The following is a 57,671-nucleotide window of genomic DNA, read 5'->3' on the forward strand; positions in this document are numbered from 1 at the left end:
TACGCCGCCGTCGTCGCCCTGGGCGCCACCCTCACCCTGCCCGGCCTGGCCGGGTTCGTCCTGGCCGTCGGCATCGCCGTGGACGCCAACGTGCTGGTCTTCGAACGCGCCAGGGAGGAGTACGCGGCCCTCGGCCGGGCCGCGGGGCGTGATCTCCGGCGGCCGGTGACGGCGGCCTTCGGCAAGGTGTGGAGCGCCGTCGCCGACTCCCACGTCACCACGCTGCTCGCGGCCGGCCTGCTGTTCGCCTTCGCCACGGGCCCGGTCAAGGGCTTCGGCGTGACGCTCGCGATCGGCGTCGTCACCTCGGTCCTCACCGCGATGGTGATCACCCGGCTCCTCGCCGACGCGGCCCTGCGGCTCCCGTCCGTGCGCCGACGCCCCGAACTCACCGGCATCGCCTCGCTCGGCCGGCTGCGGACGCGGCTGTCCCGCCGGGCACCGCGCGTGATGGCGCACCGCCGCCGCTGGCTCCTCGGCTGCGCCGGGCTCCTCCTCGTGGCCCTGGCGGGGATCGGGGTCCGGGGGGTGGAGTTCGGCGTCGAGTTCACCGGCGGCCGGGTCGTGCAGTACACGGCGGAACGACCGGTGGACGCGGACGCGGCCCGTTCGGCGATCGCCGCCGCGGGTTTCCCCGACGCCGTGGTGCAGACGACCGGCGACGGCGGCTCCGACGTGTCGGTGCGCGTCCGCGGGACGGGGGACGAGGAGCAGCGGGACGTCCGCGAGGCGCTCACCGGCGTCGCGGGCCCGGTCACCGTCGAACGCGACGACCTGATCGGACCGAGCCTGGGCGGTGAGCTGCGCACCCACGCCCTGCTGGCCCTCGGCCTTGCCGTGGCGGCCCAACTCCTCTACCTGACCGTACGGTTCCGCTGGACGTACGCGACGGCGGCGGTGGCCGCGATGACCCAGGACGTCCTGCTCGTGGCCGGTCTGTCCGCCTGGCTGGGCAAGCCGTTCGACAGCGTGTTCCTGGCCGCGCTGCTGACAGTCGTGGGCTACTCGGTCAACGACTCGGTCGTCGTCCTCGACCGGCTGCGGGAACTGCGCCGGCGCGGCGGCGGCGTTCCGCTCGCGGACCTCGCCGACCGTGCCGTGGCCCAGACCCTTCCCCGTACGGTCAACACCGGCATGGGAGCGCTCTTCGTCCTCGTGGCGCTCGCCGTCCTGGGCGGCGACTCGCTCACGGACTTCTCCGTCGCGCTGCTCGCCGGTGTCGTCCTCGGCATGGCGTCCACCGTCTTCACCGCGATGCCCCTCGCCGTCGTCCTGGAGGCACGCCACCCGTCCTCGATGCCGGCCGCACCCCGCCGACGCGCGGGCGCAGTGGTCTGAGGGCCGGTCCCGGCGGAGTGACGTCGGTTCGGGCCTGTGGGCGAGGGCCGCCCGGTGTGACGCCGCCAGGCGGCGGCCCGCTCCTCCGCTCCCGGAGCGCCGGGCCGCCGCCCGGGCCGGCGGCGGCCGTACCGGGAGCGTCGCAGCGGGCGCCCCTATGCGGGGGTGGCCCGCTCCGACGGGGTGCGCGAGGGCGCGTCGAGTTCGGCCTCGACGAGGTCGGCGGCGCGCCGTGTGCCGCCCTCGCGGGCCATGGACTCCTGGATCTCCCGGGCGCGCAGGGCCACTTCGGGGTCGTCGACCAGGGCGAGCACGGCCTCGCGCAGCCGGGCCGGGTTCACCTCTTCCCTCGGCAGGTGGCGGGCGACGCCGAGCGACTCCAGCATCGCGGCGTTCTGGAACTGGTCGGTGGCCTGCGGGACCGCGACCATCGGGGTGGCGGTGGCGAGGCCCTCCTGGCTCCCGCCCGCGCCCGCGTGGGTGATGAACGCGTCGGCCTCGCGGAGGATCGCGAGCTGGGGCACCCAGGCGTGCGCCTCGACGTTGGCGGGCAGGTCGCCGAGCTCGGCCGGGTCGACGAACTTCCCTATCTGCAGGACGACATGCCAGCCCGGAAGGCCGCCGAACGCCTCGACGCAGTCCCGGTAGAAGCCGGGCTGCTTGGTGAAGGAGGACCCCAGGGAGACGAGGAGCACCTTGCCCGCGCCCGCCGGGCGCCGCCACTCTCCCTGGTCGGCCCGGGTGCCCTGGCAGGCGCCGACGAATCGGTACACCGACTCGTCGACCCGGTCGGCGTGCGGCTGGAGCGCCTTGGGGATGAGCACGACGGCGCGGCGGGGGCGGGCGACGAACCGGTCGGGGTGGGTGTCGATCCCGTGGCCCGCGAGCCACTCCTCGAACCGCGTGTAGTAGGCCTTTCCGCGCGGTGACGCCTTGAGCTCGGCGAACGCCGGTTCCGCGACCTCCTCCTCGTACCCCTCCCACGGCACGAGGTTCGGCCACAGCGACAGCGCGGGCACGCCCCACGTGTGGGCCAGGACGGGGGCCGGGTACGACGTGATGTCGTGCAGGACGAGGTCGGGGCGGTCCCCGTCGAAGGCGTCCGCGAGCTGGGGGAGCGCCTGCACGGCGTCGGCCAGGAACGGTTCGAGGTGGTCGATGAGTTCCGTTCCCCAGGCGTCCGGGTCGTCGTCGGTCGGCAGGGTGGACGTGTAGACGACGGGGGTCGCCCCGGTCTGGGCGACCTTGTCCGCGAAGGAGGCGGGGACGGCGTAACTGACCCGGTGGCCACGGGCCACGAGTTCGCGGATGACCTCCAGGCTGGGGTTCACGTGGCCGTGGGCGGCGATGGAGAACATGGCGATGTGCGCGGGGGGTGCGGTGGTCATGACGCCACCATAAGCGAGACGAACCGTATCGTCTAGTTCAATGTACGGGCCGACGCCGACGCCGACGCCGACGCCGACGCCGACGCCGCCGGTGACGGTGAGGGCGGCGGTGTGGGTGGTCAGCGGCCCGGATCGGTCCAGTGGCCCACCGGGGTGAACTGTGCATGCCAAGATGGGCTGCCCGCGCCATGCCTCCGACCCAAGGGGACGTAGTGAAGACACCGGCGTACGTCACCAGGGGCGCCCTCGCCCTCACCGGCGCCCTCGCCCTGCTCATCGCCCTTCCGACCAGCGCACTCGCCGCCCCGCCCACCGCCCTGCCCGCCAACGCCGACGGCCTGGAGCAGACCTTCCAGCCGGCCTTCGACTACGACACGGACGGCTGCTACTCCACCCCCGCGATCGGACCCGACGGAACGCTCAACGGCGGACTCAACCCGTCGGGCGCGCTCAACGGCCAGTGCCGCGACGCGTGGGACCTCACCAACACCAACGGATACGCGCGCTACAAGTGCAACAACGGCTGGTGCGCCATCCTCTACGGCCTCTACTTCGAGAAGGACCAGGCCGTGGCCGGCAGCAGCCTCGGCGGCCACCGCCACGACTGGGAACACGTCGTCGTGTGGGTGCAGAACAACCAGGCCCAGTACGTCTCCACCTCGGCCCACGGCAACTTCGTCGTCAACGGCCGCGACCGCATCCGCTGGGACGGCACCCACCCCAAGGTCGTCTACCACAAGGACGGCATCGGAACCCACTGCTTCCGCCCCGCCAACGGCAACGACGAGCCGCCCGAGAACCACCAGCACACCTGGCAGTACCCCAGCCTGGTCGGCTGGAACGGCTACCCCGCAGGCATACGCGACAAGCTGAGCCAGGCCGACTTCGGCAGCGCCGTCTTCGGCCTCAAGGACGGCAACTTCGCCGCCCACCTCGCCAAGGCCAAACCGTCCGGCATCGCCTTCGACCCGTACGCCTGACCACCGCCGCGACCACTGATCACGAAGGGATGAACCTGCCGCGATGGCGTCCCGCCGGTCACGGCGGGACGCCACGCTGCTGACGTGCGCACAGAAGGCAACAAGGTGGTCCCGCCGCAGCGGACCGCCGCACAGAGGACCGGTACGGGCGAGGCCGTCACACCACCCGCGCCCCACCGGCGGCCCCCGTACCGGACCGACTCCGCCGAGGCACGCCTCCGCTACTGGTTCGACACCGTCCTCACCCGCGGCACGCCCGCACTCGTCGACTGGCTCGCCCTCGCCTGCCTCCTGCTCGTCGTCCCCGTCAGCGCCCTGCTGGTGTGGACCGACGACCACGCCCCCGCCTCCCTGAGCTCCCGCATCGCGGCGGTCTGGCGCAACACCGGACAGACCCTGCGCCTGGGCGGTGAAGTCGGCCCACCGCTCCGCGTCGCCCTCTCCGTCCTCCTCGCCCTCATCGCGCTCCTCTACGTCTCCACCCTGGTCAGCCTCATCACCACCGGCATCACCGACAAACTCATCGCCCTCAACCGCGGGCACTCCACCGTCCTGGAACGCGGCCACACCGTCGTACTCGGCTGGTCCGAGCAGATCCCCACCGTCGTCGCCGAACTGGTCACCGGTCAGGTCCCCGCGGCCCGCCGGGGCCGCGCCGTCGTCACGGTGCTCGCCGACCGGGTCAAGACCGCGATGGAGGAAGAGCTCCGCGCGGCCGTCGGCGCCACGGGCCGCACCCGGGTCATCTGCCGTACCGGCCGGCCGGCCGACCCCCACGCGCTCTCCCGCGTGAACCCGACGGCCGCGGATTCCGTGCTCGTCCTGCCCCCGGACAGCCCCCGCGACGACACCGAGACGGTCAGGACCCTGCTGTCCCTGACGGCCGCCGCCGGCGAGGACCACCCGGTGCGCGTCATCGCCGCCGTACGCGGCGACCGGCACCTCACCGCCGCACGCCTGGCCGGCGGCCCCCGCGCCACCGTCCTGCACACGGACGACATCTCCGCGCGGCTCCTCGTCCAGTACGCGCGCACCCCCGGCCTCTCCCTCGTCCACCAGGAACTCCTCGACTTCGCCGGCCACGAGTTCCACACCCTCCCCACACCCGGACCGGCGGGCCTCACCTTCAAGAAGGCCTCCGCCCGATGCCCGGAGTCCTGCGGGGTCGGCCTGGTCCGCGGCGACGGGACCGTCCTGCTCAACCCGCCCGCCGACACCCGGCTCGATCCCGGCGACCGTCTCCTCGTCGTCGCCGAGGACGAGGACCCGACCCACCCCGTCGAGCCCCCGGTGCCGTACGACCCGACGGCCCTCACCGCGGCGCCGCCCCCGGCACCCGCACTTCCCGAGCGGTACCTCCTCCTGGGCTGGAACCGCCGGGCACCCCGGCTCGCCCACCGCCTGTCGCTGAGCGCACCTCCCGGCACGACCCTCGACGTCGTCGCCGAACCCACGACGGCGACGCGCGCCGCCGTCCGCTCCGTCACCGAGGCCGTGGGCCACCGCCTCAGGCTCGTCCACCACCCCGGCGACCCCACGTGGCCGGAGGTGCCCGCCGCCCGTGACCTCACCGGCTACCGGGCCGTCATCGTCCTCGGCCCCGACTCCCGCCGGGGCCACGAGGACCCGGACGACCGCACCCTCGTCACCCTCCTCCACCTCCGGGAGCTGCAGCGCCGCGGCGGGCACCCCGTCCACGTGGTCGCCGAACTGACCGACGACCGCAGCCTCCTCATCGCACCCCGCACCACCGCCACCGACTTCGTCGTCAACGGAAGGACCATCGGACTCCTGATGACCCAGATCTCCCGGAACCCCCACCGGGCCGCCGTGTTCGAGGAGCTCTTCGCCCCGGACGGCAACTCCGTCCACCTCCGCCCGGCCGCCCACTACGTCGCCACCGGCCGCCCCACCTCCTTCGCGGCCGTCGTCGAATCCGCCGCGCGCCAGGGCGCCTGCGCCATCGGCTACCGCTCCCACGAGCACACCGCGACCGCCCCGCACCACGGCGTACGCCTCAACCCCCCGAAGTCCCACGTCCGGCACTGGCACCCAGCCGACCAGGTCGTGGTCGTCGCACCGGGCGACTGACCGGACGGAAGGCGGCAACCTTTCCGGCCGCGGCGGCGACTCACTCACGCCCGCCCCTCGAGGGCGGGGCCACCCCCCGACGGAAGGACCCACGACGTGAGCGAGAACCGCAGCAGGACGAGGCACCGCCGCCGCGGAAAAGGAAGGATGATCGGCGTTCCGGCCGCCCTCGCCGCGGCCGGACTCCTGGCGTACGGCACGGCCTTCGGAATGTTCGGCCAGGACGCGCGCCCCGAGGCCACGGCCGCGGACGCGCCCGCGTGGGCACGGGCCGTCGCCGACGGGTTCGCCTCCGTCGACGCGCTCGGACAGAAGGGGACGTACGGCGGGCGGGACGGGACCACGGTCACCGTACGGACCCTCGCCGACCTGGAGAAGTACGCGACCGCCCCGGAGCCGTACGTCATCGTCGTCGCCGGCACGATCACCATGAACCCCGTCGGCAAGGAGATCAAGGTCGCCTCCGACAAGACGATCGTCGGCTCCGGCACGGCCGGCCACATCGTCGGCGGCGGCTTCTTCCTCGGCCCGGGCGTCCACAACGTCATCATCAGGAACCTGACGATCCGAGACGCCTACCAGGGCGTCTGGAACGACAAGGAGCACGACTTCGACGCCGTCCAGATGGACGGCGCGCACCACGTGTGGATCGACCACAACGACCTGCGGAACATGGCCGACGGCCTCATCGACAGCCGCAAGGACACCACGTACGTCACCGTGTCCTGGAACAGGCTGAGCAACAACAACAAGACCTTCGGGATCGGCTGGACCGAGAACGTCACGGCCGACCTCACCATCCACCACAACTGGTTCCGCGAGACCGAGCAGCGCAACCCCTCCACCGACAACGCCGCCCACGCGCACCTCTACAACAACCTCCTCCAGGACGACGCCGGGACGGCCGTCACCTCGGCCTACGGCAACTACGCCCGGGGGAACACCCGGATGCTGCTGGAGAACAGCTACTTCCAGGGCGTGAACAACCCGGTCATCAAGGACGCCGGCGCCGGCCTCGTCCAGCGCGGCAACCTCTTCTCCGGCACCACCGGCCGCAACGAGAGCGGCGGCACCGCCTTCGACCCCAGGACCTACTACCCGTACACCGCCGCCCCGGCGGCCGACGTTCCCGCCCTCGTCAAGTCCGGCGCCGGCCCCCGCGGCGCCATCGGCACCGCCACGGCCGCCGCCGCGGCCACGACCCTGACCGTCGCCAAGGACGGCAGCGGCCAGTACACCAGCGTGCAGAAGGCCGTCGACGCCGTCCCGGCGGGCAACACCTCCCGGATCGTGATCCGCGTCGCGCCGGGCGTCTACCGCGAGACCGTGAAGGTCCCCGCGAACAAGCCCTACGTCACCATCGAAGGCACGGGCGGCAGCCGCAAGGACACCCTCATCGTCGAGGGCCACGCCTCCGGCACGCCCAAGCCCGACGGCACGGGCACCTACGGCACCGGCGGCAGCGCCACCGTCGCGGTCGAGGCCGACGAGTTCCAGGCCCGCAACCTCAGCATCGCCAACGACTTCGACGAAGCGGCCAACCAGGCGCTGACCGGACATCAGGCGGTCGCCCTGCGGACCGCCGCCGACCGGATCGTCCTCGACGGCCTCATCATCAGCGGAGACCAGGACACCCTCCTGCTCGACACCGCCGCCCGCGACCGGATCGGCCGCGTCCACCTCACCGACTCCTACGTCATCGGCAACGTCGACTTCGTCTTCGGCCGCGCCACGGCCGTCATCGACCGGTCCGTCCTCACCCTGAAGAAGCGCTGGGACGGCTCCTCGGCCGGCTACCTCACCGCGCCCAGCACCGCCGCCGGCCGCAACGGCTTCCTCATCACCCGCTCCACCGTCAACGGCGACGTGACCGCCGGCAGCTTCCACCTCGGCCGCCCCTGGCACGCCGGCGGCGACGCGACCCTCGACCCGCAGACGACCGTCCGCGACAGCGTCCTCGGCGCCGCCGTCAAGAGCAGGCCGTGGACCGACATGGGCGGCTTCTCGTGGAAGGCCGACCGCTTCGCCGAGTACCGCAACACCGGCCCCGGCGCCGGACCGGCCGGAGCCGACCGCCCGCACCTCACCGACGCCCAGGCAGCCGCCCAGGACACCGCGCACTGGTTCGGCGGCTGGACCCCCACCGCCGGCTGACGGCCCGGACGTCCGTCCCCACGGCCTCGCACGTGCCCGTACGGACCGGGCCGCCCCGGACGCGCCCCTCTCGCGCACGGTCGCGCTACGCGCGGCTCCCCGGCTTGCGCGCCTCGAACAGGGTCCGCGCGGAGTGGGCCACGAACGGCCCCTCGGCGCGGATCAGGGCGTCCAGCTCACGCAGCCGGGGCAGCTGCGCGTCGACCGTGAACCCCGGCACGATCCAGACGACCTTGCGCAGGAACCAGACGACGGCACCGATGTCGTGGAACTCCATCCGCAGCCGCTCGCCGCGCACGTCCACGACGTCGAGACCGGCCTCCCGCGCCCCCGCCGCCTCGTCCTCGGGCCGGCGGGCCCGGGCCGCCTCGGGCTGCGGGCCGAGGAAGTACTCGACGAGTTCCCACACACTGGCCGGCCCGACGTGCTGGGCCAGGTACGTGCCGCCCGGCCGCAGCACGCGGGCGATCTCGGCCCACCACACGGTGACCGGATGCCGGCTGGTGACGAGGTCGAAGGCGGCGTCACCGAAGGGCAGCGGCGGCTCGTCGGCATCGGCGACGACGACCACCCCCCGGGGATGGAGCAGCCGGGTGGCCCGGGCCACGTTCGGCGGCCACGACTCGGTCGCCGCCATCGTCGGCGGGAGCACCGGCACGCCGCCCAGGACCTCGCCCCCGCCCGTCTGCAGATCGAGCCCCGCCGAGGCCGTCGCGAGCCGTTCGCCGAGCAGCCGCTGGTACCCCCAGGACGGGCGCTGCTCCGTCGCCCGTCCTTCGAGCCAGGAGAAGTCCCAGCCGTCGACCGACGCCTCGGAGGCCTCCGCCACGAGTTCTTCGAAAGAGCGTGTCATCCCCTCATGATCGGCGAGGCGAGGGTCCCGGGCGAGCCGATTACGCCCCGTCCGGCACACGGAACCGGGCGGGACCTTCCGGGCAGGCCCCGGGGACGGTACGGCGGATCAGGCCGCCCCTCCGGCCAGGGCCCCTACCGCTCCACCCGCGCGTCCCGTTCCGCGTCCCACCTGCCCACCACGCCCGTGAGCTCGACCCGGGAGCGGATGCCCAGCCGGACGAAGACGCCCCGCAGATGGTGATCGACCGTACGGGGGCTCAGGGAGAGGTGGTCGGCGACCTCCTGGTTCGTGGCACCGCGCGCGACCAGGCGGGCGATGCGCTGCTGTTGCGGCGTCAGCTCGCGCGGAGCCGCCGCGTCCGCGGCAGCGGCGGAAGCGCCGCCCGTCGCGCGGAGTTCGGAGCGCGCGTGCTCGGCCCAGCCGCCCGCCGCGGCCCGCTCGAAGGTGACGAGGGCGTCGCGCAGCGGGCCGCGCGCCGCCCCCGGACGCCGGCGACGCCTCAGCCAGGTGCCGTAGGCGAGGAGGGTACGGGCGCGCTCGAAGTCGTTGCCGCAGCCGTCGTGACGGCGCACGGCCTCGCCGAACCAGTACCCCGGCCCCTCGCCGTCCGCGAGCAGCGCCCGGCAGCGCGCCAGTTGGGCCGGTGCGGGACCGTCGACACCCAGCGCGGCCCACGCCCCGTACTCCTCGGCCGCCTCCCGGGCCTCGGCGGTCCGGCCGGCCGCGACGGCCGCCTCCACGAAACACGGGACGGCCAGCATCCGCAGCGCGAAGTGGCCGCCGCGGGGCCCCGGCCGTACGAGCGGCACGAGCCGTGCGGCGGCCTGGGCGGCCAGACCCCGGCCCAACTCGGCACGGGCCAGCGCCCACTCGGCGAGGGTCGCCGCCTGGACGAGCCCGTGCGGGCCGGCCGTCGCGAGCGCCCGCCCGGCGTGCTCCGCCACCGCCGGCCCGTCGCCCGACACCGAGGCCACCAGGGCCAGGACCGCGTGCTGATGGGCGGCCACGTTGTGCTGGCCCGTCGCCTCCGCCGCCCGCAGGCCCTCGCGGGCGGTGCGCTCGGCCCTGCTGTGCCGGCCGGCCCGCAGTTCGGCGTACGCGAGCTGTTCGAGGGCACGGGGCAGCAGGGCCGTACGCCGTTCCGCCCGGGCCCGGGCCAGCGCGCGGGCATGGACCCGGGCCGCCGCCGCGGTGTCGCCGAGGACCAGCGCGGCCGAACCCGCCCGCAGCAGCAGCCGGGCATCGTCCGCGGCACCGTCCCGCGCGACCACCCGCGCCAGGGTCGTACGAGCCTCGTCGAGCCGTACGCTCAAGGCGGCCCTCAGCCCCTCGGCGAAGTCCCGGGCCGTACCCGGCGCCTCGTCCCCGCCGTCGAGGGCCGCCAGACACCCGGCGACGTCGCCCCCGGCCCACGCCGCCTCCATCGCCAGGAACCGAGCGTCGGACGCCTCCACCGGCGCCCGGTCCCGCAGCAGCTCCGCCGCCTGCAGCAGCGCCTCGTGCGCGTCCGTCACCGGACCCCCCGCCAGCGCCGCCAGACCGCGCACCAACTGGGCACGGCCCCGCACGAGCGGCGACAGCGAGCGCACGGCCGCCGACGGCCCCAACCGGTCGGCCCGATGGCCGGCGCCACGCGCGAGAGCCGTCCGCGAGGCCGAGCCGGCCGCCGCGGGCTCCGTGCTCGTGAGCACGCCGGGCGCCGGGGCGGCCTCCGGCTTCGTGCCGGCCGTGGTGGGGGGCGGACCGGCCGACGCGGCCGGGCGGAGGGCGGCCGCCCGCGGGCCGGCCGGCCAGGTCGGGCGGGACGAGGCGAGCGCGGCGCGCCCGAGGAACGCGTCGTGGAAGCCGAGCACCCCGTCCGTGCGGCGCAGCAGACCGTCCGTGACCAGCCCCTCCAGCGGATCGGCCGACGTGCGCGCCTCCCGGCCGCCGGCCGGGAGACCCCCGCCACCCCTCGCGTACGCGCCGGCGCCCGCACCCCCGACGTCGGTCCGGCCCGCCAGGGCCAGTACGGCGACCGTGGCGAGCAGCCGGCGCGAGGCCGAGGGGAGGCCGTCGAGGAGCCCCCCGTACACCTCGGCGAGGACGGCGTCGTCGACCGCCGGCCGGGGCAGCGGAGCGGTGCCCGTGAGCTGGGCCGCGGTCAGGCGCCTTACCGTCGCGGCCAGCACACCGGGGTGTCCCGCCGCCTCGTCGAGCAGGCGGTCCGCGACCGGCGGCGTCGGCGAGGACGCCGCACACAGGTCGTCGAGCAGGGTCCGCGCACCGGCCGCCGTCAGCCTCCCCAACCGGACCGTCTCGGCCCCCGGCACCCCGGGGAAACGGTGGTGACGCGCGGCCGAGACGAGCCATCCCACCCACGACGGCCGACCCGGCCCCCTGCCCAGGGCCTCCTGCCAGGTCGCGGCGAGCGCGGCCCGGGAATGCGCGTCCCAGAGATGGAGGTCGTCGACGCAGATCAGCACCGGCCGGGGCCTCGCGGCGGGGGAGTGGCCGACGGCCGGGCGTGCCCCGGGACCGTCTCGCAGCGCGGCCGCGGCCGCGGACCCCGCCCCGGCCTCCGCGAGGAGGGCGGCGACCGCCGGCCCCAGTCCGCCCTCGCCCCGCGCGCGCCGCAGCGCCCGGCGGCCCGCCGCGGGGGTCGGCGCGAGGACCGCGAACAGCGCGCGCGCCGCGCTCCACGGCCCCCGGTGACCCGGCGCGGCGACCCGGTACGCCGTGCCCGGAAAGTCGTGCGCCGCCCGCGCCAGCAGACTGGTGCGCCCCTCGCCGGGGCTTCCGGTGACGAACAGGACGCCGCCGGATCCGGCGGCCGCACGGGCCGACAGCCGGGCCACGGCGGCCAGTTCCGCCGTGCGGTCGTACAGCCGCGGGCCGGGGGCGGCTTGCGTCGCTCCGCTCACGGCGGTCAGGTTACCGACCCGTACGGGTCGGCGGAAGGTTCCCGGGTCTGGGCGGTGGCCCAGACCCGGGAACCACGGTCTGTGACGGTGCACAGAGCGTCAGGAACCGAGCGGGCAGCTGCCCCGGTACTCGTCGATCGTGAGACTCGGCCGCGGCAGCGGGCAGAGGAACTGCTCGTAGCGGGTGTCGTCGTCGATGAAGCGCTTCAGCCAGGACAGGCTGTACTTCGCGATCGTGGTGTTCGACGAGTTGGGAGTGAAGTGCGTCGCGCCGTTGAGCTCCAGGTACGCCTTGTCGAGCGAGGCGGGCAGGCTCTCGTAGAACGGCTCGGAGTGGGTGGCGACCGGCGCGATCGTGTCCCCGTCGGCGCCGATGACGAGGGTGGGGGTGGAGATCTCGGGCCAGGTCTTGTCCGTGTTCCACCCGGTGAGCGGCACCGCGGCCTTCAGCGACGGCCGGCTCTTGGCCGCTTCGAGGGTTCCGCCACCACCCATGGAGTGGCCCATCACACCGAGCCGGGTCGCGTCGACGCGCCCCCGCACGGAGCTGCGCTGCGTCAGGTAGTCGAGCGCGGCGAGGAGTTGGCGCCCGCGGCTGTCGGGCTGGTCGAGGGTCGTGAGCGTGTCGATGGTGAACACCACGAAGCCCTGCGAGGCGAGCCGGGGGCCCAGCCACGCGATCGACGACTGGTACGCGGTGAACCCCGGCGAGATCACCACCGCGCCGAAGGTGCCGTCGCTCGTGGACGTCGGGTAGTAGATCGTGCCGCCGCCGAAACCGCTGACGGCCAGCGAGGAGACGCCGGTCTCCGCGACGGCGTACGAGCCGCGCAGCGCCTCCACGCTCGCCTGGGTCGGCGCGGGACCGCGCTCGTACGGGTTGCCCGCTGCCGCGGCGGAAGCGCTCGGGGCGCCGTCGGCGGCCTGGACGCCGGGAGCGAGCAGCAGGGTGAGGCAGGCGGCGGCCATGGCCGCGCCGATGTGTCGTGTCACGACGGAGTCGTCCTCTCGTGTCGTGGGGCGGTCGCCGTCCGAACCGTCCGGACGGCGACCGCGCCGTGAACTGGCCCGGCCACTGTCGGGCGACACGGCACGAGGGGCATCGGCAGAACCACCGGCGTTCGCCGCCGGGGCGGGTTTCCCCCGGGAGTTCCCGACGATCGCCGACCCCGCGGGGAACACCCTGGCCCGCGTGCCGCAGCCGCGGATGGGCGACGCCCCGCCGAGCAACGGCATACCGCGGCCCGCGCTCGCCGCGATCCTCGCCGACGCCGCCGTCACGGCCGGCAGGAGGTGACGGCGCTCCTCACCCCGATCACGGACGAACTCATCTACCTGGGCGCCGTGTTCGCCGAGGCCGAGGACTTCCGCCCCACGCTGCCCGCCGCCCTCGAAGCCCGGGAGTCCCGCCGCAGGCCCCGCGCGATGTGGGGCCAGGCCACGTCCCACGCCCTCCTCAAGCAGGAGACGGGCGCCCCCACCACTCCCGAGGAAGGGGGGGGCGCCGCCGTCATCCTCGCGGGCCCGTGGGCCCGGCGCGTCAGGCCGGGTTCCTGACGTCGGCGAGGTAGGTCGAGGCGCCGACGCAGTCGCGCATCTCGTAGCGGGGCGCGACCGCGCCGGTCCAGCGCAGGAAGCCGGAGGTGCCGGTCGCCGCGCTCATGTCCATGAACCGGCAGCCCTCGTAGAGGACCTTGCCGTACGTGGTCGCGGTGGCGCCCGTCTTCACCTGGTGCGAGCCCATGAGCGCGCAGTCGACGTAGCGCACCATGGGGCCGCGCGAGCCGTTCGCCTCGAAGTCGTACACGTGGGTGACGGCGCTCGGCGCCCAGGACTTGAAGCTGTGCGCGGTGTCGTCACAGGACACGAAGGTGATGTTGCCCTTGTACCACTGGGAGTCGATCACCTTGTGGCCCGTGCCGCGCAGCTCGAAGCGGATGCCCTGCGCGTACAGGCGCATGACGGAGTCGGCCCGGCTGCCGGCCTCGGGGGTGAGCTGGAAGAAGGTGCCGGTCGACGCGGTGTCGGTGAGGATGTAGGAGCCGCCGGTGAAGTTCATCGAGCCGCCGCGGGTGTTCTTCACGAACACGCCCGACTGGTACTCCACCTTGCAGTCGCGGAACCAGTAGTTGAGGAACTGGTCCTGCTGGCTCGCCGACGGGGTCATGCCGATGACGAGGAACGCGTCGGAGTAGGAACCGCCGACCTGGCAGTGGTCCCAGCCCATCTCGCTGTTCAGGTTGGACGTCGTGGCAGGACCGTCCAGACCGATGCCGCGCTTCCAGCTGCCGCGCCACTCCACGTCCGTGTACCAGGTGTCCTGGACGCCGTACGTGGCCGACGAGTACGCGTAGCAGAAGCTCGACGTCGCGTTGGTGCTGGTGAAGGTCAGCCCGGAGATCCGGATGTTCTTGTAGCGCTGGTGGTTCGTCCACAGCGTCGTGTCGTCGGCCGTCGGCGCGTACACGATCCGCGACAGGCGCTTGCCGTACCCGGTGATCGACAGCCCGTCGACGATACCGCCGTTGCCCTCGCCGTTGACGTTCGGCAGCAGCGAGTCGGGCTGCGTCAGCAGGTAGGTGCCCGGCGGGATGACCAGGACCTTCTTCGGGACCGCGCCCGAGATCGGGTCCGGCTGGAACGAGGCGAGCACCTCCGCGGCGGCCGCCCGGAAGGCGGCGTCGCTGGCCGTGGCGCCCGTCGGGTCCGCGCCCTTGCTGATGACGTCCACGCTGTACGGGTCGTCCCCGCCACCGGCCGCGTACGCGGTCCCGCCGCCGGTCACCACGGCCCCCGCCGCGACTCCCGCACCGGCCGTGGCCATCCCGCGTATGAGGGAACGGCGGTCCATGCTTCCGGTCATTGCTTGCCCCCAAAAGTAATGATCATGTGAAAGACACGCCATCCGATCACGACTCCCGCGACGACGCAAGATCACTTTCGCGTCCGGCGCCGACGCCCCGGGAAGGCCGTGGGAAACTCGCTGGCGCCCCCGCGAACTCCTGGACGATCATGCAACGCATGAGTGACGAACCCGCGCGCTGGACCCGGTCGACCGTCTACCCCGACATGTGGGCCGACCCCGACGACGACCCCCGCAACAGGGACAGCAGCAGCCCGGACGGCGAACGGGCCACTCTCCGCGACTTCCTGACGGACTACCGCATCACCCTGCGGATGAAGTGCGAGGGCCTCGACGCGGAGCAGCTGGCCCGCCGGTCCGTCCCGCCGTCGACGATGTCCCTGCTCGGCCTCCTCCGCCACCTCGCCGAGGTGGAGCGCGACTGGCGCAACTGGATCACCGACGGCGAGCCGCTGCCGAAGCTGTACGGCGCGCGCGACGCCGACTTCCACGGCGCCGTCGCCGACCAGACCGTGGTCGACGCCGCCTACGCCGCCCTCGAGCGCGAGCAGGCCGCCATGGACGCCACCCTGGCCGGCTACCCGGACCTGGGCGAACGCGTGGGCGAGGACGACATGGCGATACGCGAGCTGATGGTCCACATGATCGACGAGTACGCCCGCCACTGCGGACACGCCGACCTGCTCCGCGAATGCGTGGACGGCCGCGTGGGGCAGTAGGAACCTTGTGGGGTCCGCCCGGCCCGGGGGCGCCCTGACCTGCCGGACCTGCCGGACCTGCCGACCTGCCGACCTGCGGGACCTGCGGGACCTGCCGGGCCTGCGGGACCTGCCGGGCCTGCGGGGCCCACCGGGCACGACGGCGCCCCCGCCGGGAGGAACCCTTCGCGTACGCACCGGCACGACGGGGCTCCCCGGCCGCGGCCGTCCACCCGTCGGGCCGGTTCACTCGTCATGGTGGACCCGGGCCGTGGCGGCCCCGGCGTGCCGGGAGAGTCGGGCAGCGTGGCCCCATGCAGCCCCGTCGCACTACGCTCGCCCTCGTCGCCGTGCTTCTCACCAGCGGATGCGTGGCCGTCCCGCGCCCTTCCGCACCGGCCCCGCCGCCCCGGACCGTCCACCTGGTGCCGGACGCCGAACGCGCTCCCGCACCGATCCCCGCCCGGCCGGCGCCGACGCCGGCCGCCGCCCGCGAGGCTCTCGCCGAGACCGACACGGCCCCGGAGCAGGACGCCCGGCACGCCGGGCCGCCCGCCCGTCCGGCGGCACCGGCCGTCGACCGGGCCCCCGGAGGGGCGGCCGCCCGGCCACCGGCTCGCCGCACGGCTCCCCGGCATCCGCACGGCTCGGTGAGGAAGCCCGGGAAACCCGCCGCCGGTACGCGGGCGGCCGCTCCCCGGGCGCCGCAGCGGAGCCGTACGGTTTCCCCGGGCGGGCAGCGGCGGCCGACCGGCCTGCCGCCGGAGATGCGCCGGCTGTGCCGCCAGGCCGAGGGAATCCAGGCGCCCATGGGCGCGGCCGACCTCTGCCGCGGGATGTACGGGCGCTGACGTGGCGAACGGCGGCGGGGAGTCCGGTGTGCCGGCGGCCCGGACAGGATCCGGGCGCGGGCGCGTGCCCGGTCAGTCGTCGAGCGCGTCCAGGACCTCGCCCAGGTCGACGAACTTGAAGTCGGTCGCGGGGCGGTCGCCGTCGCCGGGGGAGTCGTGACCGTCCTGGACGACGAGGAGGCCGCGCGGGTAACGGGAGCCGAGGGGCGCGTTCAGGGCCGCGGCGCCGTCGCACTCCTCGGAACCGTCGAGGGCGTCGCCGGCCGGGGTGATCCGGAAGCCGCCCTCGTACTCGTTGTGGTCCTCCCGCTCCCGGTCGTACGCCGCGAAGGTGTCGTCGCCCTGGCTGGAGGCGAGGAGGTACCCGTCGCCGTCGGTCTCGGTGACCAGGGTCAGGCCCTCGACGTCGGCGCTGATCCGGGTGCCGCCGAAGCCGGGATCGGCACCCGGGGAGCACTCCTCGGACTGCTCGTCGTACGTGCCGGGAACGCCGTACTCGCGTACCTTGTCGACGAGTTCGGGCTCCCCGGTGAGGTCGGCGCGCAGCCGCCAGATGCCGACGTCCTCCTGCCCGGCGTACAGGGTGCCGTCGGCGGGGTCGACGACCATGCCCTCGACCTGCGGCAGCTCGTCGGGCTCGGCGCAGGGAGACCAGGACGCGCCGTCCGGCAGGCGGAACGCGGACGGCAGGTCCAGGGTGCGGATCTTGCGGTACGTGACCTTTCCGCCCGCCGCCGGGAGCAGTTCGAGGAGGGCGATGCTCGTGCGCTCGCGCCGGCTGACCAGGGCGTACGAGCGGCCGGTCGCCCGGTCGGTCCAGGTCGCGAGACCGTACGCCGTCCGCTGTTCGTTCACCTCGTCCTGGTCGCGGGAGAACACGGCCGGCGCGGCGGGGTCGGTGACGTCGCCGAGCGGGCCCCCGGCGCGGTCCCGGTCGATGCGGTAGAAGCGCAGGCGGTCGTGGCCGCGGTCGCTCGTGACGGCCAGATCGGCCCGCCCGGAGGAGAGCCGCATGCCGTGGACGAGGTCCACGTTGTTGAAGCGTCCGGGCGCGTCGCCCTCCCGCTCCGCCGGAGGCGCGGCGATCGCCTGCACCGGGCGCGCGTCCAGGTCGTAGACCCGCAGGCCGCCCTCCTTGGCGGTCGCGATGACCAGACTCCGGCCCGGGGCCGCCGCGTTGCGCCAGATGGCCGGGTCGTCCGCGTCCGCGTTCCCGCCCGCGTCGTCGTCGTGCAGGACGGGAGTCTCCCCCCGGGGCGTCACGGCGGGCAGTGGGTGCCCGAGGGCACGGGGCTGGGCTTGCGCCGGGACGGCGAGCACCAGGGCCAGCAGCGCGGTCGCGGCGGCCGGCACGAGGGGGCGGAGCGTTCGACGGGTCGTCATGCGTGGTCTCCCAGGCGGAGGAACGGGTCAGGCATGACAGTGCTGGCACCGGGTGAACCGGCGGAGGCCGGGGGATGACGAACCACCACGCGGCGGGAGGTCCGGCCGGTGAACCGGCGGGGACGGCGGCGCAGGGCCCCGCCCGCGCTCAGTGCCCGGCGAAGTGCCAGGAGCGGATGTCCTGGTAGCGGATCGGCCCCGGGCCGCGGCCGTAGTTGCTGCCCACGAGGTGCAGGCGTTCGGTCGGCCAGCTGCGGCCCGCGAAGGAGGAGAGTCCGGCGGCCGCCTCCACCACGCTGGCGGGGTCGTCGCGACGGGCCCGGGCCAGCGTCAGGTGGGGGCGCAGGGGCCGGTCCTCGAAGGGGATCCCGCACTCCTTGACCACGGCGCGCACACCGGTGGCGAGCAGGTGCAGCGCGTCCAGCTCTCCGTCGATGCCGCTCCACAGCACCCGCTCGTCGAAGTGCCCGCCGCCGCGCAGCGACAGTTCGACCGGGCGGTGGGACGCCGCGAGAGCCGCCAGCGGCGCCTGGAGCAGCGGAACGGTCGCGACCGGGAGCTCTCCGAGGAACGCGAGGGTGATGTGCCAGTCCTCGATGCGGTTCCACCGCATCCGCGGGTAGGCGTCGTAGGCGGGGCGCAGCGCCCGTTCCAGTTCGTCCTTCGCCTCGTCGGGCGGGGCGAGGGCGATGAACACGCGCACGGTCGACGCCCGGGGGTCCTCGTCCGTGCGAAGGTCCGGGCGACCGTCCGTGTCGCTCCCCGGCAGATCGGTCATCGTCCGTTCCCTACTCGCTTTACTGCCGGCACCGGGTGCGGTGCTCCGTGACGAGGCGAGCGTATGCGGTGCCCGGGAGGCGCCGTGCGCCGGGGGCGCGCATCGGCCGGCCGACGGGGCCGGCCGGCCGATGCGCGAGGTGCGGGCGTCAGCGCCCGCGACACCCTCAGGCGATGTCGAACCGGTCCAGGTTCATGACCTTGTCCCACGCCGCCACGAAGTCCTTCACGAACTTCTCCTTCGCGTCGTCGCTCGCGTAGACCTCGGCCACCGCGCGCAGCTCGCTGTTCGAGCCGAACACGAGGTCGGCGCGGGTGCCGGTCCACTTGACCGCGCCCGTGGCGGCGTCACGGCCCTCGAAGGTGTTCTCGTCCTCGGAGGTGGACTTCCACTCCGTACCCAGGTCGAGCAGGTTGACGAAGAAGTCGTTCGTCAGCTTGCCGGGGGTCCCGGTGAGGACGCCGAGGGAGGACTGCTGCCGGGTCACGCCCAGGGCGCGCAGGCCGCCGACGAGGACCGTCATCTCGGGGGCGCTCAGGGTGAGCAGGTTCGCCCGGTCGATGAGCAGGTACTCGGCCGGGAGGCGCGTGCCCTTGCCGAGGTAGTTGCGGAAGCCGTCCGCGGCCGGCTCCAGGGCGGCGAAGGACTCGACGTCCGTCTGCTCCTGGGAGGCGTCCACGCGGCCGGGAGTGAACGGCACCTCGATGTCGTGACCGGCCGCCGCGGCCGCCTTCTCGACCGCGGCGACGCCCGCGAGGACGACGAGGTCGGCGAGGGAGACCTGCTTGCCGTCGTTCTGCTCGGAGTTGAACGACTTCTGTACGCCCTCCAGGACCCGCAGCACCTGCGCCAGCTCGTCCGGGTTGTTGACCGCCCAGTTGCGCTGCGGCTCCAGGCGGATGCGGCCGCCGTTGGCGCCGCCCCGCTTGTCGCTGCCCCGGAAGGAGGAGGCGGCGGCCCAGGCGGCGGACACCAGCTGGGTGACCGTGAGGTCCGAGGCGAGGATGCTCCGCTTGAGGGAGGCGATGTCCGCGGCGTCGACGAGCTCGTACGAGCGCGCCGGCAGCGGGTCCTGCCAGAGGAGCTCCTCGGACGGGACCTCCGGGCCGAGGTACCGCGCGACCGGTCCCAGGTCGCGGTGGGTGAGCTTGTACCAGGCGCGCGCGAACGCGTCGGCGAACTCCGCCGGGTTCTCGTAGAAGCGCCGCGAGATCTGCTCGTAGACCGGGTCGAAGCGCAGCGACAGGTCGGTGGTGAGCATCGTCGGCAGGTGCTTCACGGCCGGGTCGTACGCGTCGGGGACGATCGCCTCGGCGTTCTTCGCGACCCACTGGTGAGCGCCCGCCGGGCTCTTGCTCAGCTCGTACTCGTACTCGAACAGGTTCTTGAAGAACCCGTTGCCCCACTGGGTCGGCGTGGTGGTCCACGTGACCTCGAGGCCGCTGGTGATCGCGTCGGGGCCCTTGCCGCTGCGGTAGGTGCTCTTCCAGCCGAAGCCCTGCTGCTCGAGCGGCGCGGCCTCGGGGTCCGCGCCCACGTGGTCCGCCGGGCCGGCGCCGTGGGTCTTGCCGAAGGTGTGACCGCCCGCGATCAGGGCGACCGTCTCCTCGTCGTTCATCGCCATCCGGCGGAACGTCTCGCGGATGTCGCGGGCCGCGGCGATCGGGTCCGGCGTGCCGTTGGGGCCCTCGGGGTTGACGTAGATGAGACCCATCTGGACCGCGCCGAGCGGGTTCTCCAGCTCGCGGTCGCCGGTGTAGCGCTCGTCGCCGAGCCAGGTGGTCTCGGGGCCCCAGTAGACGTCCTCGTCGGGCTCCCACACGTCCGCGCGGCCACCCGCGAAGCCGAAGGTCTCGAAGCCCATCGACTCCAGGGCGACGTTGCCGGCGAGGATCATGAGGTCGGCCCAGGAGAGGTTGCGGCCGTACTTCTTCTTGACCGGCCACAGCAGGCGGCGGGCCTTGTCCAGGTTGCCGTTGTCCGGCCAGCTGTTCAGCGGCGCGAAGCGCTGCTGGCCGGCCCCGGCGCCGCCGCGGCCGTCGCTGATGCGGTACGTGCCCGCACTGTGCCAGGCCATCCGGATCATGAAGGGGCCGTAGTGGCCGAAGTCGGCGGGCCACCAGTCCTGCGACGTGGTCAGGACCTCCTCGATGTCCCGCTTCACGGCCGGGAGGTCGAGGCTCTCGAACGCCTGGGCGTAGTCGAAGTCCTCGCCCAGCGGGTTGGCCACGGCGGGGTTCTTCGCGAGGATCTTCAGGTTGAGCCGGTTCGGCCACCACTGGCTGTTGCCGCCGCTCTGGGTCGGATGGGCGGCGCGCTCGTGCGCGACCGGGCAGCCGCCCCCGCCCTCCGTCTTGGCGTCTACGACGATCGCGTCGTGGTTCTCAGCGTTCTCAGACATCGGAATCCTTCCGGACCAGCCGCGGCCTCGTCGAAGCGGGACCGGTCATAGGGGTGGGACCAGTCGTACGGCGAGACACGGGGGGACGGCCCGACGCGCGGGCGGGGGCCACTCCGTGGGATCGGTCCTTCACCTCTCCGTCTCCCGCCGTGCTGGAGTCTTCCTGTCCCTTGGCCATCAACGAAACCGATCCTACGATGGACTTAGTCCAAGTCAAGAACCACGCCAAACGTCTGTCCGAGAACCGACGAGCCGAAGAGGTGAGCCGACGTGAACGACCTCCTGGAGCGACTGCGCGCGCGAGGATGGCGGTTGACGTCCCAGCGGCGTGTCGTGGCCGAGGTCCTGGCCGGCGACCACGTGCACCTCACCGCGGACGAGGTCCACGCCCGCGCGGTGGCGCGCCTGCCGGAGATCGCGCGGGCCACCGTCTACAACACGCTCGGCGAACTGGTGGCCCTCGGCGAGGTCGTCGAACTCTCCACCGACGGGCGCGCGAAGCGCTACGACCCGAACGCGCACCGCCCCCACCAGCACCTGGTCTGCTCCGGCTGCGGGATCATCCGGGACGTCCACCCGGCGGGGGACCCGCTGGACGTCCTGCCGCCCACCGAGCGCTTCGGCTTCACCGTCTCGAAGGCCGACGTGACGTACCGGGGGCTGTGCCCGGCCTGTGGGGTGTGACCACCCGTGGGGGGGTGTGCCCGGCCCGCGTCCGGCCGGGGTTCGCCCGGCCCGCGCGCGACTGCCGACGGGTCCTGCCCGGCCCGCGCGTGACCGGCGACGGGGCCGCGCCCGGTCCGCGTCCGACCGCCGGCTTCGCCGCGGGACGCGAGGAGCCCCTCCACCGTCACCGGTGAAGGGGCTCTCGCGTGTGTCCGCGGCCGGTGGCCGGCGGTGACTACTTCAGGACGGCGAGGGCCGCGTCGTAGCTGGGCTCCTCGGCGATCTCGCCGACCAGCTCGGCGTGCAGGACCTGGTCGTTCTCGTCGAGGACGACGACGGCACGGGCGGTGAGGCCGGCCAGCGGGCCGTCGGCGATCTCCACGCCGTAGTTGGTGTGGAACTCGCGGCCGCGGAGGGTCGACAGGTTCTTCACGTTCTCGAGGCCCTCGGCGCCGCAGAAGCGCGCCTGGGCGAAGGGCAGGTCGGCGGAGATGCAGAGAACGACGGTGTTCTCCAGCTCGCCGGCCTTCGCGTTGAACGCGCGGACGGAGGAGGCGCACGTCGGGGTGTCGACGCTCGGGAAGATGTTGAGGACCTTGCGCAGGCCGGCGTAGTCCTTCAGCGACTTGTCCGCCAGGCCGTCGGCGACGAGCGTGAAGTCGGGGGCCTGGCTGCCGGGCAGCGGCAGGGCGCCGTTGACCTGAACCGGGTTGCCCTTCAGCGTGACCTGGGCCATGGAGATCTCCTTCGGACGGTGTAAACGGCAACGTGGGGTATCGGGGGAATCGTACGGCGTACGGACCTGCGGAAACGAAACGGGCACCACCGGAGAGTCACGACCCCCTACGCAGAGCCGCCGACCACGGGCACGACAACGCTGTCGCACCCCTTGACGGCCCTTTAATTCACTCCTTAAATCATGTGCGCGACGAAGTGGCTCGACCTGCCCCCCACACCCCCACGGAAGAGAGAGTCATGCCCTCCTCCCGCTCACGCCTACGCCCGCTGGCCACGGCGGTCACCGCCCTCGCCCTCGCCCTGGCCGTCGCGGCGCCCGGCCCCGGGTCCGCCGGGGCCGGCGGTCCCGCCGAGGCGACCGCGCCCGCGGCAGAGGCGGCCGCCGTCACCTTCTCCGACGACTTCGACGGACCGGCCGGCGCCGCCGTGGACGGCACGCGGTGGCAGATCGAGACCGGCGACAACGTCGACAACCACGAGCGGCAGTACTACACGGCCGGCAACCGCAACGCCGCCCTCGACGGCCAGGGCCACCTGGTGATCACCGCCCGCAAGGAGAACCCGGGCAACTACGCCTGCTGGTACGGCCGGTGCGAGTACACCTCCGCGCGACTGAACACCGCCGGCCGCTTCACCACCCGGTACGGACACGTCGAGGCCCGCATGAAGGTGCCGCGCGGCCAGGGCATGTGGCCCGCCTTCTGGATGCTCGGCGACGACATCGGTCAGGTCGGGTGGCCGTCCTCGGGCGAGATCGACGTCATGGAGAACGTCGGCTTCGAGCCCTCCACCGTCCACGGCACCCTCCACGGCCCCGGCTACTCGGGCTCCGGCGGCATCGGCGCCGCGTACACCCTGCCCGGCGGGCAGCCCTTCGCCGACGCCTTCCACACCTTCGCCGTGGACTGGTCGCCGGGCCGCGTCACCTGGTCCGTGGACGGCACGGCCTACCAGACCCGCACCCCCGCCGACCTGGGCGGACGGACCTGGGTCTTCGACAAGCCGTTCTTCCTCATCCTCAACCTCGCCGTCGGCGGCTACTGGCCCGGCGACCCGGACGGCTCCACCGCCTTCCCCCAGCAGCTCGTCGTCGACCACGTCCGCGTCACCACCGCCGACAGCCCCACGACGGCCGGCCCGATCACCGGCATCGGCGGCAAGTGCGTCGACGTCGCCGGCGCGAACACCGCGAACGGCACCCCCGTCCAGCTCTACGACTGCAACGGCACCCCCGCGCAGCAGTGGACCGTCGCGTCCGACGGCACCGTTCGCGCCCTCGGCAAGTGCCTGGACGTCACCTCCGCCGGCACCGCCGACGGCACCCCCGTCCAACTCTGGGAGTGCAACGGCACGGAAGCCCAGCGCTGGACCGCCGACACCACCCGCGACATCGTCAACCCCCGCTCCGGCAAGTGCCTCGACGCCACCGGCAACAGCTCCGCCAACGGCACCCGCCTGCAGATCCGGACCTGCTCCGGCGGCGCCAACCAGAAGTGGACGGTGACCCGCTGACCGCCTGACGCGCCGCGACCGGTCCGCCTCAGGCCCGGTGGGCCGTGCGGCCGGCGCCGAAGCGGGACGGGGGCAGGCCGAAGGCGCGGGTGAACGCGGCGGTGAAGGCGGCGGGGGAGGAGTAGCCGAGACGGGTGGCGACCCCGGTCACCGACGCGGTACGGAGGAGGGGGACGGCGGCGAGGAGACGGGCACGGGCCCGCCAGACGGCGGGGCTCTCGCCGGTCTCCGCGCGGAAGCGCCGGGTGAAGGCCCGCTCGCTGAGGGCGGTGCGGGCCGCCCAGTCCGTGTTGGTGACGCCGGCGTCAGGCGAGTCCAGGTAGGCGCGGCACAGTGCCGCGAGGTCGTCGGAGGCCGGAATGCCGACGTGGAAGGGCAGCGGGGCGCGCGCGGCGATCTCGTGCAGGAGCAGGGTGGCGACGGCGCCCTCCCGGCCGGCGACGCTGTAGTCGGCCGGGAACTCGGCCGCGGAGAGCAGCAGTTCACGCAGCAGCGGCGGCACGTCCACGACCGTGCAGCGAGCCGGCCACCACGGAACGGCGCCGGGTTCCACGTACAGGCTCCGGGTGCTCACGCCCAGCATCCGCACGCGGTGGAGGGTGGCGGGCGGGATGAGCACGGCCCGCTCGGGCGGCACGGTCCAGGTGCCGTCCGCCGTGTCGACGACCATCACGCCGGTCGCCCCGTACAGGAACTGCGCGCGCCGGTGCTCGTGCCAGTCGAGGACGTGGCCGGTCGCGTAGTCGGTGCCGAGGGGCAGGACGGCCCGGTCGACGTGGTCGACGTCGTCCAGCGGGATGTTCTTCACCGGCTCCAGCGTAGTGGCCGAGACGCGAAGGAACCGCGCCGACCATCGCATGCGGGCACGGGCCGTGGACTGGTGGGATCGACCCATGGACATGGACTTGCCGGTGCTGACGGCGATCGGGCTCCTCACCGGAGCGACGACCGTGCTGTTCGGGTTCGGCGGCGGATTCGTCGCCGTCCCCGTCGTGGTGTGGGCGGACACCGCCCTCGGAACGGACGCGATCCGCGTGGCCACGGCCACCTCGGCCCTGGTGATGGTGGTGAGCGCGGCCTTCGCCACGGCCGTCACCCCACGGCGGGTCCTCCTCGCCCTGCGCGGCACCGGCCCCCTCCTCGCCCTCCTCGCGACCGGTGCCTGCCTCGGGGCCTGCGCCACCCGCTTCGCCCCGCCGGCCCTCGCCCGCTGGGCCTTCGTCGCCTACATCGCCGCCACGGCCCTCGACCTGCTGCTCCGCCCCGGCTTCCTCCGCCCCTCGACCCGGCCCGGCGAGGCACCGGGGAAGACCGCGACGCGCCCCGACCCTGCGCCGGAGGGCACCGGTTCGCGACCCGGTTCCGCGCCGGAAAGCATCACGACGCGATCCGTCCCGACGCCGGACGGCACCACGACCCGACCCGAGCCCGCGCCGGAGGGCACCACGAAGCGATCCGACCCGGCGCCCGACGGCGCCGCCGCACGACCCCGGTCCGCGCAGGGCGACACCCGCCGGCCGCTGCCCGCCACCGCCGGCCTCCCCATCGGCGCGGTCGCCGCCTTCCTCGGCGTGGGAGGCAGCGTCATGACGGTCCCCGCGCTGCGCCGGGCCGGGCACCCCATGCGGTTGGCGACCGCCCTCGCCAACCCCCTCACGCTCGCCATCGCGCTCCCCGCCGTCCTGGTCTCCCTCGCCGGCTCCCCGCCGCTCGCCGCCACGACGGCGCACAGCGGCCTCGTGGGCCTCGTCGATCCGTACGCCGCCGCCTCTCTGCTCCTCGGCGCGCTCCCGGTCATCGCCCTGCTCCACCGCCGTCCGCCCCGCATCCCGGACCGCACGCACGCCTGGGCGTACATCGCCCTGCTCGCCGTCGTGGCGCTCGCGATGCTGCTGCCGGACCTGACGCCCGACGCCGGGGTCACCGGCTGACCGCACCTCGTCCAGAGGGCGTTGTCAGTGCCGTGGGCAAGGATGCTCCCCATGACGATCACTCCCGCCGATGAGGCGCCCGCCGGCCTGCCCGGACTCTCCAGCACCGCCGAGTACGAGGCCGCCGTCGAGCGGCTTCGGGAGGCGTCCCGCACGTACTTCGGCGCGGGGTACAGCCTGATGGACGACGCGACGTACGACCGGCTCCTCCTCGCGGTGAAGGCCTGGGAGGCCGGGCACCCCGACACCGTCGTCGTGGGCACCCCGACGGGTCGCGTGGCCGACGGTGCCGCGCCGGCCGGCGACGTCGCGCACACCACGCGCCTGCTCAGCCTCGACAACGTCTTCACCCCCGCGGAACTGGAGGCCTGGGGCGCGTCGCTCCGGCGCCGCCTCGGACACGAGCCGGCGGGAGGGTTCACCGTCGAGCCGAAGATGGACGGCGCGGCCATAGCCGCCCGCTACCGCGACGGGCGGCTCGTGCAGATCATCACCCGGGGCGACGGCACCCGGGGCGAGGACGTCAGCCACGTCATCGGCACGATCACGGGCCTCCCCGAGCAGCTGGCCGCACCGCTCACCTTCGAGGCGCGAGGCGAAGTCCTCTTCACCCAGGAGCAGTTCGAAGCGGCGAACGAGGTGCGCACGGCACACGGCGCCGGCGTCTTCGTCAATCCGCGCAACGGGGCCGCGGGCACCCTCCGGGCGAAGGACCGGCCCTACCGCCTGGAGATGACCTTCTGGGCGTACGGCGCTGTCGCGCTCGACGGCGGCGATTTCCCGCCCGCCGCGGCCACCCACGCCGAGACGCTGGCCGCGGTGGAGCGGGCGGGGGTGCGGACGACGGCCGCGACCCCGGCCGGACTGCACGTGGTGGCCACGCTGGCCGAGGCCCGGCAGCGGGTCGACGCGATCGCCGCGATGCGCTCCGCCCTGCCGTTCGGCATCGACGGCGTCGTCATCAAGGCCGACAGCGCCGCCGAGCAGGCCGCGGCCGGGCTCGGCAGCCGCTTCCCGTACTGGGCCATCGCCTTCAAGCTGCCCGCCGTCGAGCGGCAGACGGTGCTGCGGGACGTGATCTGGGAGGTCGGCCGGACGGGCGTCCTCGCACCCACCGCGATCCTCGCCCCCGTCGAGCTCGACGGCTCCACCGTCACCCGCGCCACCCTGCACAACCCCGCCGACATCCTCCGGCGCGACCTCCACCTCGGCGACACCGTGACGGTCCACAAGGCCGGCGACATCATCCCGCGCGTCCAGGCCGCCGTCGTCGAGCTCCGTCCGCAGGACGCCGTACCGGTCCCGCTGCCGTCGGAATGCCCCCACTGCGGAGGGGAGATCGACCGGAGCCAGGAGCGCTGGCGCTGCGCCAAGGGCACCGCCTGCGCGCTGGCACCGCTGATCGAGTACGCGGCCGGGCGCGACATCCTGGACATCGACGGCCTCGGCAGGAAGTACGTCGACGCGCTCATCGCAGGCGGCGAAGTGCGCGACGTCGCCGACCTGTTCACCCTCACCGAGGAGCAGCTCACAGCCGCCTCCGGCAGCGCCAAGCGGGGCGCGAAACTGGCCGAGCAGATTCGGATCGCCAGGTCACGGCCCCTCAGCCGGGTCTTCTGCGCGCTGGGCATACCGGGTACGGGACGGAGCATGTCCCGGCGGATCGCCGCGCACTTCGGCACGATGGAGGCGATCCGCGCCGCTGACGCGGCCGTCCTTCAGGACGTCGAGGGCATCGGTCCCGAGAAGGCGCCGGTCGTCGTCGAGCAGGTCGCCGCGCTCGCCCCGGTCATCGACAAGCTGATCGCCGCCGGCGTCACCATGACCGAGCCGCGGCCGGACAGCGCCGAGGCACCGGTCGACGGGCCCCTGACCGGCAGGACCGTCGTGGTGACGGGGAAGATGACGGGCCCGCTCGACGGCTGGGGGCGCTCCGAGATGGGCGCGCTGATCGAGAAGGCCGGAGGGCGCGTGGGCAGCGGCGTCAACTCCCGCACCACGTATCTGGTCGCCGCGCCGTCCGCGAGCGGAAAGCCGAGCTCGAAGGCGGTCAAGGCCCAGGAGCTCGGCGTCGAGGTCCTCACCCCGGAGGCCTTCGCCGCCCTCGTGGCCGCCTGCCTGGACTGAGGGCCGGCGCCTCCCGTTTCCCCGGAGCCCCGGCGGGCGCCCGCACGGTTCACCCGGCGAGGGGCGCGTCGTCGACCGGACCGCCCGCGGCCCCGAGCAGGGCCGCGATCTCGGTGAAGCCGCGCCGCCCTCACCCTCACCCCCGCCGCCTGGCCCCGGACCGCCGGCCCGGCCCTCCGCGTCACCAGGTCCGTGCCGCGTCGATGAGCAGGTCACGCACCCGGGTGACATCGGGGTTGTCCGGCCGGCCGGGGCGCTGGACGAGATAGCCGGTGTTGATGGGGGGATCCTCGGGCTCGCACAGCAGGACGACAGCACCCGCGTCGAGCTCGGCCTCGCAGAGGTACCGCGGCAGCACCGCGAACCCGGCTCCGGCGGTGACCGCCGCGAGGACACCGCGCAGATCGGGCACGGTCACGGCGGCGGGGCACGAGAGCCGGGCCCCGAAGACGTGGCGCCAGTAGCGGCGCGCGATGGGCAGGTCCTCCGCGTAACTGACCAGCGGGACCGCGTGCAGCGCCGCAGGCCCCTCGCGGACGACGCGTTCCCTCACGCGGTCCGCCCAGACCGGGGCGGCCACGAGGACGAACTCCTCGTCCATCAGCGGCACGGAGAGCAACGTCCGCCCGCGGGGCCGGAAGGTCGCGACGACCAGGTCGTACCGCCCCGCGCGCAGCTCCTCCAGGAGCGCGTCCGTCAGCCCCGGCGTCACCCGCAGCCGCACGCCTTCGGCGGCCGCCGGGCCGAGCACGGGCAGGACCCGCGTGCACAGCAGTTCCGCGGGCCCCGCCAGGTGCACCGGTGCGCGCCGTTCGTCGCGCGACTCGTCCTGCCCGGTCGCCGCGGCGAGCGCGTCCAGCGGGGTGGCGACGCGCGCCGCCAGGTCGTGGGCGACCGGGGTCGCCGCGACCCCCCGCGGCAGCCGCGCGAACAGCTCCCTTCCCGTCTGCCGCTCCAAGGACCGGATCTGCGCCGTCACCGTCGGCTGCGACAGACCGAGCAGCCCCGCGGCCGCCGTGAACGACCCGGACCGGTAGACGGCCAGGAACGTACGCAACAGGTTCAGATCCGACACGGGAGCGGCACCGGAAACCGGCGACGCGGGCACCGGGCCATCAGGATTCACATGCGCCACCCCGCCACACTACCGATCTGCCTATGGGTGCGGGGCGTGCCGTCGCCGGTGGGGGCCCGGCCCGGTCAGCCCAGCATCCTGACGACCTCGGCCGCGAGCGGCGCGGAGGACGCGGGGTTCTGTCCGGTGACGAGGTTGCGGTCCACGACCACGTTCGGCGCCCACGGCTCGCCCACCCGCACCTCGACACCGGCCTCGACGAGCCGCGACTCGAGCAGCCACTTCGCCTTGTCCGCCAACCCGGCCTGCGTCTCCTCGGCATCGGTGAACGCGGCGACCTCGTAGCCGGCGAAGGCGTTCGTGCCGTCCGGCCGCGTGGCGGCGAGCAGTGCCGCCGGACCGTGGCACACGACCGCGAGCGGCTTGCCGGACTCCAGCGCGTCGATCAGCAGCCTCCCGGACGTGGCGTCGACGGCGAGGTCCTCCATCGGCCCGTGCCCACCGGGGTAGAAGACGGCGTCGTACTCGGCCGGATCGACATCGTCCAGCCGGATCGGCCGCTTCAGCTCCTCCATCGAAGCGAGCACGGCGGCGATCCTGTCCGCCCCCTCCTGCCCACCGTTGACCTCGGGCGCGAGGCTGCCCCGGTCCACCGTCGGCACCACACCCCCGGGCGTCGCCACGACCACCTCGTACCCGGCCGCCGTCAACGCCTCGTACGGCGCCACCGCCTCCTCCGCCCAGAACCCCGTCGGGTGCTTCGTACCGTCCGCGAGCGTCCAGTGGTCGACGCCGGTCATCACGAAAAGGATCTTCGACATACTCTCGCTCCAGGCAAGCGGGCCCCCAGGGCCCGACGATCAGGACTCCCCGCCCCGACGCGTCCCCTCGGACCGTCGACGCGGCGATGTCCTCGAACGTAGACCCGTCCCGGAACCGCCACCAATGGAGAACCCGATGCCCGGCATCGGGATTCCGATGGCTCCGCGGGGAATACCCCCGCCCCGACCGCACCCTCGCCGCGCGCCCGACGGCTGAGCCGCGGGGTCAGCCTTCGCCGGAACGGCGCCGGCGGGGCACGGTGACGGCGTACGGCCTCCTGGGCGGACCGCTGAAGCGGACGGGGACACCGGGGGAGTACAGCACGCTGACGGGCTCGCCGAGAGGGCGGGGGAATCCGGCGGCGGTGAGGAGGCTCTCGTCGAGGGAGACGAGCCGGGCGCGGTGCAGGGGCCACCGGGGGTGGGTGTTCGGGAGGTAGAGCGGCCGTCCGCGGAAGGAGCTGTGCATGCCCCAGCGTGCCGTCAGGAAGTGCTCGAGCGGGGTGGGCTCCTCGACCCGTTCCCCGACGTCCACCGAGATCGCGCTGTGCGCCCCGCGCGGGCCCGGCCACCGCCGCCTGCTGCTGTACGTGACGGTGCCGCCGTCGTTCCTGATGCTCATCCTGGACCAGACGTACGGCAGCCGGAACGCCCACCGGCCGACGGCCACCGGCAGCAGGCGGGACGCGTCGAGCGAGCGGAAGACCACCCCACGGCGCCCGTGGCCGTCCACGGAGTACAGCCGGACGTTGGTCTCGGGAAAGGTGCCGAGGTACGGGAGTCCCGGGAGCCGGAACCAGCCGACGCGGTGCATCCGGAACGCGACGAGCCCCACGTACGTGACCCCGTCGAGAGTGTCCGGCACCGTGCCGGCCGGCAGCAGCGGCGCCACCTCGGCGGGCTCCACCGGCCAGTGCAGGAACGCCAGGTCGAGCCATGACTGGGTCAGCAGGGTGAGATCCGCGCGGTCCGGCGGGTCGGCCGATATGGGTTCGGGCCCCATGGCGGGCGGCGTCTGCTGCATCGCAGCAGTATCCAGGATCGTGCGGGGAGGACGGGGCCGCTCCGGGCGGCCGCTCCCCTCCGGTTCCCCGGGCCGGGCCGGGAGCCCGCTGCCTTCCCGACCTGGTCGTTCCTCTTCGCTCACCGAGGCCGGGCCGTGAGCCCGCTGCCTTCCCGACCTGGTCGTTCCTCTCCGATTCCCCGGCCGGGGCGCGAACCCGGCGGCCCCTCCCGAGCCCGCGTGGCGCGCCCGGGACGGACCGGATGGCCGGGGAGGATGGGGAAATGCGCGGCGCTGGTGGTGTGAGGGACGGGTGGACGCCCACGGCGGGACGGACCGCCCGGAGCTTCGGCCGGGGACGGGCGTGGGCCCTCGGTCACGGCGCCGCGCCGCGCGGGCCCGGACGGCCGGTTCGTGGGGCGGGCGCGCGATGAGTCCGGCGTCGGCGTTGGAGCCGGAGCTGTTCGACGCGACGATCGCGGCGGTCGCGCTGCTCGCCGGGCCGGAGCACCGGCTGATCTACACGAACGAGGCCTTCACCCGGCTGTTCGGCCCGCGGCCGATCGGACTGCCGGCCCGGGAGGCGTTCCCGGACCCGGACTCGGGGCGGTTCCTGTCCGTGCTCGCCGACGTGCGGGCCACGGGACGGGCGCGCCAGGTCACGGGAGCTCGCGAGGTCGACCCGGGCGCCGTCGACCAGGCGGCCCGCTTCGTCTACTCCTGCAGCCCCGTCACCACGCGCCAGGGCGCCGGGGTCCTGGTGGTGGCGATGGACACGACGCCGGAGAGCCGCGCGCTCCAGCGGTACCAGGCCCTCGTGTCGGCCGTCTCGCAGATGGTCTGGGTGGTGCACGACGACGGTTCCATGGAGGAGGTCGTCCCCGGCTGGCAGCAGCTCACCGGAGCGCCGTGGCACGGCCGGGCGGACGAAAGCTGGTACGCCTTCATCCACCCGCGCGACCGGGAGAAGCTGAGCGGGGCGTGGCGCGCGGCAGCCGGGTCCGGGGGCACCGGCGTCTTCCAGAGCACGTTCCGGGTCAGGGCGGTCGACGGCTCGTACCGCCATCTGTCCACGCGGTGCGTCCCCGTCCTGCACGAGGGCCGTGTCGCCGAGTGGATCGCGGCGACCGCCGACGTCGAGGACACCTGGGGCACGCACCTGCGGGAGAGCCTGCTGGCGCGGGTGGCGGCGGCGTCCGGCGGGAGCCCCGAGGAGGCGTTCGCCGCCGTGGTGAAGGTGGTGGTGCCCGAACTGGCGGACGCGTGCCTGATCCTGCTGCTCTCCCACCAGGAGTGGCCGCTGCCGGAGAACGCCACGGTCACCGCCCGCCGCGTCGCCTCCGCCACCCGCCCCGGCCTGCCCGCCCCGCCGGCGCTGCGGGGGCAGCGGGTCACGGTCACCGCGACCGTGCGCGAGGTGCTGGAGCGTCGCGCGCCCCGGACGTTCCTCCTCCCGGAGGGCGGCCCCGTGCCGCCCGACCTCGTCCCGGCGGTCACCGAGCGGTGGCTCGTCGCCGCGGGTGCGACGAGCCTGACGCTCGTCCCGCTCGTCGTGGAGGACATCGTCCTGGGCTACGCGGCCACCAGCACCAACGGGGACACCCCCGTCCCCGCACCCGCCGACGTCGAACTGCTGCGGGAGGTGCTGCACCACGCCCAGCGGCCGATCCGCAAGGCCGTCGACCTCCAGCAGGCGCGCCGTACCGCCCTCGACCTCCAGCGGGCCCACCTCACCAGGCCACCCGACGTCCCCGGCGCGAGCCTCGCCGCCTGCTACCAGCCCGCCAGCTCCTCGCACGAGATCGGCGGCGACTGGTACGACGCGATCGTCCACCCGGACGGCGTCCTCGTCCTCGACATCGGCGACGTCGCCGGCCACGACCTCGCCGCCGCCACCGCGATGGGCCAGCTCCGCAGCATGCTCCGCGCCCTCGCCTGGCACAAGGGCCCCGACCGCACGCCCGCCACCGTGCTCTCCATGCTCGACGACGTCGCCGAAGGCCTCGCCGGAGCTCCCTTCACCACCGCCGTCCACACCCACCTCCGCCGCCGCCCGGACGGCACCTGGCACATGACCTGGTCCAACGCCGGCCACCCGCCGCCCCTGCTCGTCCCCGCGCACGGAACCCCGCGTTTCCTCACCGGCGGCGGAGAGGACCCGCCCCTGTGCGTGGGGCCCCGCATCGCCCGTACGAGTCACCAGGACGTGCTCGCGCCCGGCGACACCCTCCTCCACTACACGGACGGACTCGTCGAATCCCGCACGGGCTCGCTCGAAGACGGCCAACGACGCCTCGCCGAGGCCGCTGCCCGCCACCGCGACGAACCTCTCCCCGAGCTGCTCCGCCTTCTCGACGACCTGTCCGACCACCGCGACGACACCGCGATGATCGCCTTCCGCGCCGGCCCCGCCCCCACCTCGTCGGACGCGTCGACGCCACCGCGATGACCGGCTTCCACGCCGGCGCAGGCGCACTGCCCCGTCCCTCGCGGGACGCGTCCGGGCGGGTGAGGGCAGGCGAGTCCGGCCGCCCTCGCCGCGGGGCGGGTCGAGGGCGGCGACGTCCGCCGCGTAAATCCTTCGACACCGGCCGCGGTGATCGGGGACCCTTCGCACGGTGACCACCATCGATGACACGCCGCCCGCGTGGGACGAGCGCACCCAGCTCACCACGTTCCTCGACTACACCCGTGACACCGCCCGCGCCAAGTGCGAGGGCGTCTCGGCGGAGGACGCCCGCAGGGCGCTCCTGCCCGGCTCGCCGCTGATGACCCTGTGCGGTGTGATCAACCACCTGCGCTGGGTCGAGTACTACTGGTTCCAGGTGGTCTTCCTCGGCGAGGAGGACCAGGGCCCCTGGACGGAGGAGGACCCCGACCGCGAGATGCGGATCGCCGTCGACTTCCCGCTCACGCAGTTGCTCGACGAGTACGCCGAACAGAGCGCCCGCTACCGCGAACTGGTCGCCGGCAACGCCCTGGACAGCCAGGCGAAGCGCCCCGTCCGCAACGGTCTCCACGTCGACCTGCGCTGGATCCTCCTCCACCTCACCGAGGAGACGGCCCGTCACAACGGCCACCTCGACATCCTGCGGGAGATGCTCGACGGCACGACCGGCTGAGGCCACCCGCCCGCGCGCGGGCCGGCGGCGGCGGTCCCAGGCGACAGGTCGACTTGCGGCGGTGACCCGGGGGCGTCGTCCCGACCCGCGGCACCCCGTCACCTGTCCTCCCGGAACTGATGCCTCATCACCGAGGAGAGAGCCCCGTGCCTTCCCGGCCCGCCCCGTGAAGACGCCTCCGCGTGAAGGCACCTCCGCGTGAAGGGCTACCGCAACCAAGCTACTCGGCGGTAATCTGCGGACCCGGTCAGCCGCGCGTGGGGGAGTGGTATGGGCACGGTCACGTCGTTCGATCCCGTCGTCGAGCACGAGAGGACCCGAGCGGCCCTGGCCGGCGTGGTCCCGCGACTCGTCCGGCTGTTACGCGACGTGCCGGACCTGAACGCGGCCTCCGGTGTCCCGGTGTGGACGGTGGGCGACGTCGGCGCGCACCTCGCCGCGGTGTACCTCGCCTACTGCTCCCTCGCCCACGGCGACGGGTCGGTGGACTGGGACGGCGTCCTCCCGAAGCACGACGGGTCGCTCGACGAACGCATCACCGCGATGAACGCCACCGCGATCGGCCTCTTCGGCGACGCGGAACGCGCCCGCCTGGGCGACTTCGTCGCCGAGCGGGGCGAGGCCTTCCTCCGGGGCACCGAAGGCCTCGCCCCGGACACGCCCGTCTCCGTCCCCTGGTTCGGCGAGGACCTGACACTCGCGACCCTCACCGGCCTGATGCTCAGCGAGAGCCTCGTCCACGGCCTCGACATCGCCCGCGGCGCCGGGCTCCCCTGGCACATCGGCTCCGACGAGGCCCGCCTCGTCCTCGGCCAGACCATGCCGACCATGATGGCCCTGGCCCTGGACACCGCGAAGGCACGGGACGTCACCCTCGCCCTCGACCTCGCCGTCAAGGGCGGCCCCCGGCTCGCCGTCGTCATCGACGCCGGCACGCTGACCGTCACCCGAGACGCCCCGCCACGCTCCTACGACTGCCGCCTCACCGCGGCACCGGTCACCTTCCTCCTGGTCTCCTTCCGCCGCACGCCGATCTGGAAGGCGGTCGCCCGCGGTCGGATGCGGGCCGGTGGACGCAAGCCCTGGCTGGCCATGCGACTCGGCGAACTCATCGCGAACCCCTGACCCTCGCGCTCATGGCCGAGGGCTGCTCCGACACGGCCGTCGCCCGGCGACCGGCCGTCTCCGCCGGCGCGGTGGAGAAGCACATCGGCGACATCTTCGCCAAGCCCGGTCTCCCGCCCGACGACGCCCACCACCGCAGGGTCCTCGCCGTCCTCGCCCACCTCAGGACCTGACGGCCGTCGGGGCCGGCGGTCCCCACCGCCCCCGCAAGGACCTCCTCCTGCCCGGCGCACTCACCGAGCCGGACCAGGCGCACTCACCGAGCCGGACCCGGCGCCCGACCCTACGGTGGCAGCATGAGCGACCCGGAGAAGAACAAGACCACGGCCAAGGCGTTCTACGAGCTGATGTTCAACCAGTGCCGGCCCGCCGAGGCCATCGAGCGGTACGCGGGCGACACCTACGTCCAGCACAACCCGCACGTCGCCGACGGCAAGCAGGCGTTCGTCGACTACTTCGAGCGGATGGCCGCCGAGTACCCCGGCAAGCGGGTCGCGTTCAAGCGGGTCTTCGCCGAGGACGACCACGTCGTCCTGCACTGTCACCAGATCTGGCCCGACGAGGAGTACGCGGGCATCGACATCTTCCGCTTCGACGCCGACGGGAGGATCGTCGAGCACTGGGACGTCCTCCAGGTCGTACCGCCCACCTCCGCGAACGACAACACCATGTTCTAGGTGGCTTCCGGGGTGTGGCTGTCCACACCCCCCGGCCTCCGGCCCGTTCCGGTATCACGTGGCCAAGGCCGTGATCGCCGCTCTCCTGCCGGCCACGCTCGCCGTACTGGCGGTGCTGCTCCGGAAGGCGTACCCGGCGGCCTCCCGGACAGCGGGGAGTCCCGTGGCGGGACGAAGGGGCGGCGCTCTCACGGCGGCCGGCGGTGTGCTCGTCACGGCGCTCGCGGTGTTCTCGGCGACGACGGTGCTGGCCAACCAACGTCCAGGGCGCGGTGGCCCCGTCCGCCTCCCTGTTCCCGACGCTGCCGACCGGTGCGACCGCCGACGGTCCGCTCGCCGACACGCTCGCCGAGGCCAGGCGGGGACTCGTCGGCCCCGTACCCGCGGGCGGACGCACCCCTCCCGCCCTGGACGTGATGGTCGACGACTTCGCCCGCTACCACGTGGCGATGGCCGTGGCCGCCGGGACGGTGGCGGTCGTCCTCCTCGTATCCCCAGGTCGTCGCCCACTACGCGCCGTCCACCGGCTGCTTCCCTCTTCCCCGGTGGGCCGGTCTCGCGGTGCTCGGCGCCTACGCGGCGGCGCTCCTGACGCCCGCTCTGAAACGCGCCCGGCCCACGGAGACGAGCGTCCCGCCCTACGGAGACGAGCGTCCCGGCCCACGGAGACGAGCGTCCCGCCCTACGGAGACGAGTGTCCCGTTCCTGGTGACGAGCCGTCCGTCCCGCGGTGACGAACCCTCAACCGTACGGCGACGAACGGAGGGGATCGACCAATCGCCCACCATCTGATCGAAATTCGATCAATCGACAAGATTGCATTGACTCGATCATCGACCGCACCTAGCTTCTGGCGGCACCGGACCGTCAGAAAGGTGTCGTGCTTCATGACCACCAGAGCCATCCGAGTGCGCCGGGCGTCGGTTCGCGGCCTCATAGCCGCGACCCTCGCCTTCGGCGGCACCGTAGCCCTCGCCGGGGTGCCCGCCTCGGCCGAGGGTGCCACCACATACGTCGACTGCTCGCGTTCGGCGGGCGGCGACGGCAGTCAGACCTCGCCGTTCAACAGCATCGCCCAGGCCAACGCGCGGGCGTACGGCCCCGGTGACACGCTCGCCTTCGCCTCCGGCACCACCTGCACCGGCTCCCTCGCCCCGCAGGGCAGCGGCACGGCCGCCGCCCCCATCACCCTCACCGGCTACGGCACCGGAGCCCTGCCCGTGATCGACGGCGCCGGAGCGGCGAGCGCCGTCACCCTGACCAATCAGGACCACTGGCGGATCAGCGACCTCAAACTGACCAACCCCGCCCCCTCGCTCGCCCGCCGCACCGGCCTGCGGATCTCGGCCACCGACGGCACGGCGCATCGGGGTTACGACATCGGCCGTCTCGTCATCGACCGCGTCGCCGGCCAGACCAGCAAGAACAGCCCGACGACCGAGGACTTCGTCCAGTCCGCCGGCATCGTCACGGGCGCGAGCGGCACGAACTCCACCCTCAACGACGTCCACGTCCACGACAACCGGATCAGCAACACGGGCGGCGGCGGACTCAAGGTCCGCGTCGGCTCCATGGCGGTCAAGGGCACCGGCGTGCTCATCGAGAACAACACCGTCGAGGACGTCGGCGGCGACGGCATCATCGCCAGCTACGCCGACGCGCCCCTGATCCAGTACAACAACGCCTCCGGCGTCGGCAACGGCGTGTACCCGTTCTCCGGCGGCAACTTCGCCGGCATATGGGTGCTCGGCGACCACAACCCGACCATCCAGAAGAACGCCGTGTACGGCATCACGCGGATGTCCGTCGCCGACAGCCAGGCGTTCGACTGCGACTGGGGCAACACCGGCACGTGCACCGTCCAGTACAACTACAGCCGCGACAACATCGGCGGCTTCTTCCTCGACTGCGACGGCTGCGGCACCATCGGCGCCGCCCGGCAGGTCATCCGCTACAACATCTCCGAGAACGACTGCCGCATGAGCAGCGTCAGCGCCGGCCGCTCCGCCCTGCACATGTACAACAACGTCCTCTACTGCACGGACAAGAAGTTCAGCATCACGCTCCCCGACGAGAGCGTCGTCGAGAACAACATCTGGGTGGGCACCAGCGACTCCCGGCTCCCCACCGGCTCCGGGATCTCCTGGCTGTGGAACGTCTTCCAGGGCGTGCCGCGGCCCACCGCCAACGGCATCGTCGGCGACCCGCGGTTCGTGAACCCCGGAACCGGCGGCGACACGATCCACTCCGTCGACGGCTACAAGCTGCGCTCGACGTCCCCCGCGCTGAACAACGGCTCCGTGGTCAGCGGCAGCGGAGGGCGCGACTACTGGGGGAACGCGGTGTCCGCCACCACCAAGCCGCACCGCGGCGCGTACAACGGCCCGGGTCTGTAGCCCTCCCGGCGAACGTGCTTGTTTCACGGAGGAGTTAGCGGGAGGAGGTGTGCGACATGGAGGCGGTGCGGAGAGCTTTTTAAGAAAGCTTGTTGAATAACCCGTACCGCCGGTCCGCACTTGATTTGCTCCTGCCAACCAGCACAGGGTTCTCTCGAACGTTTGACGCCCCACACGTCAACCCGAGGAGAGAACCACCTCCATGGCAACTCACAAGCGATCCAACGGACTTCGCCACGCGGCCATAGCCACAGGTGTGGCGGGCGCAGCAGCCGCGGCGCTGTTCGCGACAAACCTCGCCGGGGCCGCCGCCCCGGCCGAGGGGACCGTGCACGGCCTCGGCGCCCCGGGCGCCGTGGCCGGCAGCTTCGTCGTCATCCTCGACGCATCAGCGAACAAGGAGGACCTGGCGAAGAAGTACGGCGGCACCCTCGAACGGTCCTACGGCTCGGAGGTGAACGGCTTCTCCGCGTCCGGCCTGACCGTCCAGGAGGCCAAGCGGCTCGCCGCCGACCCCGCCGTCGGAACCGTCGTACAGAACAAGCGGTTCACCATCAAGGAGACCCAGGAGAAGCCCCCGTCCTGGGGCCTGGACCGGATCGACCAGGCGGAGACCGCCGCCGACGAGAAGTACAGCTACCCCGACGGCGGGGGAGAGGGCGTCACCGCGTACGTCATCGACACCGGCGTCCGCATCTCGCACCAGGACTTCGGCGGCCGGGCCGCCCACGGCTTCGACGCCGTGGACAACGACGAGACGGCCGACGACGGCAACGGCCACGGCACCCACGTCGCCGGCACCATCGCCGGCACCTCCCACGGTGTCGCCAAGAAGGCGAAGATCGTCGCCGTGCGGGTCCTCGACGACAACGGCTCCGGCACCACCGAGCAGGTCGTGGCGGGCATCGACTGGGTGACGAAGAACCACTCCGGACCCTCCGTCGCGAACATGAGCCTCGGCGGAGGCGCCGACGAAGCGCTCGACGCCGCGGTCCAGCGTGCCATCGCCTCCGGCGTGACCTTCGCGGTCGCCGCCGGCAACGAGTCCTCCGACGCCGGCCAGGGCTCGCCGTCCCGGGTCCCCGAAGCCCTCACCGTCGCGTCCAGCACCAAGGACGACGAGCAGTCCGACTTCTCGAACTTCGGCGCCGTGGTGGACCTCTACGCCCCGGGCTCGGACATCACGTCGGCCTGGAACGACAGCGACACCGGCGTCAAGACGATCTCCGGCACCTCCATGGCCACCCCCCACGTGGCGGGCGCCGCAGCCCTCTACCTGGCCTCCCACCCGTCGGCCACCCCGGCCGACACCACTGCCGCGCTCACCGGGGCGGCCACCCCGGACGCCATCAAGAACGCCACCTCCGGCACCGCCAACAAGCTCCTGAAGGTCGCCCCCTAACGCCCCCCACCTCGCTGACCGCACACGGACGGCCCCCCACACCGTGGGGGGCCGTCCCCTTTATTCCACCCCCGGCCCCTTCCCGGGAACCAGCCGTGGCGAGAATCTGTCCCTGTGGACGAAGACGGCCACGCGCCGAGGGGGATACGGGCATGAACGCATGGGTGATTCCGGGATACACGGAGTCCCGGGAGCTGGGAGCGGGCGCCGGCGGTCGCGTCGTGCTGGCCACGCACGACGCCACCGGGGTACCGGTGGCGGTGAAGTACCTGAGCGAGCGCCTTCGCTCGGACGAGGCCTTCGTACGCGGCTTCCGCTCCGAGGCCCGCCTCCTCGGCACCCTGGACACCCCGTACGTCGTGGGGTTCTACGAGTACGTCGAGGCACCCCGGGGCGCGGCCATCGTCATGGAACTGGTGGACGGCGTCGCCCTGCGCGCCCTCCTCGCCCGCGAGGGGTCGACCGGCCCCGAGGCCGCCCTCGTGGTGCTGAAGGGCTCGCTCCTCGGCCTCGCCGCCGCGCACCGGGCCGGCGTCGTACACCGCGACTACAAGCCCGAGAACGTCCTCGTCGCCGCCGACGGCTCGTCCAAACTGGTCGACTTCGGCATCGCGACCGGACGCGACAGCAGGCCCGGCGTCGCCGGCACCCCCGCCTACATGGCGCCCGAGCAGTGGAACGGCGCTCCCGCCTCTCCCGCGGCCGACGTCTACGCCGCGACCGCGGTCTTCTTCGAGTGCCTGACCGGACGCAAGCCCTTCGCCGGGGACAACTTCGCCGAACTCGCCCTCCAGCACCTGGAGGCCCCCGTACCCGACGGACAGGCACCGGAGCCGCTCCGACCGCTCATCCGCCGCGGCCTCGCCAAGGCCCCGCACGAACGGCCGGAGAACGCGGCCGCCTTCGTCAGCGAGCTGGAGTCGGTCGCCACGACCGCGTACGGGCCGGACTGGGAGGAGCGGGGGAGGGGCCGACTCGCCGCCCTCGCCGCGCTCCTGCCCCTCCTCTTCCCCTCCTCCGGCGGCACGGCACAGGGCACGACCGCACTCGCCACGACGACGTTCGCCCCACCGCCGACGCCCCGCCCCCGTCGGCTCGTCCCGCGCGGCCTGCCGGCCGGAGCCGCCGCCCTCGTCGTGGCGCTCCTGCTCGCCCTCGCCGCGCGGGCCGGCGGCGAACCCTCGGACGGGGACCAGGCCGCCCAGGCCTTCGCGACGACGAACACCGCGCCGACCACCTCCCCGCCGGACCCGAGCACCTCCCCGCCCCCGACACCCACGCCCACCGCGACTCCCGAACCCTCCGCCTCGTCCGAGACCCCCACCCCCACCGCGACGACCCCGGAGCCCTCCCCGACCGACGACACCACGCCCACGCCCACCACCACACCTCCGTCGACGCCGCCGCCCACACCCACCACGGCCCCTCCCACCACGCCTCCCACGACGCCGCCGACCACACCACCGACCACGCGTCCGCCCGTCTCCGTCACGGCGGTCTCGGTCACCGGTCTGCGCCAGACCGGCCCGGCGACCGCAGAGACCACCGTCGAGATCACGACGGACGGCACGGGCCCGGTCACGCTCCTCGTCGAGTGGTTCACCGGCGACCAACAGGGCTCGCCGGGCACCCCGGACGGCTCCGACACCCTCCGGCGCCAGGGAGCCACCCACTACACCCTCACGCTCACCCACGGCGTCCGCGGCGCCGGCTGCTACTGGGGAGCGCGTGCGACCACCAACCCGGCCGCCGCGAACGGCGGTTCCTTCCAGCAGGTCTTCATCCGACGGTGTGTGATCACGTGAACGACGACGACTACAGCGCCACCGAACTCGGCAGCCACTGGTTCGAAGGCCCGGTGCCGGACCCCACCCCCGACCGGGTGGAGGGCGAGGTCCTGCGCTTCGGGCCGGGCGTGACCGCGGTCGCGGCCCGCCGCGCCGAGAACACCCCGACCGCCGCCCAGATCTGGCACGGCACCCTGCCCGGCGCCCCGCCCCCACCGCCGCCCCGGCCCCGCTCGCGGTGGCCCCGGCGGTACGCGCTCGCCGCCCTGGTCCTCGTCGCCGTCCTCGCGTTCCTCGCCTGGCGCGAGTACGGCCCCCGGGTCGCCGTGCGGTCCGTCGCGGTCACGGCTCCCGGCGGGTCGCTGGACTGCGACGGCACGGCGAACGTCGTCGGCGTCGTCCGCACGGACGGCCGCCCCGGCACCCTCACGTACCACTGGGAACGCAGCGACGGGACCCGGTCCGCGCCCCTGCGCGAGACCCTGGCCCGCGGCCAGGAGGAGGCCCGCCTGCACCTCCTCTGGACCTTCCACGGGCCGGGCTCCCACGAAGCCGTCGCCCGCCTCGTCGTCACGTCCCCCACCGTCCACGCCGCCGAGGGCGCCTTCGCCTACCGCTGCGGCTGAGCCCGACCGGGGCGGGCGGGAGCGGGGAGTCAGTACACGTGCCCCACGTGGGCCAGCGCCTGCTTCAGCAGCGCCCCCTGACCGCCCGGCATCTCGCTCTGCACGGCCGGCGACGCCGCCTCCTGCGGGCTGAACCACACCAGGTCCAGCGCGTCCTGCCGCGGGCGGCAGTCGCCGGCCACCGGCACGACGTACGCCAGCGACACGGCATGCTGGCGCGGATCGTGGTACTGCGTCACGCCCGCCGTCGGGAAGTACTCGGCAACGGTGAACGGCTGCAACGAAGCCGGCACCCGGGGCAGCGCGACCGGCCCCAGATCCTTCTCCAGGTGCCGCAGCAGCGCGTCACGCACGCGTTCGTGGTGCATCACCCGCCCCGACACGAGGGCTCTGCTGATCGCTCCGTCCGCCCCGATCCTCAGCAACAACCCGATGCTCGTGACTTCCCCGCTGTCGTCCACCCGCACAGGCACGGCTTCGACGTACAGGATCGGCATCCGGGCCCTGGCGGATTGCAGTTCATCCGTGGTCAGCCAGCCGGGCGTGGTCTCCATCATGTCGGACATCGCCTGATCATACTTTCCGCCCCGCGTCCCGGCCCAGGCCGCGTGTCTGCCAGCCGAGTGGGAATGCACCCGCGGTGCGGCGTCCGGCCCCCCGCCTCCGGCGAACCGGTCCCGTCCCCCAAACGACTTGCGGACCACGCGCTCCCCACGGTGACATGTGGTCATGAGCGCAAGGGCGCAGACCGTCTGCCACCCGGAGGCGGGTACCGGCGGCATGCTCATGTTCCTGCCCGGCCGTACGGACGTCTGCTTCACCCCGACCGTCGACCGTCGGCGCATTCCGTCCGCCCCGGACTTCACCGACCTCGCCTGGTACCTGCACGCCCTCGTCCCCCTTCTCGCCACCGTGGGCCTCGGCGAGTACACGGCCCAGGAGATCCGCTACTGAGCGCGGCCGCTCGCCGAGGGCCGCGAACGGCCGTCGGTCGGTGGGGTGTGGCCCACGGGAGCGGCGGCGCGTCCGGCCGGTGAGGTCTACGAGGTCGACCGCGGGTCCGTCCGGTGGAGGTAGGCGTCCAGTTCCGCGGCGCCGGCCAGCATGGACCGTCCGCGGGCGGTGAGGCGGCTGTGCCAGTCGGACAGGGTGGCCTTCAACGGTGCGAGGCCGCCGGCCGTGCGGACTTGGGAGATGAGGGGCGCGATCCTGTCCAGGGGGTGACCGCCGCGCCTGAGCTGGTGGACGAGGCGGGCGTCGCGGACGGCGGCGTGGTCGTAGACGCGGTAGCCGGTGCGGGGGTCGCGGCGGGGCCGCACCAGGCCGGCGTCCTCCCACGCGCGGAGTGTCGCGGGCCGGATTCCGAGCTGCGCGGCGAGTGGACCGATGAACGTGTGACCGGACTCGGGCCGGGGCCCGGGAGGGGGCCCGGACGAGGGGGCGGAGGCCACGGTCGCCCTGGGGGGCGGAGGCGGCCCGGTGTCGCGTCCCGACGTCCCCACCGGCTCTGACCGCCCGGAGATCGGAGATCGCTCGGGCTCCGCAGGGGGCTCCAGGTCGCGCAGGGCGCTCTCCACTGCCCGGAGCGTGCGCCGGTCGTCGAGGAGCCGGGCGTGGCTGTCGTCGATGAGACGCAGGGCCTCGTCGGTCGCGCCCTGGTTCACGGCCTGCATGATCAAGGTCGCCGTCTGGTGGCCGTGGCCGGGGAGGAGGGCGAGGAAGGCACGCAGGGCCTGCGCGTGCAGCGAGGTGTAGGTGCGGTAGCCGTGGGGTGTGCGAGGTGCGGCGGGGAGGACGCCGGACTCCTCGTAGTTGCGGATGGCCTGGGTGGACAGACCGTGCTCACGCGCCAGATCGACGGGCCTGAGCCGCTGACCACTTTGAAGGTTTCGACCCATGAGGCCCACGATATCGCGGCAAAGTCTCAACCGAGCCTTCAACGATACCGTTGAAGGCATGGCGACTGACATCAAGGACATCACCGATGCGGTAGAGGCTGCCGCTGTCATGAAGCTGCTCCCGGCCCGGCCCGCGCTGCTCGCCCTGGGCGAGCCCACGCACGGCGAGGAGCGGCTGCTGGAGACGCGTAACGAGTTGTTCCGGCAGCTGGTCGAGCAGGAGGGCTACCGGACGATCGCGATCGAGAGCGACTGCCTGCGGGGCCTGGTCGTGGACGCGTACGTGACGGCGGGCACGGGAACGCTCGACGAGGTCATGGAGCACGGGTTCAGCCACGGTTGGGGCCGCTCGGCGGCCAACCGCGAGCTCGTGCGGTGGATGCGCGCCCACAACGAGGACCGGCCCGAGTCCGAGCGGCTCGGCTTCGCCGGCATCGACGGCCCGCTGGAGATCGCCGCCGCCGAGAGTCCCCGGCAGGCGCTCACCGCACTCCACGACTACCTCGCCGCGCACGTCGAACCGGACCTGCTCGTCTGCACCGCGGACACGCTCGACGGTCTGCTCGGCGCCGACGACCGGTGGACCGAACCCGCCGCGATGAGGGACCCCGCCCGGTCCTTCGGGCGGTCCGCGGAAGCCGGTCGGCTCCGTCTCCTCGCGGACGACCTGGTGGCGCTGCTCGACGCGTACGAGCCGCGACTGGTCGCCGCGACCTCCCGCGCCGGCTTCGATCGGGCGAGCCTCTACGGGCGCACCGCCCTCGGCCTGCTGCGCTACCACCACTGGATGGCCGACGCCTCACCGGCTCGTCTGGCCCGCCTGGTGGGCCTGCGGGACCGGATGATGGCCGAAAACCTCCTCGCCGTCGTCGCCAGGGGCCCGGCCCTCGTCCACGCCCACAACGCGCACCTCCAGCGTCACGAGAGTTCGATGCGCATGGGCGGGAGGCCGCTGCGGTGGTGGAGCGCCGGCGCGCTGGTCAGTGCCCGGCTGGGCGCGGAGTACGCCTTCGTGGCCACCGCCCTCGGCACGATCCGACACCAGGGGGTGGACGATCCGCGGCCGGACACCGTCGAGGGACTCCTGTACGCGCTTCCGGGGGAACGCTGCCTCGTCGACGCCCGTCGCCTCGCCGCCGCCCTCCGCGACGCGTCGCCCGCACCCCGGGTCTCACCGTGGTTCGGCTACGCCCCGCTCGACCCCGCCCACCTGGCGGACAGTGACGGCATCGTCTTCCTGAAGGACGTGCCGCAGACCTGACGGCGCTCTGGCGCCCCCGCCTCACCCGCACGGGCGTCGCGCGGCCGGAACTCCCGCTCGTCAGGCGCCGGTCACGCCGTAGGACACGACGCCGGCCGCCACCGGAACACCCGGCGCGGCGACGACACCGAGCGCGCCCGGCCGGGAGGGCCCCGGACGCCGAAGCGTCCAGGGCCCGTCAGGGGTGTGCGAGGTGTCAGTTCATCAGGAGGAGCTGCGTCTGGGCGACGAGCTTGCGGTTCACGCTGGTGCTCTGCACGAAGATGGTGAAGTCGTCGTTGTGGTCGGGCTTGACGCGCACCTCGACGTCGGGAAGACCGAGCAGGGCACGGGCCTCGGGCCCCGAGTACACCCGGTTCGTCCTCTTCTCCAGCACGGCGATCTTCTTCCGCGCCTGGACCTTCTCCGACTTGCTCAGCTGGTAGAAGGCGCACCCCGTGCGGTACGTGTGCCCGCTCTCGGTGACCCACTCCCGGATCGCCGCGTCACGGGCGACCGGGATCAGCTGGTACCCCGACGGATCGACCGGCGTGAGACCGGCCGCCTCGATGGTGTCCTTGTTGACCGCGTCCGCGCCCGTGGAGAACACCGCCCGCGATCCCCGGATTCCCTTCGTGCGGCCCACCATGAACTTCTCGGTGGCCTCCTGGATGACCTGCCCGGCCTCTTCGAGGCCCTGGGTGCTCGTCGCATCCCAAATGGCGACGTTCTCCTTCGGGAAACCAAACTGGACGGCCTCGCGCTTACCCATCTGGTCCGGAACGAGAACGGCCAGCGTCCAGTTGTCCTGCTGGTTCTCGATCATCTCGGCGACGGCCTTGACCAACGCGCTCGCATTCCGCGCGGGAGAATCCGGGCAACGGTGACTCGCGTTCTCCTGGCCGTCGGTCAGAACGAACGTCAGGAAGCTGTGGTCGCCGTACAACTGCGCCGTCCGAGCCAGCTCGCGCTGCGACTTCAGCGCCGCCGCCAGCAGCGACGTCATCCCCCCGACCCGGTACAGCTGCTTCAGGGACGGCATCCGCAGCACGTCCTTGTCGTAGATGACGCATTCCACCGTGTCCGCGAAGACGTACACCGTGACACGCGTTTCCTGATCCAGTTCCCGCGACCGGCGCGCCAGGTACGCGATCTGCTCATCGGCGACGTCGACGACCTTTCGGCTGAGGTGCGACATCGACGAACTCGCGTCCAGCACAAGAGCGACGTGATTGATGTAGTTCTGGTTTCCGGACATGGCAGATCCCCCTGTTTCCGTTCCCGACTCGATACTCCTACCGTCTCATCCGCCACTGACAGTCGACCTCGGCTCCCGGCCCGCGGCCCCCGGGAGCGTCCCGCACTCCGCGCGGCACGCCCCGGTGGCGGCCGACCCTCGGATCACGGTCCGCCGACGGGGCGCCGGCCGGCCTCGTCCGCGCGGAAGGTGCGCCGGTAGGCGGCGGGGGTGGTGCGCAGGGCCTCGTGGAAGCGGCGGCGGAGGTTGACGGCCGAGGAGAGGCCGACGCGCCGGGCGATGGTCTCCACGGGGAGGTCGGTCTCCTCCAGGAGGGCGCGGGTCGCGGCGAGGCGCCGGTCGAGGAGCCAGCGTCCCGGGCTGATGCCCAGTTGTTCGGTGAAGCGCCGGGTGAGCGTGCGGGGGGAGACCTGGAAGCGGAGCGCCATGTCGGCGACGCCGACCGGCTGGTCGAGCCGCCCGGACAGCCACTCCAGAAGGGGCGCCAGTGAGTCGGTGACCGGCCCGGACGTGGGCAGTTCGGCGTACTGCAGCTGGCAGCCCTCCCGATGCGGAGGCGTCACCATCTGACGGGCGATGCGCATCGCGTACGCGGCGCCGTGGTCGGTCCGCACCAGGTGGAGGCAGAGGTCCACACCCGCCGCCGACCCCGCACTGGTGGCGACGTCGCCGTGGTCCACGTACAGCACTCCCGGATCGACGCGGACCCGCGGGTACAGGGCGGCCAACTCGGCGGCCTGCGCCCAGTGGGTGGCGGCCCGCCGGCCGTCGAGGAGCCCTGCGGCGGCCAGGACGAACGCACCCGACGAGATGCCGACGATCCGCGCACCGCGCTCGTGCGCCCGCCGCACCGCCGCGATCACCGCCGGCGGCACGGCGGCGCCGGCCGGCTGCTGCCGCCCGGGGACGACCACCGTGTCCGCGCGGTCCAGCGCGTCCAGGCCGGCCGTGACCAGCATGTCGTAACCGGCCTGGGTGCGCACCGGACCGGGAAGCTCGGCGCAGACCTCGAACGCGTAGCGCGCCGGGATCGCCGGGCCGTGGTCACCGAACACCTCCGCCGCGCAGGCCAGCGGAAAGGCCGACTGCGGGGACTGCAGCAGGGCCACCACCCGGTGCGGGGCCCGGGACTTCGGCAACGGACGAGGCGTCATGGCGCGAAAGTACCCGATCGTGTCGTTCAGGACACTGGGGACCGCCGATTGGTGCAGACCAGGATGGCGAGCTGTGACCACCACGCGCGATCGGACCCCACAGCCCCCGCCCCACGGCGACCCGCCCTCCGCCCCCCGCCCCACCGGCGCCCCACCCGACGGTCCTCCCACCGCCCCGCCCACCGGCTCACCGGCCGAACGCCCCGCTCGCCCCTCCGACGCTCCGCCCGCCGCTCCGACAGGCGGCGGCCCGCTCGCCACGCCCCCGTTGTGGGACCGGCGCTTCACCCTCTACTTCACCGCCCGTACGGTCTCCCTCATAGGTGACGCGATGATGCCGGTGGCCGCCGCCCTCTCCGTCGGCGCCCTCTACGGGATCTCCGGCGTCGGCCTGGTCCTCGGCGTCTGGACCGGGACGTTCGTCCTCCTGGTCCTGTTCGGCGGGGTGTTCGCCGACCGGTTCGGCGCGCGCCGGATGATGGTGGGCGCGGATCTCGTACGGGTGCTCACCCAGGGCGTGCTGGCGGCGGCGTTCTTCACCGGGTCGCCGCCGTTCTGGCTGCTCGTGACCGCGGCGGCCGTGGCCGGTGCGGCCGTCGCGATGTTCCTGCCGGGCGTCAACGGGATGGTCCCGTTGGTCGCCCGCGACCCGCAGCGGGCCAACGCCACCCTCAAGGTGGCCGACGCCCTCGCCCACCTCCTCGGCCCGGCCTCGGCCGGACTGCTGATCACGCTGACCAGCGCCGGAACCGTGTACGCCGTCGACGCCGGCACCTTCCTGCTCAGCGCCCTGTGCCTGGCGCTCATCCGCCTCGTCCCCGCCGGGCCGTCGTCCGGCGACACGCCCGGGTCCGGTATCGCGGTGCCCGGCGCGCGGTCACTCCGCCGCGACCTGCGCCAGGGCTGGCAGGAGTTCCGCTCCCGCACCTGGATGTGGGCGGTGATCCTCATCTGGGTGGCCTACGGCGTGCTGATCTTCGGTCCTCTCGTCCCGCTGAGCTCGGCGCTGATCGGCGACCGAATCGGGCCGGACGCCTACGGCCTGGCCGTCTCCTTCCTCGGTGTCGGCACGGTGCTCGGCGGGCTCCTCGCCCTGCGGTCACGCCCGGCCAGGCCCCTGGCCGCCGGCGCCGCGGCGATGGCGCTGTACACCGCGCTGCCGCTGTCCGTGGCCCTGGACGCGGGGCTGCCGGGACTCCTCGCGGGCCACGCGCTCGGCGGCGGAGCACTGGCGTTCTGGTCGGTCATGTGGACCACCAGCGTGCAGACCCACACCCCGCCCGCGGTGCTCAACCGGGTCACCGCCTACGAGTTGGCCGGCTCGGTCTCCGGAATCGCCCTCGGCCAGATACTCGCGGGACCGGCCACCGCGCTGTTCCCCCCGGACGAGCTCCTCCTGGTCTCGGCGGGCACCTGCCTGGCGGGCAGCGTGGCGCTGCTCGCGACCCCGGCGATCCGCGGGCTGCGCCGTGCGGGTCCCCCGCACGACGCCGTCCTCCCGGACGGCGGCTGAGCCCCGGTCCCGCGGCCGCCGACGACATCCGCGGGAATCGGAGAGGGGAGGGACGCGGAGAGCCGTGCGCGGCACGACCCCAGGGTGCGGCCGGCTCACCTTCCGCCCAAGTCCGTGACGTACGCCGCCTCCCTGACCTCCTGTTCCGGATGGCGGCGCAGCTCGACGAGCGCCGCACGGCAGGAGTCCGGCCAGTCCTTGCGGTCCCCGAGGGCCGTGACGAGGCCGACGGCGAGAAGGCCCTCGACGAGCCGGCCCTCGGAGGCCAGGACGCGGACAGCCGCGAGGGCGGGGGACAGGTCATGGAGTGGATCGCCGTACCGGTGCGCCTCTTCCACGTCCTCGGCCACCCGCACCGCCAGGACGGGGCGGCCCTCGACCGCCGAGGCCAACTCGCGCAGTGACAACAGGATTTCGGACTCGGCGGACGTCAGGTCGACGGCCCGTACGAGGAGGGCGGCACGGGTGGCGGTGACCGCCGGCTCGGCCGCGAGCCGACGAGCCAGGACGGCGCACATCCGGGGGTCCCGGATCGACGAACCGACGAGCGAGTGCAGCCGACGGCGGGCGGGAAGGTCCCCGCCCCGCCCGCCGCCCTCCGGCTCACCGGCCGCCACGAGCGCCAGGAGCCGGTCCACGACGTCGCCGAGGAGGCTGCCCGGTGCCACGCCGCCGAGGGGGTGGGGGAGTCCGGACCCCGCCAGTTCCACCAGCCCGTGGCTCGCCCGCCACCCGGCCAGAGGGGAGGCCGGGTCGGTGGAGACGTCGGCCAGCGCCGCGCCTGCCGCCGGCGCGTACCGCGCCCATTCGCGGAGGCCGAACAGGGCTTGCTCCGCCGTCTGCTCCTCGGCCACGAACGGCAGCCGTGCGACGAGCTCCCCGTAGCGCGACCGGTGGGCCGGGAGCAGATCCGCCGGTCCCACGTCCAGGAGCGCACGGCGGGCCGCGTCCGGCCCGTCGACGACGGCGGATTCGAGCAGCGCCCACATCTCCCCGGCGGGCAGCAGCGTCGAGGCCAGACCGACGACGGTGGCGTGCACGTCGGGATGGACGCCCGGGGCGCTCCCCACCGCGTACAGGAGCTCGGCCGCGGCTCCCGGAGGCAGGTGCTGCGCGGCCAGCCGGACGGCCGCCTTCCGGACGGTCACCTTGACGCCGCTCTCCCGGGTCAGGACGTCACGCAGCAGGGTCGCGACCCTGCTGGGCCTCGCGTGGGCGGCGGCACGCGCGGCGGCGGACCAGGCGGCCGCGGCCCGCTCGTCGGCGAGGTGGCCGAGCAGCCCGGCGAGAGCCGAGGCCGGGTCGTCCGCGTCGGCGGCCGCGTCCAGGGCCGCCGCCGTCAGGGCTGCCCCGGCAGGGTCAGTGGGGGAGGGCGCGGCGCCTTCGGTGCCCACCGTGCCCTCGGCGGCTGCCGCGCCCGTCACTCCCGCCGCACCGGTGACGTCCTCGTCCGCGTTCTCCGTCGCGGCCGGTACCGAGGCCGCGTACCGGCCGAGGAGGGCGCGACCGTGCTCCGGCACCCGAGCCACCGAACGGAGCAGCGCGGCACGCTCGTCGAGACTCCGACCGGGATCGGCGACGGCCGCCGAGACCAGCCGGACCGCCGCCTCCTGCTGCCGGGGCAGCCACCGGTCGGCGTACCGGAGAGGAGGCAGCGGCCGGGGAACCCCCGCCGACGGGAACCGGCCGCCCGCGGGCGGGATTTCGACCAGTGCGCGATCCAGCAGGTCGGAGCGCTCCGCGGCCACGACAGCGAGCACCTCCGGCAGGAAGACGGCGGAAGGTTCCCACGCCAGCAGCTCCGCCACGCGACCGCCTCGGGCCGTCCGGTCGCCCAGCCAGGCCCCGGCGACCTCGCCGAAGACTCCGTCGGGGCACGTGCGCAGGGCCCGTTCGAGGCGGTCCTGGAGTGCGGGACTCCGACGGGCGTGGCGGCCGCAGGACGCGACCAGCGACAGCAGGGGAGAGACGTCGCCGCGCGAGGCGGCCCGGTCGAGCCACGGGCCGAGCGCGTCGAGTACGACCCGTATCCCGTCGTCACGCAGCACACTGCCGGTACGGCCGAGGTCCACCCTTCCGGTGTGCGCGGCCAACGCCTCCAGGACGCGTACGGCCGTCCGCAGGGCGACGGCACCATCGGCGCCTTCCGTCGGGTGCGGGCCGACGGCACCGCCGACGGCGCCGGCCGCACCCGCTTTCCCGGCGGCGGCGAGCAGGTTCACCGCCAGGGTCCCGACGGTCGTCCGCGTCGCGGAGGAGCTGTCCCGTGCCCCCAGGGCATCCAGGCACAGCTTCTCCAGGGATACGGCCCCGCCACCGCCCGCCGTGGGCGCGTCCGCCTCGGTGGCCGCCACGAGCAGCGGCGCCGGAAGCTCGGCGAGGGCGCACAGCGCCTCCCTGCGGACGGGGTCACGGTCGTCGGCGACCCGGCCGGCCGCCAGCGCGAGGACCTCCGCCACCTGCTCCGGATCACGGGTGAGGCCGGCGTTGACGACGAGCCGGTCCCAGATCGTCCCGCGCTCCTCGGCGTCACCGGTGTCGAGGGCGCGCAGCAGCTCGGGACGCGCCTCGGCGGGCGGCAGCAGGGCGAGCAGGCCCCACAGGTCCCAGCCCGAGTGGAGTTCCGCGCGTATCTTCCCGACTGCCGCACGGACACGGGCGTGCCGCTCGGCGGCCGGCAGCGGGACGAGCACCTGGTCATGCGCGTGGCGAGCGAGACGCGGGCCACCCGTGGCGATGACGGCGTCCACGAAGGCCGCCCGACGCGCCGGCGGCAGGGACCGCAACAGCACACGGAAGGCCTCCCGGTGGAACCACCGGGCCCCGACCGGGGGCAGGGACGGCGGATCCGCCGCCACCAGCTGCCGCATCACGGCCCGGCCGGGAGTCCGTTCCCACCGAGCGGCCGCCCGGCGCGGGTCGGCGAGCCAGCGCGCGACCCGCTCGGCGTCCACCGACACGAGCGCTCCGAGACAGTCGTGCACCGGGCCCGGCAGGTTGTCGGGGCCGTACAGCTCCAGCAACTCCAGCACGCGCGCCGGCGCCGCGGGCAGAGCGGCCGCGACGGCGGAGGCGTGGCGTCTCCACCAGAGTTCCCGCGACCGCAGCGGCAGATCACGCAGCTCCCGTTCCACGTGGTCGAGGACGGCGGCGGGATGGCGTACGGCCAGCGTGCTCCAGTCCTCGAACGCCAACGCCCCGGCCAGTTCGGGCAGCAGCCGCGCCGTGAACCCGGGCGAGCACCCCGGCAGCAGGCGGGCGGCGTCCCGGTCGCCGTACGCGCTGCGCACCCGCAGCGCCAGCCGCTCGGCGAGTCCCGGCCGACGGCCGTCGCGCAGCAGACGAGCGAGGTCGGCGCGGACCACGGCGGGCGCGTCGTCGTACGCGGCTTCGATCGCGGCCTCCGGCACGAGCAGTCGCCGGGCACCGCGGAGCGCGTACCGGCGCACCACCGGGTCGGGGTCGCCGAGCCGCGCCGCCAGATGGTCCGACTCCCCGGCGGTCAGGGCCGCGAGCGCGGCGAGGCGGCGCTCGTAGGGACCACGTCCGTCCAGGGCGGCGAGCAGGGGCCGCAGCTCACCTCGGGCGCCGAGCCGGTGTGCCGTGACGGCCGTGTACCGGAGCCGGGCGGTGTGGGACAGGGGATCGAGGGCGGCGAGAAACTCGTCTGCGCAGGAGATCATCGCGGGCATTGTGCCTCACGGCCCCGACACCGCCCCACCGAATATCGGCGTCCTCCCAAGCCGTGGCGGAGACCACCCGTTCCCGTGCGACGGCGTCGCCGTCGCACGGCCGAGGGGCCGGGTGCGGCAGCCGCCGGAGCACCTCCGTGCCGCGGCGATCGGTCAGCGGCCGGGCCGGCCGGCCCGGCCGACACGCAGCGCCCAGAGGACGAGCGGCACCTGAAGGGGGAGCCGGGCCACTGCCGCCGCCCGGAGCGGGGCGGGCCGGTGGCGCCAGTCGCTCGCCATCTTCACGTTCGCCGGGAACACGGCGGTGAACAGCCCGGCCGCGGCCAGCGCGCCGGCGCGCCGCGTCCGCGGGGCGGCGATCGCCGCGCCGACGGCGATCTCCGCGACCCCGCTCAGATGGGTCCACGTCCGGGGCGAGCCGGGCAGGCTCCGGGGCACGATGGCGTCGAACTGTCGGGGAGCCGCGAAGTGTGCCACGCCGGCACCGATCAGCAGACCACTCAGCAGCCGGGCGGAAGTGGTGGAAGCGGGCATGTGTCATCCCTTGTCGAGGGTGAGGCCGTAGGGGGCAAAGTCAAGTTACTCGAAGGTAAGGCCCGGGTGCGGTCGAGGGAACCCTTCGTTCCCGCATCCCGGCAACGTCCTGGTCGGCGCTGCCCGCCCGGATGGACCTGCTCGCCGGGCGCCCGTAACCGCGGCGGACGAAGCCGCCCCGAGGGCAGGGCGAAGCCCTCCCGGGTGCCCGGACGGGAATCCTTGGGAATTCCCAGGGCGAACCGTGGTGAATTCGGTAAGGCGCCGTCACAGAACCGTGAAGCACGCGCGCGAACCTGGTGTCCACCACAGCGCGGATCGTGCGCTGTCATCGGGGGGAGCACCGCCATGAGCACCGTTCGCAGAGCAGCCGTCGTCCTCGTCGCCGCCTCCGCGCTGGCCCTGACCGCCTGCGGGCCCTCCGAGGACGGCGCCGCGGGCGGCACCGAGGTGCCGACCGCGACGCCCACCGCCTCGGCCTCCCCGTCCGGGCCGGCCAAGCCGCCGACGCCGTCCACGCCCGCCACGACCTCGAAGCCGGCCAAGCCGACGGCGCCCTCCGGGCCGGGCACGCCGACGACCGACCCTGACTACGACGTCTTCCCCTGCAGCACCTACGACCTGAAGTTCACCGCGAGCCTGGCCGAGCCCACGACCAGCAGCTACCTGCTGAAGATCACCAACAAGACCGGAAAGCCGTGCCGTGTGCTCGGCCACCCCGTCGTCACCTTCGGCGACCTCGACGGCCAGGCCACGGAGCGCGGCGCCGCCCCCGGCATCGAGGACGCCATCCGGCTCGCACCGGGCCAGTCCGCCTACGCCGGCCTCATGGGCGGCCTGAAGACCTCCACGAGCGAGACGGTCTCCTCGATCGCGATGACCATGGACACCGAATCCGACCTGACGCAGGCCCCGCTGAAGGCCTCGACGCCCGGTCTGAACGTCTCCGACGACAACTCCGTCACCGCGTGGATGGACAACGCCGAGGACGCGCTCAGCCTGTAGGCGGCCTTCCCCCTTCGTAGGTGGCGTCGCGCGCCGACGGGTGGGACTCCGCGCGAGCGGGGGGCCTGAATCGGTGTCAGCGTCCCGGTGTCGGGTGGTGGACAGCCGGAGTGGACAAGACCCGCGCATTCTCGGATCTGCTGCGGCTGATCGACGAACGGTCGACCGCCTTCCGCGCCGCGGTGGCCGCTTCCCTTGCCACGGCGGCCGGCGAGGGCCAGGACCCGCCGGTCGCCTCCGTGTCGGGCACGGCCCACGAGCTGGTCCTCGTCACGCACGGCCGCATCCCGCTGGACTCCCCTCCGCGTCGCCGGCGACCGACAGCAGATCGAGCTTCTCCGGACCTGGGACCCGACCGTGTGGAACGGCCGGGCGCGCCACCTCGTACGGCCCCGGGGCGGGCCTCCCCGCCAGGGCCGCCCCCGGGCGAGGAGACGACCCGTGGTCAGCGGAAGAGGAGGCCCTCAGGAACCAGGGACGGACTCAGGGCGCCATCTCGTACGTCCCCGACAGCGCCTCGACGCGCTGCCAGACGCGCTCCGACCGCGCCTCGTCGACGACCGGGCGCCGGACGGCGCCGAGCGCCCAGAGCTGCTGCTGCTCGGTCGCGGAGTCCTTGCCGTGCAGTTCGACCGCGTGTGCGGAGAAGTCGCGGACGAGGACGGCGAACAGCTCGTCGAGCACGTCCTCGTCCAGACCGGTCAGGGCGGCCTGCTCCAGGACCAGCTGTCCGTGGACGACGAGCGCGAAGAGCTGGCCGACGGCGAGGAGGAGGTCGAGGTCGCGGCTCTGCTTCTCGTCGGGGGCCGCCTTCAGGACGAACTCGCAGAGCGCGTCGGCCTGTTCACGGAAGCGGGCGATGTTGGGCAGGTGGGCGTAGGCGTCGTAGGCCGCGCGCCAGTCGTGGAAACGCACCGAGCCGAGGCCGCGGGCCGGACCCTGGCGGAAGAGGAACGTGTCGTCGGCCGCGTCCAGACGGGTCGGAACGGGCTCGTACGCGACCGGGTCGAGGAGGTGGTTGCGCATGAACTTCAGGATCAGCGCCAGGTTGACGTGGACCGTGCCCTCGAGCTTGGGCAGACCGCGGATCTCCACGGCGGCCTGGGCGAAGTAGTTGTCCTTCTCGAAGCCCTTGGCGGCGATGACGTCCCACATCAGGTCGATGACCTTCTCGCCCTCGGTCGTCACCTTCATCTTCGTCATCGGGTTGAAGAGGAGGTAGCGGCGGTCCTCGGGACCCGCGGTCCGGAAGTAGTCGACGGCACGGTCGCTGAACAGCTTCATGCCGACGAGCCGCACGTACGCGTCCGTCAACTCGCGCCGCACGTGCGGGAAGGCGGTGACCGGCCGGCCGTACAGGATGCGGTTCTGCGCGTGGGTGACGGCCTCGTACATCGCGTGCTCGCAGATGCCGATCGATGCCGTGCACAGGTTGAACTTGCCGACGTTGACCGTGTTCAGGGCCGCGTCGAAGGCCTCGCGGCCCGTGTGCAGGACGTCCGCGGAGGTGACCGGGTACTCCTCCAGACGGAACTCGCTGACGTACTTCGACGAGTCCACGACGTTCTTCACCAGGTGGTACGCAGGGTGACGGCTGTCGGCCGCGAAGAAGACGTACCCCTCCGGCCCCTCGACGTCCGTCCGGCGGCCGAACACCGACACGAGCCCGGCGGCGTTGCCGTTGCCGATGTAGTACTTGGAACCGGTCGCGCGGAAACCGCCCTCGCCGTCGGGCTCCAGGAGCATGTCCGTCGAGTAGATGTCGGCGCCGTGGGACTTCTCGGAGAGGCCGAACGCGAACACCTCACCCTGACCGAGGAGTTCGGCGGCACGAGCGCGCGCGTCGGCGTTGTCGCTCTGCCACACCGGCCCGAGGCCCAGGATGGTGACCTGCCACGCGTACCAGTAGTCGAGTCCGTAGAAGCCGAGGATCTCGTTCAGCGCCGCGATCCGCGCCGTGTCCCACCGCTTGTCGCCCTCGCCCTCGCCCGCGTCGGACGACGGGGTCAGGAACGTCGCGAACAACCCCTCCTCGGCCGCGAACGCCAGGAAGTCCCCGAGCCACGCCCGCGTCCGGTAGTCCTCGATGATCCGGCGCTTCCCCCGCGCCTCGAACCAGTCGACGGTCGCCCGCAGCAGCCGCCGGGTCTCCGGGTCGAAGTGCGCGGGGTCGTAGGTGTGCGGGTTGAACAGCAGCTGGTCGGCCATCGGGTCCGCCTTTCCGGCTAGGGATGAGGGTGGTGGTGCTGTGCTGGAACGTGTCGTACGGAAGGAAGAGGTCGTACGGAGGCGTACGCCCTCGTACACGGTGGTACTCGGTCGCACCCGCCGTACGCGTTCGTACGCCGTCGTCCGTGGAAGTGCGTGGAGGTGCATGGCCGTCCCCGGCCGCTCGTACGGCTCGGATCACCTGCCCGAGCGGAACCGGTCGAGCGTGGCGAGGACGTCGTCGAGCCAGGCGATCATCATCCGCTCGTACGCGATGCCACCGCGCAGCACGACGTGCTGGAGCTCCCGCTCGGCGTCGAGCGGACCGTCGCCCGGCGGCTCGCCGAAGTCCCGGGCCTCACCCGCCAAGTAGTGGGCGAGACGCCCCGTATGCGCCTCCCGGTGCCGCTCGACCTCGCTGATCAGGCCGGCCGGATCGTCGAAGGCGGCCCCCCGGATCTTCACGGCGAGGTCGTGCCGCACGCTCTCGGGCTCGATCGGCTCCTGCAGCCACGCGGAAAGCGCGTCCCTTCCGCGGTCGGCGACGGAGTACTCCTTCTTGTCCGGCCGGCCCTGCTGCGGCACCTCCCGGACATCGATCCAGCCGTCCTGCTCCATGCGCTTGAGCACGCGGTAGATCTGCTGGTGCGTGGCGGTCCAGAAGTAGCCGATCGAACGCTCGAAGCGCCGAGCCAGCTCATAGCCGGACCCGGGCTTCTCGAGAAGGGACACGAGGATCGCGTGGTCGAGCGCCATACGCCGGATCTTGCTATGCAACGAGGTGCATAGCAAGCGCGGTCACCCCGGTGAGACGCGCCTCACCCTCTACCCTGGCCCGACCCCGCCTCCGGAGGCGTCACGGCGCGCGCCCCGTTCCTGGATGACGACAAGGTGCACCGGCTGATCGACTGACTCGCTCCACCGGCTGACCGGCTGTCCGGCTGTCCGGTTGACCGGCGCGTACGCGTCAGCCGGAGCAGGATCTGAGGATCGCGTAGACGATCACTGCCAGAACGATCAGGCCGCAGCAGCCGCCCTCGTCGTCGTCGCCGTCAGCCGCGCGCTTCATTCGGCGCCGCTCGTCCCTGCGGCCCTCCTCGTATGCCTGCTGCTTCTCCCAGTCGCCGTAATAGCTCATGACTTCCCCCCAAGTCACCGCAAGATTGTGTGAGTTGGATTCCCGTGGCGAGGTAGGTCATGCGTAAGTCATGGCGACGGATCCAGTGGATCACTCCGCCGCGGTGCTCTCCCGCCGCCCGCCCTCGGGCAGGGGGTGGGCACGGGCGGCCGGTTCCGGCGTCCGGCCCGGTGGCCTCGGGCGCCGCCGTGACCGGACGACGACCGCGGCCGTCGCCACGGCCCCGACCGCCGGCCAGGTGGCGGGGTGGGCCCACACGGCGCTGTCGAGCTGTTGCGCGAGGACGAAGACGCCCATGGCGACGACGAACCAGCCGAAGGCCTTGCGCAGCGCGTCCTG

The 57,671-nt window shown here is 73.6% G+C and carries 47 protein-coding genes (2 of these 47 only partly in view); 24 read left to right on the forward strand and 23 right to left on the reverse strand.

Features of this window, described 5'->3' with window-relative positions; translation table 11 throughout:
• On the forward strand, positions 1–1,338 hold the 3' portion of the coding sequence (gene secD, locus AC067A_RS13695; RefSeq protein WP_478618924.1) for a protein translocase subunit SecD. It extends 951 nt beyond the left edge of the window; 1,338 of the gene's 2,289 nt are visible here — the last part of the coding sequence; its start codon lies off the left edge, out of view; the stop codon is at positions 1,336–1,338.
• Positions 1,339–1,493: 155 nt separating this feature from the next.
• Here the strand turns inward: secD and mgt are convergent, their stop codons facing one another.
• Positions 1,494–2,726 (reverse strand): macrolide-inactivating glycosyltransferase, encoded by a 1,233-nt coding sequence (mgt, locus tag AC067A_RS13700; RefSeq protein WP_478618927.1) that lies wholly within the window; start codon positions 2,724–2,726, stop codon positions 1,494–1,496.
• Positions 2,727–2,914: 188 nt separating this feature from the next.
• On the opposite strand from mgt, the gene AC067A_RS13705 reads away from it, so the two are divergent.
• The 3 genes from AC067A_RS13705 (at position 2,915) to AC067A_RS13715 (ending at position 7,951) form a co-directional block, all read left to right on the forward strand.
• Complete coding sequence (locus AC067A_RS13705; protein WP_478618929.1) at positions 2,915–3,706, forward strand: NPP1 family protein; 792 nt, start codon at positions 2,915–2,917, stop codon at positions 3,704–3,706.
• 84 nt (positions 3,707–3,790) lie between these two features.
• Positions 3,791–5,797 carry a CASTOR/POLLUX-related putative ion channel gene (locus AC067A_RS13710; RefSeq protein WP_478618932.1) on the forward strand — a complete coding sequence of 669 codons (2,007 nt, stop codon included), beginning with the start codon at positions 3,791–3,793 and terminating at the stop codon, positions 5,795–5,797.
• A gap of 96 nt (positions 5,798–5,893) precedes the next feature.
• Entirely contained in the window at positions 5,894–7,951 is a 2,058-nt protein-coding gene (locus AC067A_RS13715) for a pectinesterase family protein (protein WP_478618935.1), read from the forward strand.
• Positions 7,952–8,036: 85 nt separating this feature from the next.
• Here AC067A_RS13715 and AC067A_RS13720 read toward each other — a convergent pair whose 3' ends face one another.
• The 3 genes from AC067A_RS13720 to bdeA form a co-directional block, all read right to left on the reverse strand.
• Positions 8,037–8,804 carry a class I SAM-dependent methyltransferase gene (locus AC067A_RS13720; RefSeq protein ID WP_478618937.1) on the reverse strand — a complete coding sequence of 256 codons (768 nt, stop codon included), beginning with the start codon at positions 8,802–8,804 and terminating at the stop codon, positions 8,037–8,039.
• Between the two features lie 134 nt (positions 8,805–8,938).
• Entirely contained in the window at positions 8,939–11,710 is a 2,772-nt protein-coding gene (locus AC067A_RS13725) for a LuxR C-terminal-related transcriptional regulator (protein WP_478618939.1), read from the reverse strand.
• Positions 11,711–11,809: 99 nt separating this feature from the next.
• A complete protein-coding gene (gene bdeA, locus AC067A_RS13730; protein WP_478619607.1) occupies positions 11,810–12,679 on the reverse strand; it encodes a bis(hydroxyethyl) terephthalate hydrolase in 870 nt (289 codons plus the stop codon).
• A gap of 324 nt (positions 12,680–13,003) precedes the next feature.
• Between bdeA and AC067A_RS13735 the strand changes: the two genes are divergently transcribed.
• The gene (locus tag AC067A_RS13735; protein WP_478618941.1) at positions 13,004–13,267 is read left to right on the forward strand and encodes a hypothetical protein; all 264 of its coding nucleotides are present in this window, start codon (positions 13,004–13,006) and stop codon (positions 13,265–13,267) included.
• On the opposite strand, the gene AC067A_RS13740 is transcribed toward AC067A_RS13735, so the two are convergent.
• Entirely contained in the window at positions 13,251–14,561 is a 1,311-nt protein-coding gene (locus AC067A_RS13740) for a hypothetical protein (RefSeq protein WP_478618944.1), read from the reverse strand. The genes AC067A_RS13735 and AC067A_RS13740 overlap by 17 nt on opposite strands.
• Before the next feature lie 161 nt (positions 14,562–14,722).
• Here AC067A_RS13740 and AC067A_RS13745 point away from each other — a divergent pair, with 161 nt between their 5' ends.
• Together AC067A_RS13745 and AC067A_RS13750 are read left to right on the forward strand one after the other, a co-directional pair.
• Positions 14,723–15,292: a DinB family protein gene (locus AC067A_RS13745; RefSeq protein WP_478618947.1), complete on the forward strand. Its 570-nt coding sequence runs from the start codon at positions 14,723–14,725 to the stop codon at positions 15,290–15,292.
• A 293-nt stretch (positions 15,293–15,585) separates the two neighbouring features.
• Positions 15,586–16,122: a hypothetical protein gene (locus AC067A_RS13750; protein ID WP_478618950.1), complete on the forward strand. Its 537-nt coding sequence runs from the start codon at positions 15,586–15,588 to the stop codon at positions 16,120–16,122.
• Between the two features lie 72 nt (positions 16,123–16,194).
• On the opposite strand, the gene AC067A_RS13755 is transcribed toward AC067A_RS13750, so the two are convergent.
• The 3 genes from AC067A_RS13755 to katG all read right to left on the reverse strand — a co-directional run bounded on the left by AC067A_RS13755 (position 16,195) and on the right by katG (position 20,684).
• Positions 16,195–17,505 (reverse strand): phytase, encoded by a 1,311-nt coding sequence (locus AC067A_RS13755; RefSeq protein ID WP_478618953.1) that lies wholly within the window; start codon positions 17,503–17,505, stop codon positions 16,195–16,197.
• A gap of 148 nt (positions 17,506–17,653) precedes the next feature.
• Positions 17,654–18,283: an RNA 2',3'-cyclic phosphodiesterase gene (thpR, locus tag AC067A_RS13760; RefSeq protein ID WP_478618956.1), complete on the reverse strand. Its 630-nt coding sequence runs from the start codon at positions 18,281–18,283 to the stop codon at positions 17,654–17,656.
• A 166-nt stretch (positions 18,284–18,449) separates the two neighbouring features.
• Positions 18,450–20,684: a catalase/peroxidase HPI gene (katG, locus tag AC067A_RS13765; RefSeq protein WP_478618959.1), complete on the reverse strand. Its 2,235-nt coding sequence runs from the start codon at positions 20,682–20,684 to the stop codon at positions 18,450–18,452.
• Positions 20,685–20,954: 270 nt separating this feature from the next.
• Between katG and AC067A_RS13770 the strand changes: the two genes are divergently transcribed.
• Positions 20,955–21,368 carry a Fur family transcriptional regulator gene (locus AC067A_RS13770; RefSeq protein ID WP_478618962.1) on the forward strand — a complete coding sequence of 138 codons (414 nt, stop codon included), beginning with the start codon at positions 20,955–20,957 and terminating at the stop codon, positions 21,366–21,368.
• Positions 21,369–21,585: 217 nt separating this feature from the next.
• Here the strand turns inward: AC067A_RS13770 and tpx are convergent, their stop codons facing one another.
• Positions 21,586–22,086 (reverse strand): thiol peroxidase, encoded by a 501-nt coding sequence (tpx, locus tag AC067A_RS13775; protein WP_478618965.1) that lies wholly within the window; start codon positions 22,084–22,086, stop codon positions 21,586–21,588.
• A gap of 239 nt (positions 22,087–22,325) precedes the next feature.
• On the opposite strand from tpx, the gene AC067A_RS13780 reads away from it, so the two are divergent.
• Positions 22,326–23,600, forward strand: a complete 1,275-nt coding sequence (locus AC067A_RS13780; protein ID WP_478618967.1) for an RICIN domain-containing protein — start codon at positions 22,326–22,328, stop codon at positions 23,598–23,600.
• 28 nt (positions 23,601–23,628) lie between these two features.
• Here AC067A_RS13780 and AC067A_RS13785 read toward each other — a convergent pair whose 3' ends face one another.
• Positions 23,629–24,408 (reverse strand): AraC family transcriptional regulator, encoded by a 780-nt coding sequence (locus tag AC067A_RS13785; protein WP_478618970.1) that lies wholly within the window; start codon positions 24,406–24,408, stop codon positions 23,629–23,631.
• An 85-nt stretch (positions 24,409–24,493) separates the two neighbouring features.
• On the opposite strand from AC067A_RS13785, the gene AC067A_RS13790 reads away from it, so the two are divergent.
• Both AC067A_RS13790 and ligA read left to right on the forward strand, forming a co-directional pair.
• Positions 24,494–25,531: a sulfite exporter TauE/SafE family protein gene (locus tag AC067A_RS13790; RefSeq protein ID WP_478618973.1), complete on the forward strand. Its 1,038-nt coding sequence runs from the start codon at positions 24,494–24,496 to the stop codon at positions 25,529–25,531.
• A 51-nt stretch (positions 25,532–25,582) separates the two neighbouring features.
• Positions 25,583–27,658, forward strand: a complete 2,076-nt coding sequence (gene ligA / locus AC067A_RS13795) for an NAD-dependent DNA ligase LigA (RefSeq protein WP_478618976.1) — start codon at positions 25,583–25,585, stop codon at positions 27,656–27,658.
• A gap of 181 nt (positions 27,659–27,839) precedes the next feature.
• Here the strand turns inward: ligA and AC067A_RS13800 are convergent, their stop codons facing one another.
• The 3 genes from AC067A_RS13800 to AC067A_RS13810 form a co-directional block, all read right to left on the reverse strand.
• Complete coding sequence (locus AC067A_RS13800) at positions 27,840–28,733, reverse strand: LysR family transcriptional regulator (protein ID WP_478618978.1); 894 nt, start codon at positions 28,731–28,733, stop codon at positions 27,840–27,842.
• A gap of 125 nt (positions 28,734–28,858) precedes the next feature.
• Complete coding sequence (locus AC067A_RS13805) at positions 28,859–29,554, reverse strand: type 1 glutamine amidotransferase domain-containing protein (RefSeq protein WP_478618981.1); 696 nt, start codon at positions 29,552–29,554, stop codon at positions 28,859–28,861.
• A 226-nt stretch (positions 29,555–29,780) separates the two neighbouring features.
• Complete coding sequence (locus AC067A_RS13810; protein ID WP_478618984.1) at positions 29,781–30,578, reverse strand: YqjF family protein; 798 nt, start codon at positions 30,576–30,578, stop codon at positions 29,781–29,783.
• A gap of 409 nt (positions 30,579–30,987) precedes the next feature.
• Here AC067A_RS13810 and AC067A_RS13815 point away from each other — a divergent pair, with 409 nt between their 5' ends.
• From AC067A_RS13815 to AC067A_RS13855, 9 genes are all read left to right on the forward strand, one after another.
• A complete protein-coding gene (locus AC067A_RS13815) occupies positions 30,988–33,006 on the forward strand; it encodes a SpoIIE family protein phosphatase (RefSeq protein ID WP_478618987.1) in 2,019 nt (672 codons plus the stop codon).
• A 169-nt stretch (positions 33,007–33,175) separates the two neighbouring features.
• The gene (locus AC067A_RS13820) at positions 33,176–33,679 is read left to right on the forward strand and encodes a DinB family protein (protein WP_478618990.1); all 504 of its coding nucleotides are present in this window, start codon (positions 33,176–33,178) and stop codon (positions 33,677–33,679) included.
• 270 nt (positions 33,680–33,949) lie between these two features.
• Entirely contained in the window at positions 33,950–34,804 is an 855-nt protein-coding gene (locus AC067A_RS13825; RefSeq protein ID WP_478618993.1) for a maleylpyruvate isomerase N-terminal domain-containing protein, read from the forward strand.
• An 11-nt stretch (positions 34,805–34,815) separates the two neighbouring features.
• Positions 34,816–34,977: a helix-turn-helix domain-containing protein gene (locus tag AC067A_RS13830; RefSeq protein WP_478618996.1), complete on the forward strand. Its 162-nt coding sequence runs from the start codon at positions 34,816–34,818 to the stop codon at positions 34,975–34,977.
• A gap of 123 nt (positions 34,978–35,100) precedes the next feature.
• The gene (locus tag AC067A_RS13835) at positions 35,101–35,481 is read left to right on the forward strand and encodes a nuclear transport factor 2 family protein (RefSeq protein ID WP_478618999.1); all 381 of its coding nucleotides are present in this window, start codon (positions 35,101–35,103) and stop codon (positions 35,479–35,481) included.
• A gap of 887 nt (positions 35,482–36,368) precedes the next feature.
• Positions 36,369–37,877, forward strand: coding sequence for a right-handed parallel beta-helix repeat-containing protein (locus AC067A_RS13840; RefSeq protein ID WP_478619002.1), 1,509 nt, complete (start codon positions 36,369–36,371; stop codon positions 37,875–37,877).
• A 202-nt stretch (positions 37,878–38,079) separates the two neighbouring features.
• Positions 38,080–39,279: a S8 family peptidase gene (locus AC067A_RS13845; protein WP_478619005.1), complete on the forward strand. Its 1,200-nt coding sequence runs from the start codon at positions 38,080–38,082 to the stop codon at positions 39,277–39,279.
• A gap of 152 nt (positions 39,280–39,431) precedes the next feature.
• The gene (locus AC067A_RS13850; protein WP_478619008.1) at positions 39,432–41,084 is read left to right on the forward strand and encodes a serine/threonine-protein kinase; all 1,653 of its coding nucleotides are present in this window, start codon (positions 39,432–39,434) and stop codon (positions 41,082–41,084) included.
• Positions 41,081–41,692 carry a hypothetical protein gene (locus AC067A_RS13855; protein ID WP_478619011.1) on the forward strand — a complete coding sequence of 204 codons (612 nt, stop codon included), beginning with the start codon at positions 41,081–41,083 and terminating at the stop codon, positions 41,690–41,692. Before AC067A_RS13850 ends, AC067A_RS13855 begins: the two co-directional genes overlap by 4 nt.
• A 29-nt stretch (positions 41,693–41,721) precedes the next feature.
• Here the strand turns inward: AC067A_RS13855 and AC067A_RS13860 are convergent, their stop codons facing one another.
• Positions 41,722–42,249, reverse strand: a complete 528-nt coding sequence (locus tag AC067A_RS13860) for an NUDIX hydrolase family protein (protein ID WP_478619610.1) — start codon at positions 42,247–42,249, stop codon at positions 41,722–41,724.
• Positions 42,250–42,421: 172 nt separating this feature from the next.
• Between AC067A_RS13860 and AC067A_RS13865 the strand changes: the two genes are divergently transcribed.
• Entirely contained in the window at positions 42,422–42,646 is a 225-nt protein-coding gene (locus AC067A_RS13865; protein ID WP_478619013.1) for a hypothetical protein, read from the forward strand.
• 86 nt (positions 42,647–42,732) lie between these two features.
• On the opposite strand, the gene AC067A_RS13870 is transcribed toward AC067A_RS13865, so the two are convergent.
• Positions 42,733–43,590, reverse strand: a complete 858-nt coding sequence (locus AC067A_RS13870) for a TioE family transcriptional regulator (RefSeq protein ID WP_478619016.1) — start codon at positions 43,588–43,590, stop codon at positions 42,733–42,735.
• Positions 43,591–43,648: 58 nt separating this feature from the next.
• On the opposite strand from AC067A_RS13870, the gene AC067A_RS13875 reads away from it, so the two are divergent.
• A complete protein-coding gene (locus AC067A_RS13875; RefSeq protein ID WP_478619019.1) occupies positions 43,649–44,851 on the forward strand; it encodes an erythromycin esterase family protein in 1,203 nt (400 codons plus the stop codon).
• A 196-nt stretch (positions 44,852–45,047) separates the two neighbouring features.
• On the opposite strand, the gene AC067A_RS13880 is transcribed toward AC067A_RS13875, so the two are convergent.
• Together AC067A_RS13880 and AC067A_RS13885 are read right to left on the reverse strand one after the other, a co-directional pair.
• Complete coding sequence (locus AC067A_RS13880; protein WP_478619022.1) at positions 45,048–46,088, reverse strand: vWA domain-containing protein; 1,041 nt, start codon at positions 46,086–46,088, stop codon at positions 45,048–45,050.
• Positions 46,089–46,231: 143 nt separating this feature from the next.
• Positions 46,232–47,242: a GlxA family transcriptional regulator gene (locus AC067A_RS13885; RefSeq protein ID WP_478619025.1), complete on the reverse strand. Its 1,011-nt coding sequence runs from the start codon at positions 47,240–47,242 to the stop codon at positions 46,232–46,234.
• A 73-nt stretch (positions 47,243–47,315) separates the two neighbouring features.
• On the opposite strand from AC067A_RS13885, the gene AC067A_RS13890 reads away from it, so the two are divergent.
• The gene (locus AC067A_RS13890; RefSeq protein WP_478619027.1) at positions 47,316–48,755 is read left to right on the forward strand and encodes an MFS transporter; all 1,440 of its coding nucleotides are present in this window, start codon (positions 47,316–47,318) and stop codon (positions 48,753–48,755) included.
• Between the two features lie 95 nt (positions 48,756–48,850).
• Here AC067A_RS13890 and AC067A_RS13895 read toward each other — a convergent pair whose 3' ends face one another.
• Together AC067A_RS13895 and AC067A_RS13900 are read right to left on the reverse strand one after the other, a co-directional pair.
• The gene (locus AC067A_RS13895) at positions 48,851–52,438 is read right to left on the reverse strand and encodes a hypothetical protein (protein ID WP_478619030.1); all 3,588 of its coding nucleotides are present in this window, start codon (positions 52,436–52,438) and stop codon (positions 48,851–48,853) included.
• Positions 52,439–52,600: 162 nt separating this feature from the next.
• Positions 52,601–52,981 carry a DoxX family protein gene (locus AC067A_RS13900; protein WP_478619033.1) on the reverse strand — a complete coding sequence of 127 codons (381 nt, stop codon included), beginning with the start codon at positions 52,979–52,981 and terminating at the stop codon, positions 52,601–52,603.
• Positions 52,982–53,329: 348 nt separating this feature from the next.
• Here AC067A_RS13900 and AC067A_RS13905 point away from each other — a divergent pair, with 348 nt between their 5' ends.
• A complete protein-coding gene (locus tag AC067A_RS13905) occupies positions 53,330–53,986 on the forward strand; it encodes a DUF4232 domain-containing protein (RefSeq protein ID WP_478619036.1) in 657 nt (218 codons plus the stop codon).
• 483 nt (positions 53,987–54,469) lie between these two features.
• Here the strand turns inward: AC067A_RS13905 and AC067A_RS13910 are convergent, their stop codons facing one another.
• From AC067A_RS13910 to AC067A_RS13925, 4 genes are all read right to left on the reverse strand, one after another.
• The gene (locus AC067A_RS13910) at positions 54,470–56,194 is read right to left on the reverse strand and encodes an acyl-CoA dehydrogenase family protein (protein WP_478619039.1); all 1,725 of its coding nucleotides are present in this window, start codon (positions 56,192–56,194) and stop codon (positions 54,470–54,472) included.
• Between the two features lie 198 nt (positions 56,195–56,392).
• Complete coding sequence (locus AC067A_RS13915) at positions 56,393–56,950, reverse strand: PadR family transcriptional regulator (protein WP_478619042.1); 558 nt, start codon at positions 56,948–56,950, stop codon at positions 56,393–56,395.
• 211 nt (positions 56,951–57,161) lie between these two features.
• A complete protein-coding gene (locus AC067A_RS13920) occupies positions 57,162–57,350 on the reverse strand; it encodes a hypothetical protein (RefSeq protein ID WP_478619045.1) in 189 nt (62 codons plus the stop codon).
• A 72-nt stretch (positions 57,351–57,422) separates the two neighbouring features.
• On the reverse strand, positions 57,423–57,671 hold the final stretch of the coding sequence (locus AC067A_RS13925) for a sulfite exporter TauE/SafE family protein (protein WP_478619048.1). 675 nt of this gene lie beyond the right edge of the window; 249 of the gene's 924 nt are visible here — the last part of the coding sequence; its start codon lies off the right edge, out of view — the gene reads right to left on this strand; its stop codon occupies positions 57,423–57,425.

This window comes from Streptomyces sp. NPDC043176 (assembly GCF_056436715.1).

Excerpts from the sequence above, each read along its gene's own strand:
- mgt (WP_478618927.1), bottom strand. The coding sequence starts at position 2,726 with ATGACCACCGCACCCCCCGCGCACATCGCCATGTTCTCCATCGCCGCC.
- AC067A_RS13705 (WP_478618929.1), top strand. The coding sequence starts at position 2,915 with ATGCCTCCGACCCAAGGGGACGTAGTGAAGACACCGGCGTACGTCACC.
- AC067A_RS13720 (WP_478618937.1), bottom strand. The coding sequence starts at position 8,804 with ATGACACGCTCTTTCGAAGAACTCGTGGCGGAGGCCTCCGAGGCGTCG.
- bdeA (WP_478619607.1), bottom strand. The coding sequence starts at position 12,679 with ATGGCCGCCGCCTGCCTCACCCTGCTGCTCGCTCCCGGCGTCCAGGCC.
- AC067A_RS13740 (WP_478618944.1), bottom strand. The coding sequence starts at position 14,561 with ATGGACCGCCGTTCCCTCATACGCGGGATGGCCACGGCCGGTGCGGGA.
- AC067A_RS13745 (WP_478618947.1), top strand. The coding sequence starts at position 14,723 with ATGCAACGCATGAGTGACGAACCCGCGCGCTGGACCCGGTCGACCGTC.
- AC067A_RS13750 (WP_478618950.1), top strand. The coding sequence starts at position 15,586 with ATGCAGCCCCGTCGCACTACGCTCGCCCTCGTCGCCGTGCTTCTCACC.
- AC067A_RS13755 (WP_478618953.1), bottom strand. The coding sequence starts at position 17,505 with ATGACGACCCGTCGAACGCTCCGCCCCCTCGTGCCGGCCGCCGCGACC.
- thpR (WP_478618956.1), bottom strand. The coding sequence starts at position 18,283 with ATGACCGATCTGCCGGGGAGCGACACGGACGGTCGCCCGGACCTTCGC.
- katG (WP_478618959.1), bottom strand. The coding sequence starts at position 20,684 with ATGTCTGAGAACGCTGAGAACCACGACGCGATCGTCGTAGACGCCAAG.
- tpx (WP_478618965.1), bottom strand. The coding sequence starts at position 22,086 with ATGGCCCAGGTCACGCTGAAGGGCAACCCGGTTCAGGTCAACGGCGCC.
- AC067A_RS13780 (WP_478618967.1), top strand. The coding sequence starts at position 22,326 with ATGCCCTCCTCCCGCTCACGCCTACGCCCGCTGGCCACGGCGGTCACC.
- AC067A_RS13790 (WP_478618973.1), top strand. The coding sequence starts at position 24,494 with ATGGACATGGACTTGCCGGTGCTGACGGCGATCGGGCTCCTCACCGGA.
- ligA (WP_478618976.1), top strand. The coding sequence starts at position 25,583 with ATGACGATCACTCCCGCCGATGAGGCGCCCGCCGGCCTGCCCGGACTC.
- AC067A_RS13805 (WP_478618981.1), bottom strand. The coding sequence starts at position 29,554 with ATGTCGAAGATCCTTTTCGTGATGACCGGCGTCGACCACTGGACGCTC.
- AC067A_RS13810 (WP_478618984.1), bottom strand. The coding sequence starts at position 30,578 with ATGCAGCAGACGCCGCCCGCCATGGGGCCCGAACCCATATCGGCCGAC.
- AC067A_RS13815 (WP_478618987.1), top strand. The coding sequence starts at position 30,988 with ATGAGTCCGGCGTCGGCGTTGGAGCCGGAGCTGTTCGACGCGACGATC.
- AC067A_RS13825 (WP_478618993.1), top strand. The coding sequence starts at position 33,950 with ATGGGCACGGTCACGTCGTTCGATCCCGTCGTCGAGCACGAGAGGACC.
- AC067A_RS13830 (WP_478618996.1), top strand. The coding sequence starts at position 34,816 with ATGGCCGAGGGCTGCTCCGACACGGCCGTCGCCCGGCGACCGGCCGTC.
- AC067A_RS13835 (WP_478618999.1), top strand. The coding sequence starts at position 35,101 with ATGAGCGACCCGGAGAAGAACAAGACCACGGCCAAGGCGTTCTACGAG.
- AC067A_RS13840 (WP_478619002.1), top strand. The coding sequence starts at position 36,369 with ATGACCACCAGAGCCATCCGAGTGCGCCGGGCGTCGGTTCGCGGCCTC.
- AC067A_RS13845 (WP_478619005.1), top strand. The coding sequence starts at position 38,080 with ATGGCAACTCACAAGCGATCCAACGGACTTCGCCACGCGGCCATAGCC.
- AC067A_RS13850 (WP_478619008.1), top strand. The coding sequence starts at position 39,432 with ATGAACGCATGGGTGATTCCGGGATACACGGAGTCCCGGGAGCTGGGA.
- AC067A_RS13860 (WP_478619610.1), bottom strand. The coding sequence starts at position 42,249 with ATGATGGAGACCACGCCCGGCTGGCTGACCACGGATGAACTGCAATCC.
- AC067A_RS13865 (WP_478619013.1), top strand. The coding sequence starts at position 42,422 with ATGAGCGCAAGGGCGCAGACCGTCTGCCACCCGGAGGCGGGTACCGGC.
- AC067A_RS13870 (WP_478619016.1), bottom strand. The coding sequence starts at position 43,590 with ATGGGTCGAAACCTTCAAAGTGGTCAGCGGCTCAGGCCCGTCGATCTG.
- AC067A_RS13875 (WP_478619019.1), top strand. The coding sequence starts at position 43,649 with ATGGCGACTGACATCAAGGACATCACCGATGCGGTAGAGGCTGCCGCT.
- AC067A_RS13880 (WP_478619022.1), bottom strand. The coding sequence starts at position 46,088 with ATGTCCGGAAACCAGAACTACATCAATCACGTCGCTCTTGTGCTGGAC.
- AC067A_RS13885 (WP_478619025.1), bottom strand. The coding sequence starts at position 47,242 with ATGACGCCTCGTCCGTTGCCGAAGTCCCGGGCCCCGCACCGGGTGGTG.
- AC067A_RS13895 (WP_478619030.1), bottom strand. The coding sequence starts at position 52,438 with ATGATCTCCTGCGCAGACGAGTTTCTCGCCGCCCTCGATCCCCTGTCC.
- AC067A_RS13900 (WP_478619033.1), bottom strand. The coding sequence starts at position 52,981 with ATGCCCGCTTCCACCACTTCCGCCCGGCTGCTGAGTGGTCTGCTGATC.
- AC067A_RS13905 (WP_478619036.1), top strand. The coding sequence starts at position 53,330 with ATGAGCACCGTTCGCAGAGCAGCCGTCGTCCTCGTCGCCGCCTCCGCG.
- AC067A_RS13910 (WP_478619039.1), bottom strand. The coding sequence starts at position 56,194 with ATGGCCGACCAGCTGCTGTTCAACCCGCACACCTACGACCCCGCGCAC.
- AC067A_RS13915 (WP_478619042.1), bottom strand. The coding sequence starts at position 56,950 with ATGGCGCTCGACCACGCGATCCTCGTGTCCCTTCTCGAGAAGCCCGGG.